We start from the raw sequence: 57540 nt of genomic DNA, 5'->3' as shown, positions 1-57540 counted from the left end.
ATCACGATCGGCGTATCTTGAAAATGCTGCTGCAAGAACTGATTCAGTACCGGTGACTTGGCGGTACCGCCGGTAACAAAGACCACGTCTGGCTGACAGCCTGCCTGAGCAATGGCATCCGTCATCAGCGCGGTGATGGCGCTCAGTTCACGGTGACAGGCCTTGGCAAAGCCGTCTCTGTTCAGGTTGACGGCCAGGCCCTTGTCGATATCGGACAGGTCGACCAACTGCTCGGTATGATCGGTCAAGGCAATCTTGCTTTGCTCGGCGGCGTTGACGACTCGATAACTGAGTTTGTTTTTCTGCACGGTTAACAGGCGGGTTAACAGCTCGGGCTGCTCTGCATCACGGATCAGCTGCTCTAACAGGCGCTTATTAGCCGCGCTGTAAAATTCGGTCTGATTATGAATGTTGTTGATGGACACCGCTTGCGCATAGCTGTTGGCGGGCACCGGCTTGCCGGTTTTCAGCAGGCTGTCCAGACCAAAGCTGGGCATGATGCCCTTTAGCGCGAAGGCAATATCAAAGTCATTGCCCCCCACCCGCTCACCGCTGTGGCTGAGTAAATGTGCGGTTCTATCGGTCAGGGCCGCTTGTTTGGGTCCCATCAGCAACATGGAGCAATCGGTAGTTCCGCCGCCAATGTCGACCACCAGCACGCGGGTCTCGGTGGTCAGGCTGGCTTCATATTCAAACCCGGCGGCCACCGGCTCAAACTGAAACTCCACCTCTTTAAAGCCCACCCGTCTGGCGGCATTGGTCAAGATGTTGATGGCCTGACGATTGCTTTCTTCCCCCCGTAACCCCTGAAAGTTGATGGGCCGGCCAATCACTGCCTGACTCACACTTCGCCCCAGTGCGGCTTCGGTCAGCGTTTTTACATTGCTCATCATGGCCGCCACTATGTCTTCAAACAGCTCTACTTGTTGTGGCAGCAGGCCGGTGGCCCCCAGAAAGGATTTGGGGGATTTAATGTAATAACCTTCGTCCGGCTCTTGCAGGTAATCGTTTAGCGCTTGCTGGCCAAACGACAGTTCGGTGGGGTAGCCGTCCAGTACCAGCTCGCGTAACGCGCCCTGCCCTTTTTGCAACTGACGCTGCCGCTGGCGCTGAAATGCCGGCTGCTCTGCCAGGGGCAGGTGTTTGTGTAGCCAGTTAACAATCACATCTCGACTCGGTGCATACAGGGTGGACGAGATGTAGCGACCATGCTCGCCCAAAGATAAAAGCTGCGGGCTGTTTTGTGCCATCACGCCAACCGCACAGTTCGATGTACCGTAGTCAAATCCGATCATGTTGAAATACCATCTTGAAATGTCATGTTGCAATAAAAAAGAAAATACCGGGAAAGCCGTCAACTCACGGCCGCTGAACCGTCGAAGATAACGATGCCGCGCACAGGGCTAAAAAATGAAGCGGCATTATAGCGGAAAACGGGGGGCTTTGATGGAGGAAAAGCGCAAAGGAAAGCCATGCCCGATGGCTGCGATAAATCATCGGACAATAGGTCTACTGCTCCAACTCGCTCAAGCACACTCCCTGTGGCACTCAAACTGTAGTGGCGCCATCTGAGCCTCATAAATGGGGTTAAGGCGTGTCGAATGAGTAGTGCCCTTTACCTGACTGTCATACCAATATCAAAGACAGCATGACGGGTAACTCACAAGCCTACATGTTATCTCGCCCGTTTTTAGCATGAGTGCCTATCTCGGCTATTTTAGATAAGTAGGCTGAATAATTGACCGAGCCAAAATACGGATGATATACCTGACGTCATCGGCGCACTTTCACCTAAGTGAACGGGTAAAACCGCACTGAATGAGGAGCAAACATCATGAGCAACGAAAAAATCGTACTGATTACCGGCGCCTCCAGCGGCATAGGGGCAGCCACCGTCGATAAGGTAATAGAAGCGGGTCACAAAGCCGTGATCACCGCGAGAAGTACCGACAAGCTCAATGCCATCGTCAAGCGCTGGGGAGAAGACAAGGTGTTGGCGGTCACGGCAGATGTATCAAAGCTGGATGAGATAAAAAACGTGGTGGAAAAGGCCAGACAAACATTTGGCAGAATTGATGTGGTGTTCGCCAATGCGGGTACCGGTGTTAACGCTCCAGGTATCGAAAATGGCAATCCAGATGAATGGAAAACCATGCTGGATGTTAATATCAATGCGTTGTTGTTTACTGCCAAAGCCAGCCTGGCCTCGTTAAAAGAAACCCGGGGGCACTTTATTATTACCAGCTCCATTGCCGGCAAGGTAACCCTGAAAGGCTCTGTGTATGGTGCCTCTAAATGGTTTGCTTACGGATTTGGTCAGAATCTGGCCGCCGAAATGGCTGAGTGGAACGGTCGCTGCACCACCATCTGCCCGGGCATGGTCAACACGCCCTTTTTTGATGAAGCCAAACCGGACAAGCTAGATCCCAGCGATGTCGCGGATGCAGTGGTATATGCCATTTCTGCCAATCCAAGATGCGATATACGCGAAATTACGCTGATGCCAACCAAGTAATACAAATCTGGAAAACTAACTGATCTATTTAGCTACCCTGTAAAGGTCGAACGAAGGGGCTACTCCACCGACACGCTGAACCGCATCCCTGCGACGCTCAGCACATGACGTCCTGTCATGTGATGGTCGCTTGAGTAGACCCCTTCATCCGCCCCTGTGCTGCGGCGTCGCCTGTGGGAACGCCTTGCAGACAACTCGGTGCTTAAGGAGAGGCAACAGAGTTCGGCTCCCACGACCGTGACAATGCCAGGGATGGCATTTCCCGAGCCCCCACGGATGGGTTTATGGCGTGTCGCGGGAGGTGATTCTGTTGCCTTTCGTTCCGAGCTTTAAAATCGATCATATTTTTACTTAGATTGGTATAAGATAAAACGGGTGCCTTTGAGGCACCCTTTGCTCTTGCTCAGCTCTGCAGCTTGGCATCCAGCGTAATGTTTGCATTAAGTAGTTTGGATATGGGGCAACCCAGCTTGGCTTTACCGGCTATCTCATCGAACCGGGCCTGATCGATACCGGGAATACGCGCCGTCATTTCCAGATGCACGCCAGTCACGGCAAACCCATCGCTTTGCTCTTCCAGCGTCACCGTGGCCTTGGTGTCAATGCTGTCCGGGGTAAAGCCTTCCTGGCCCAGCAGCATGGAAAACGCCATCGAGAAGCAACCGGCATGGGCCGCACCAATCAACTCCTCCGGGTTGGTGCCCGGCGCACCTTCAAAACGGGTATTAAAACCGTAGGGATTGTCTTGCAGAGCGCCGCTCTGAGTCGAGATAGTGCCCTTGCCTTTTTTAAGATCGCCTTCCCAGTGAGCTGATGCCGTCTTTTTCATGATCTGTCCCCTATTTGAATCTCTAAATTAAAGTCAACCTGTAGTGGCCGGCTCTGCGGGTCGTTCCGTACATTCACCTAGCTTGATGACTCGAACCTAACCCCACCAGTGTGAGTTTAGGCTGTTGGAGTAGCATCAGGGTTTGATTACCGATTCAGGCGAAGGCGGCGACTATCTCGCGATGAGAGAGTCCACTCAGGTTTTTATCGAGGTCCTTGTACAGCGCCTTGCGCAAACGATCGTCCATGGCTTCGCGCAGTAAACCGAGAAACTGGGGCGGTGCCGACAGATAGAAACCCCGAATTTCGTTGGTGTCCAGGGCATGACGAATCCGGCCGATGAGGTCACGGGCGAAGCGTTGGTTTTCGGTATGACGGGGGTCGCTTTTCTCCGGTATTGTCTGCACGTCGCTGACAAGATCACTCGCTTTGAGGCGCGCTTCCGGATGGGCAAGGTCCATCACCTCTTCAAACACGCCTTCAAGCCTGTCTTGCAGATAAACAACGGCTTTTGAAGCATCAGCCACTACAATCCATTCAGCCATACAGTACCTCCTGTTGATGATAGTCATATCCAAGGGTAGTCAATATTCCTGAGTATTAAGTATCGTCTATTTTTCACAAACCGCGTCGCTGTGTCATGGCACACCTAATATGACCACCCGTTGCTAGGTGATATATAGTCTTGCTACGCGGTGTTCTACTCGGCATCTTCCGTGAAGGGGATGATCACCTCAACCCCGGGCATTTTTTCTTGCAGCCTGGCCTGCAGGGCGAGCTTGGCGTCGGTTTCGCCATGCACCAGGCGAATTTGCCTGGGGTGAGGGTCTATCGCCATCGCAAAATTGATTAAATCCGTTTGTCCGCCGTGGGCCGAGTAGCCGTTCATTTTATGTATCTGGGCGTTGATCTCGAACCGTTCATCGTCCAGCTCTACCCAGGCAAACCTATCTGCCTGTTCAGGCTCGCCAAAACGCGGGCCGCTTTCTACAATCACTCGCCCCGGGGTGTCCTCTGCCTGAAAGCCAACAAAAATAATGTCGTTGTGCGGATCACCCAACAGCTCTTTCAGGTAGTTGACCACACGCCCCCCGGCACACATACCGGAGCCGGCGATGACCACAGCGGGTTTGCTTGAATTGACGATTTTTTCCACGCATATCAGGTGATCTTCATGGCTGTCCACGATAATCAACTGATCAAAGGCCAACGGCTGGCGGCCTTGTTTGAGCAGGTCCCGCGCTTCTTCGTTCCAGTAAGATTTTAAACTGCGATACAAATCCGTCAGCTTGGCTGCCAGCGGCGAGTCGAGGATAATGTCCAGCTTGTTCCAGGGTATGCCAGGTGCCGCCAGATCCTGGCCAAAGTCGTGAATGATGCCCTCCAGTTCATACAGTAAGTCCTGGGTGCGCCCCAGACTAAACGCGGGTATCAAGACAGTGCCGCCGTCGGCAAAGCACTGCTCCACTAACGCCTTCAGGCGCAAGCGTCGATCGACCCGACTTTGATGATCCCTGTCGCCATAGGTACTTTCCAGTACCAGCACATCGCAAGGTGGCGGCGGCGTGGTTTCGATAATTAATGGCGAGTTTGGTGCGCCTATGTCGCCACTAAAAATGACCCGCTGGCCTGCCGCCTCACACTCCACATAGGCCGAGCCTAAAATATGCCCTGCGTGCTGAAATCGAAACCTGATGTCAGTGCCCAGCAGCGACTGCCATTGCTCATAAGGGAGCGGCCTGATCTGGCGCTCCATCTGCCTTAATATCTGCTTGTCCTGCTGCTTGCTGTATTTGTCATTAAATTTGAGCGCATCTTCCAGCATGGCGGGCAGCAACTGAGCCGAGGGCTCGGTGCAAAAAATGGGGCCTTTAAAGCCGGCGATCAGCAAATACGGAATGCGTCCCACATGATCCACGTGCACATGGGTGACCACCAGTGCGCGAATATGCTCAATCTCAAAGTCGATATCCAGGTCTTCTCGAAAATCCGTCCCCTGAAACAAGCCGCAATCAATCAATATACCTGAGTCACCTACCCGCAACTCATGACACGAGCCGGTGACACCCAATACGGCCCCATGGTGTTTAATGTCGATATCTGTGGTCATCACTACACCCTCAACAAGAGAAACAGTCAGCTGGAACAAGCTTAGCAATGCTGGCAAACATTAAAGGGTTACAGATCATAAAACCTGCTTCTGTCTGGTACAGTGCCCGACATATTTATGCCTTGGGCGAAATATATGAGTAAGCATTTACCTGCAAAATAAAAGCGGGAAGGTCGCCCTTCCCGCTTTTGCTGTTATACCAATTTGAATAAAGATCTGATCATTTTTAAACCCGAGCTCAGAGGCAACACAGTCGCCTTCCACGACACGCCATGAACTCATCCCTGAGGGCTCGGGAAATGCCGTCCATGGCATTTCACGGTCGTGGGAGTCGATCTCTGTTGCCTCTTCTCGAGCATCGAGTTGTCTGTAGACGGCGCTAACAGCCAACGCCGGTGCATCAAGAAGGACAAAGGGATCTGCTCAGCCGACCATCCGCGCCACGGATGGCGCGGCTGAGCCTCCAGGGAGGGATCCACGGCGAGTCGGGGGAGCGGGCACTTTGTCCGACCTTTTGTAGAACAACCAAATAGATCAGTTATTTAGTCTGTTTGGTATTAATCAAGCTGCTTGTCTTTGGTGACCGACAAAATGCCAATACACACGGCGGCGACGGCAATAAAACCGGCGATGATAATCACCGGTATGGTGGCATAACCCAGGATATGCCAGATAACGTATTCCAAGGTACTCATTCACTTCCCCTCTTGTTCCGGTTCAGGCGCTTATTGCCAACCCGCCACGTCACTCATGTCCGGCAGTTTGTGGGCAATCCCCTTGTGGCAATCAACGCAGGTTTTCTCGCCCCCCGCCAATGCGGTGGAGTGTTGGCTTACGGCGCGCGGGCCTTGCTCCGAGAAGTCCATGTAGTCGAACTGATGACAGTTACGACACTCTTGCGAGTTGTTTTCTTTCATCCGTTGCCACTCGCGGTGCGCCAGATGACCACGGCGTGCCTTGAATTTTTCCTCGGTATCTATGGTGCCGATAAAATGAAAGGCCAACTCTTTGGATGCCTGTACCTTGCGCACGATTTTATCGGTCCAGTTATGAGGCACATGGCAATCGGAACAGATGGCTCGCACCCCCGAACGGTTGGAGTAGTGAATGGTTTCACGGATCTCTTTTACGATGGGTTCGTGGCAGCTGGAACAGAACTGCTCTGTGTTGGTGGCTTCCATACCGGTATTAAAGGCCCCCCAGAACAGCAAGCCGCCAATAAAGCCCATGAACAGGACTACCCCTGCCGCGGCCTTGCTGGGGGTGGATAAACGCTTCCAGAATCTTTTTAATAATTTCATGGCTCTCACTCTTGAATCGCGTTTCACTAGCGTAATGAATCGACGCTCTGAAAGGTGTTCTCAACCAGAGGTTTGGCGTCGGCCTGAGGCACATGGCACTGCAAACAGAAGTAACGACGGGGCGACACATCCGACAGCACCTGTTCCTGACGATTCACATAGTGAGTCACGCTGATTTTGGTGGCGCCCATTTCCTTGGCGTTTTTCCAGCTATGGCAAGAGAGGCATTTGTTGGCGTTTAACGACACCTCATAGTTACGAATGCTATGGGGGACCAGCGGGGGTTGATACACATAGCTGGAGTCAAGATGATGATCTCTGGGAAAACGCTTGAAGTCGTCTGCCGAGCGCGTGGTTTCTATCTCGCTGATGCCCCGTAACGAGCCAACACCGCCAATGCCGCCCGGGTTATTAGCCGCAGGGGCGTTGGTTGGCTGCTCTGCTTGTACTGCCCCCATAAGCAGCGCACTGGCTGCCAGCAATGCCATGATGATTTTTTTCATAACCTCTCCATTCTTTGTTGGCCACCCCATCGCAGCTTGTTGCATTGGGTGACCGTCGGTCTAACGGCCCTGTTACCTGAGTAAAAACTGATACACTCGCAACCCTACACGCTGGCGATTTTGGTGATTTTCACCGGGCACTTTTTATAGTCCGTCTGTTTGGATAGCGGATCGGTCGCATCCAGAATCAACTTGTTGACCAGAATGCGGGCATCAAAGAAGGGCACGAATACCAGGCCTTTTGGCGGTCGGTTACGGCCACGGGTTTCTACCCGCACCCGCACTTCACCGCGCGGAGACTGGATCAGCACTTCGTCTCCGCGGCGTAGATTACGCGCTTCGGCATCATCGGGATGAAGATAGCAATGAGCATCGGGCACGGCCTTGTACAGCTCGGGCACGCGGCGGGTCATGGTGCCGGTATGCCAGTGCTCCAGCACTCGGCCGGTACACAACCAGAGGTCGTATTCGTCACCGGGCACTTCGGGTGGCGCTTCATAGGGGGCGGAAATTATCAACGCCTTGCCATCGGGCTTGCCGTAAAAGTCCCACCCTTCGCGGGTAGCATAAGGGTCATATTGCGGGTTGAAACGCCACAAGGTTTCTTTGCCATCCACCACCGGCCAACGTAAACCGCGCACCTGGTGGTACACATCGTAGGGGGCCAGATCGTGGCCGTGGCCACGACCAAATTCGGCATATTCTTCAAACAGGCCTTTTTGTACGTAGAAACCGGCAGACCGTGCGTCATCGTTCAGATCCTGGGCTTCTTCAAGGGGATATTTGTCTACATTGCCGTTGGCAAACAAAACGTCATACATTGTTTTGCCCCGTAACTCCGGTACCTGGGCCATCAGGGTGTCATCCCACACTTCTTCAATATTGAAGCGCTTGGCGAATTCCATGATTTGCCACAGATCAGATCTCGCCCCTTCCACCGGCGACACTTGCTGATACCAGGCCTGGGTGCGACGTTCGGCATTACCATAGGCGCCTTCTTTTTCTACCCACATGGCGGTGGGCAGGATCAGATCCGAGGCCTGCGCGGTCACCGTGGGATACGGGTCTGAGCACACGATGAAGTTGTCGGGGTGGCGATAACCCGGCATTCGCTCGGTGTTGATATTGGGGCCCGCTTGCATGTTGTTGTTGCACATCACCCAATAGGCATTCAGCTTGCCGTCGTTGAGCATGCGATCTTGCAATACCGCATGAAAGCCCGGCTTTTCCGGAATGGTGCCGGCGGGCAGCTTCCAGATTTTCTCGGCAATCTTGCGATGTTCCGGATTGGCCACCAGCAAATCGGCCGGCAGACGGTGCGAGAAAGTACCGACTTCACGAGCCGTACCACAGGCAGAAGGCTGGCCGGTTAACGAGAAGGGGCTGTTACCCGGCTCGGAAATTTTACCGGTGAGCAGGTGCAGATTGTACACCAGACTTTGCATCCACACGCCACGGGTATGCTGGTTCATGCCCATGGTCCACAGTGACATCACCTTGGTGTCGGGATCCGCGTATTGTTTGGCCAGTGCAATCAAATCCTCTGGCAGCACACCGGACATTTCGGCGGCTTTTTCAACTGTGTAAGGCGCGACCGAGGCTTTATATTCCTCAAACGAAATGTCGGACATATCGCCGGAGTTGGGGTTCTTGGCGCTCACCTGCAAGGGGTCATCATCGCGCAGGCCGTAGCCAATATCGGTGGTGGCCTGTTTGAAATGGGTATGCTTATCAACGAAATCCCAATTCACCGCCTCGTTTTCGATGATGTAGTTGGCAATAAAGTTGGCAATGGCCAGATCGGATTGCGGGTGGAAGATCATGCCGCGGTCGGCCAGCTCGAAGCTGCGGTGATAGTAGGTAGACAGCACGTTCACTTTAACGTGGGAATAGCTTAACCGGCGGTCGGTGATGCGCGTCCACAGTACCGGATGCATTTCCGCCATATTCGAGCCCCACAGCACGAAAGAGTCGGCATGCTCAAAGTCGTCATAGCAGCCCATGGGCTCATCAATGCCAAAGGTACGCATAAAGCCCACCACGGCCGAGGCCATGCAGTGGCGCGCGTTGGGGTCGAGGTTGTTGGAACGAAAGCCGGCCTTCATCAGTTTGGATGCCGCATAGCCTTCCATCACCGTCCACTGGCCAGAGCCAAACATGCCCACACTGGTGGGGCCTTTTTCCTTGAGGGCTTTTTTGAACTTCTCGGCCATCACGTCAAAGGCCCGATCCCAGGAGACGGGTTCAAAATCGCCGTCTTTATGATATTGACCGTTTTTCATGCGCAGCAAAGGCGTGGTCAGGCGATCTTTGCCGTACATGATTTTCGACAAAAAATAGCCCTTGATGCAGTTGAGGCCCTTGTTCACCGGCGCCTCCGGATCGCCCTGGGTGGCCACCACGCGGCCTTGCTGGGTTCCCACCAGCACAGAACAACCGGTACCACAAAAGCGGCAGGGAGCCTTGTCCCATTTAATGGCGGTTTCATCAGAACTGACAATCAGGTTGGTTGCAGAAGCAGGGAGCGTAATCCCTGCCACGGCGGCGGCTGAGGCGGCTGCATTTGCTTTCACAAACGCGCGTCGAGTCATCTTCATAGTGCATCCTTAAGCGTCGAATCCGGCGTTATTGCTCTACGGTACTGACTTCATCATCAAGGTCACTCTCGATTTGATGAAAAACCAGTGCGGTGCTTAATACGTGGTCAAGCTGATTAATCGCATCTATGGTGTCGGTGATATAGCCCTGATTCTGAGTTTCTATCACCACCACCAACTTTCCTGCGGCGCTTTCACCATAAATTTCTGCGCCATCAAATGCTTCAATCTGGCGTTTGATGGCGTTTAAATGTTGGGGCACGGCGTGCACCACCAAACTTGAGATATGAACTTCATTCAGTGACATGGGTGCTCTCTTGAAAGGTATTCTTGATGGTAATGGCCGAGGTGGGGCACACCGACACGCAGGCGCCACACCCGATGCAGCTATTGATGTCTATTTGTGGCTGTGCCACTCGGCCCACCGCCAGCTTGAAGCTAATGGCAAAGGGTTCGCAGCTGTCACCGCAGCTTCGGCAATCCACGTTTTGTTTGGCCAGGCAGCTGTCTTCAATCACGGCCTTTGCTTGCCAGGCCGGCTCGGTTTTTGGTAGAAATAACGGCTCGGGACAGGCATCGGCACACTGGTAACAAAAGGTGCACTCGCCCTGTTGAAAATCGACCCGCGGAAAGCCGCCGTCGGATGGCTGAATAATATGAGTGGGACAGTGCTTGATGCACTCACCACATTGAGTGCACATATCGGTAAATTGCGCGGCTTTTACCCAGGGTAATGCAGGCGTGTCTATCACGTTTCGACGAGTAAATAGCTGGCGTCGGGAAAGATTAATCTGAAAGTCTGACATACCTTGTACCTTGCCGAAGATGGTCGAACACTGTTAAAAACTTTAAAATACAAGATTTTATTAATGCTAGAGCCATTGTAGTTTTAATAGCCAAGGCTGAATACATACAAAGAGGCATTTGAGAGGTAACATTGATTTGGATCAAGTAATGCATTGATAAACGGCACACCTCTCTTATGCATCAAGTCACCAAGGCGGCTTGTAGAAAACAAAAAACGGGAAGGTTTCCCTTCCCGCCGGTATTGGCTGCCAGACGCTATTACCGGGTTTCGTAATCGACGCTATATTCAATAATCTCGTTATGCTCGAGTTCGATGTCCACCTCCACACTCTCTTGTTCTTTCATGAACAACAGCTCTATGTCATCGTCATCAGCTTGTTCGCGATCAAGCTCAAAGCCCTTGTTGGTGTAAAAGGCTTTTACTTGTTCGCCAAGGCTGGCCAGACTGCCATTTGATATGTCCGCTTCCAGTTCAAAGCCGCCAAACCATTTTTCTTCGGCCTCTACAACTCTGGCGTTATCCGGTACAAAAATGATGTCGGGAATCGGGTCCTGGGCCGCATGCGCGGTAAATGCAAACGCCAGAGTAGTCAGTGATAACAGGATCTTGTTTTTCATGGTAGCTCCGGTGTTGCTTAAAGATGTGATTGATGCAAACAGAATAAACCTGCTATTGGGTGTGTCGGTCAAATATGAATGATAGACAATGTTGCTCTGCCAATGAGAAATAAAGGAATAAAGACATGAATGCTCCTTCCTCGGCGATGCCGCCGAACGGGCCAGAATCAAACGCTGTAATCCGCCAGATTGACTGGCAGCAAACCATAGCGGTGCGTCATCGGGTACTGTGGCCCGACAGGCCGCCCGAGTTCAGCCACATCGACAATGACAACGCGGGTCTGCACTTTGGCGCCTTTATTGGCCCACTGCTGGTGTGCGTGGCCTCGGTATTTATTAACGATGAGAGTGCCCGGTTGCGTAAATACGCCACCTTGCCCGAATATCAGGGGCAAGGCATAGGTACAACGGTGCTGAAGTCTATTTTTGCCCATCTAAAGCAGCAAGCGGTGGATTATTTTTGGTGTGATGCACGCGAGTCGGCCATCGGCTTTTATCGCCGCTTTGGCATGCGGGTAGAAGGTGAGCGATTTTACAAAAGTGGCGAACCTTACATGAGAATGTCGGTTAAGTTATAACATTGACGATAAATCCTCGCTGACGCTGCGCACCTTAAAACGGCATTTCACCACTTAGCAGCGGTTTAAAACAAGAACGCGATCACACAAAAGCCTGCATCTCTGCTCTAGGCTTGGTTAATGCAACTCCCTTGCTGGAGATGATACATGACCGATAAAAAAGTGATCCTGCTACTCAAAATAATGATGATCGCCGGCTTTTCACTGATCTTGATTGGGGCTTACCTGCACTACAGCGATATCACCAAGACCATGGGGGTAAAAGGTATTCTGCTGAGTGCCGGCTGTGTCGCCGTTGGCATGGTGTTGTCACTGCCCACCAAAATGTACCTGACCTTTTTATTTATGACTCGCGAAAATAATAAAAAAAAGCGCTAAGCCACCGGCATCAAAGAAAAACCCCACACCTTTCGATGCGGGGTTTTCTGTAGCTGCGTGCTGAAACGCGGCGATGGGTGAAGTGTAAAGGTGAAGCGGACGATACAATCAGAAAACCGAGACTAAACCCCAAACCTGTGGACTTGGTCTGTCTTTTCCTGTTCACTCTTCACTCTTTACCCTTCACCGTAATTAATGCAGTTTCAGTCTTGGGCGCAGCAAACGGTTAATGCGTCCCACCAGCATCATCAGGCCGGTACGTATATAGCCGTGCAAGGCGACCTGGTGCATGCGGTACAAGGACACATACACGGTGCGGGCAAAAAAGCCTTCCACCATCATGGTGCCGCGCATCAGGTTACCCATTAACGAGCCCACCGTTGTGTAGCGGCTCAGGTTAACCAAAGAGCCATGGTCTTTATACACATAGTCTTTCAGTGGTTTGCTGTTCAGCTGGGCCAGAATGTTGCGATAGGCCAGGCTGGCCATCTGGTGGGCAGACTGGGCGCGTGGTGGCACGGCCTTGCCGTTTTCCTGCATGCAGTGAGCGCAATCGCCGATCACAAAAATGCTGTCGTCGCGGCTGGTTTGCAGCGTTGGTTTCACCGTTAGCTGGTTAATACGGTTGGTTTCAAGACCACCAATGTCTTTCAGGAAGTTGGGGGCTTTGATGCCTGCAGCCCATACCATCAGCGTGGCCGGGATCAGTTCGCCGTCTTTGGTGACCAGGCCTTTGTCTGTGGCTTCCACCACCATGGTGTTGGTACGCACATCTACACCCAGATTGCGCAGCTCTTTATGGGCCATGCCGGCAATACGATCCGGCAGCGCGGGCAAAATACGCGGACCGGCTTCTACCAGCGTCAGGCGCAGGCAGTCGGAGCTCAGGTTTTTAAACCCGTAGGCACCCAGGTGCTCTACCGCGTTATACAGCTCTGCAGATAACTCAACGCCGGTGGCGCCGCCTCCCACAATAGCGATATCCACTTTATCATCCAACAATTCGCCTTCACCAAACTGCATAAAGCGGTTCATCAGCTCGTCGTGAAAGTGTTCGGCCTGCTGCGGGCGGTCCAGAAAAATACAATGATCGCTCACGCCTTTGGTACCAAAGTCGTTGGACACAGAGCCAATGGCCAGCACCAGAATATCGTACGCTAAAGTACGCTCGCCCAGCATCGGCTTGCCGGCTTCGTCCAGCATGGGAGCCAGGGTAATGGTTTTGCTCTCACGGTCGATGTTGCTTAACGAGCCCAACTGAAAGCCAAAGCCGTGGTTATGAGCATGGGAGCGATAGCTCAGGCTGTCGATTCCCGAGTCCATGGCGCCGGCGGCGACTTCGTGCAACAGCGGTTTCCATAAATGGGTGCGGTTTCTGTCTACCAGTGTGACGTCGGCCTTGCCCTTGCGGCCCAGTTTCCGGCCCAGTTTGGTCACCAGCTCCAGTCCGCCGGCACCGCCACCTACTACGATAATCTTTGTCATTAATTTGACCCTTAAACAAAATAAAAAAGCCTGCGGCTATGGCACTTGTTCATGCACTCTTGCTGTTCCCTACCCGTGATGGGAGGGCAATAGCCATAACCGAACGCTCTTGGCCTGATACAAAAAAAGAAGATCACCAACAAAGTTGTAACCGGAGTCACAACTTTATCTTCACATAAAACTAACTATGGATCATTATATTTATACGGGATTATGCATCCACCAGCCGGCGCATGCGTTCGCTGGCTTCCTGCCAGCGACGGCTGCGATACAGGTCGTTGCCGGCGGCACGGTTGCGCGATTGCAGGCTGGACACATCACGCTGCACATCGTGGGGCAAGGCATCAATAATTTCCACGGCCCCCGCCCTGTGATTACAGGCCAGCAACAAGTCGCACCCGGCCTGCAAGGCACAATGGGCTCGCTCGGCATAGCTGCCTGCCACGGCCGCTCCTTCCATGGTCAAATCGTCACTAAAAATCAAACCATTGAAACCCAGTTGCTGGCGCAATATCTGCTTAAGCCAGAACGCCGAAAAACCGGCGGGTTGAGCGTCTACCGCCGAATAAATCACGTGGGCCGGCATCATGCCCTGCACCAGCCCTTCACCAATCAGCGTCTTGAACGGCACCATGTCTGCCTGGGCAATATCGTTGAAATCACGGGAGTCGACAGGGCTTTCTTTATGGGAGTCGGCACGCACGCTGCCATGACCAGGAAAATGCTTGGCCACTGCGGCCATGCCTGCGCTGTGCATGCCCTGAATATAGGCACGGGCATGGTTAATTACAGCATCGGGATCCGCGCCAAAACTGCGATCGCCAATCACTTCACTGCCCCGCTCCAAATCCAGCACAGGGGCAAAGCTGAGATCGATATCATGAGCTGACAGCTCTGCTGCCATCAGCCAGCCGGCATCTTGCAGCAGGGTTATTTTATCCGAGCCCGAGTACTGCGCCAACCGGCCAGGAGCAGGAAGCGGAAAAAAACCATCACGAAAGCGCTGCACCCGCCCGCCTTCATGATCCACGGTAATCAACAGGCCCGGTTTAACGGCGCGAATGGCCTTGACCAGGGCACTTAGCTGGCCCCGGTCGTGATAGTTGCGACTAAAGAAAATCACGCCACCCACCGCAGGGTGCGCCAGCAACTCCCGTTCTTCGCCGTCTAGCTCATAGCTGTTTACATCAAGAATAAAGGGGCCCATTGCCACTCCTATTGCCGCCGCATAGCGGTACATATTTAAAATCCGTGAGGTGTGAAGCGTCAAGAGTGAAGGGATAAACCTGACCCAACACCGAAATCTCTTACAAAACCTCTTCGCCACGGAATCCGTTACAAAAATGAGGCTGTTGTTATGCCGTCCTCTTCACCCTTTACCCTTCACCCTTCACCCTTCACCCTTCACCCTTTACTCTTTACCCTTCACCAAGGTCATCAGTTTGGTCAGTGCCTGTTGCTGCATGTCGAGATACTCAGGCCTGGCCGTTTGTTGATATTGCAGTGCCGCCCATAATGCCGTCAGCCATTGTACCCAAGGTAAACGCGCCTGAAAATGCAGCTCGCTTACCCTGCCTCCCGCCCGGTTATACGCCAGCCGCATGGCCTGTTGCTGTGCCTCATCCAAACTAAAGCTATCGGCTATCACCGCCAGCTCAAAGGCCGCATCACCCGATGCTGCGTATTCCCAGTCCAGCAGCCAGGGGCGATCGCCCAGCACATTGGCGGCGTTAATGTCGTGATGACACAGTACCGGCTGAAATGGCAGGTTCAAGGCAGGTTGGGCAAAATAAGGCAGATAACAGGCAAGCTCGGGCGCCAGTGGCCGTAGTTGTTGGCAATAATGCGCCGCCTGGGCGCAGATGTCTAATAGGGGTAATGCGGCCTCAAGCCGATGCAGGCGAGCCACTTTGTGCATCAGGGCATTCATATCGCCAGGGGCTTGCCGCCAGTCATGCTCGGCAATCCAGTCCAACAATAAAATGCCTCGTTCAGGCTCGGCAAAACGCACCTTGGGTGCCAGGCCCGCGCTGGCTGCGGCCTGGTGGGCAAGCAGCTCATGCTCTCGGTTAATCCCCAACAACCGGGCATGAGGGCTGCCAAGGCGTAACCAATAAACGCCACTGGCCGCCTTTAGCCGCCAGCAACGATTGGTATAGCCCCCCTCCAAAGGCGTTAGCTGCCCCCTGAACTGCGAGGGCAGCAAGCCAAGCAGTGAATTATCGTCCACTCACGCTATCGGACCAGAGCAACTCGCCGCTCGCCAACTCCATTAATTGCCCCTGCAACTTCATGTTGCTGCCACTGCGGGTCAGCTCGGTCGACAATAAATAGTCGGCGCCACTTTGCTTGCCCAGGCGCACCAGGGCGGCCATGTCGGCACGGCCACCCTGATAAGCCAGCTGCTGGCGCAGGCTGCTGACTTTGGCACCGTCGGCAAAGTTCAACTGGCCACTCAGGCTGGATCGCAGCCGTGCGGTCAGGCCACTGGTATCTACCGGACTGCCCGCCTGATTGCGAATATTATCCAGCAACACAGGGCCTGCCACTTCATTGAGCGCCGCGCTGTTTTTCAGCTTGGCCGACAATCCATCCACCAGGCGTTCTAAACTGGCGTTACGCACTTCAGGGATCGGTGCCGGAGGTGCACTTGGCATCTCGATCACCGGCGGCTGTGTTACCGGAGGCGGCAGCGGCTGGCTGGGCGGCATTGGCTGACTGGGCTGGCTGGAGCCGGACGTTCGCACCGGTGCCGGTTGCGAAGAATACGGGTTTGGCATACTACAGGCGGCCAGGGCGACCGAGGCCGCCAGCATGAATGTTAAGCGAAATGCGTTCATAAGCTTCCTTGTTTGCTCATCCAGTGAGTCGACTTATTATTGTTGGCCGAGTTATTTAGCCAAAAGGGGCCCCAATGGACGGCCACCCAGCAAGTGCATGTGAATGTGGTACACCTCCTGGCCGCTATCACGATTACAGTTCATGATCAGCCGATAACCGCTTTCGCTGATGCCGGCGTCGGCCGCCAGCTTGCGAGCCACGGTAAACAGTCGGCCCAGTGCCAGTTCGTGCTCGGCTTCCACGTCATTGACGGTGGGGATCAAGACGTTGGGAATAATCAGGATATGAGTGGGAGCATGTGGCGCAATGTCGCGAAATGCCGTGACCAGCTCGTCTTGATACAGAATCTCGGTAGGAACTTCCTTACGGATAATCTTGCTGAAAATGGTTTCTTCTGCCATTACTGATCTCCTTGAATATACATCGCCAAACCGCCCCCTGGGCGACAACTTTGACCATTATAGCCTTGTTCGCCACCAAAAAAACGCAGCTACTTCCACAAGTCATTGATTAAAAAAGTAACCAACAGGGCCAGCCCCCGCCTTTTGCTGTTAACCGCCAATCCTCTCACGCCAGCCCGTGTCATAACAGGGCAAAAGCAGATTCAAACAATACCACCATCGAGTACACTGTATTCACACTCACCTTTAGGAATCATCGTCATGGCAGGATCCAAGAAAAAAGTACTGGCACTGTTGCTGGCAAGTACGCTGACCACCCAGCTGGCGGCCTGTGGCACCGTTTTTTATCCCGAGCGCAAAGGCCAGATCAGCGGGCGTATCGATCCTGTGGTCGCCATCGCCAATGGCGTGGGGCTGTTGTTCTTTATTGTGCCGGGTGTGGTGGCCTTTGCCGTCGACTTTGCCACCGGCGCCATTTATCTGCCCGGTGGTCGCCGTGCCGAGCTGGCCCCCAATGCCACTCCCGACAGCCTGAGCGAACAACTTTATGCCAGCACCGGGCAACGAATCGACTGGCAGCAAGATGCGGTGCAGGTTGAAACCCTTGGCTCGGTTGAACAGGTACAGCAACGTTTACTGGTTGCTTATTAACCATGGCGCAGGTGGCCTGCCATTAATAGGCACCACCAATGGCCGGGCGTAAATGATCGTAGAGCGGAATGGCATCATTCAGCTCGGCGGCGGTCATATTCGGCGTTAACTCGCCAAGATGATTTCTGGCATCTTGAATGCGGGTGCTGCGCAATAACTGCACATTGGGATACAGGCGCCGCGCCTCCCCCAACAGTTGCTGGGCTTCATCTTCGTGCCCGGCACTGCCCAGCGCCAGATAGGCGTTGTAATACACTCCGGCCCTCGGGGTATGTATCACAAAGCGCCGCGCCCAGGCGGCATAATCCAGCAGCTGCGCCTGATCCTGATTCAACAAGGCATGGGTCAATTGCCAGTGATGGCGATAAAAAGCGGTTCTGTCATACCAGATCAAGGGATTGATCACTGCCTGCAACTCGGCCTCGGTATGGTCGTCGTTTTGCGCATAACGGGTCAGTTGCTGGCCGGCATACAGCCCCGAGGCCATAAACAGCATCAGGCAAATGCCCCAGGCTCTTACCGGCCACCGACTCCAGGAGGGCGGCACTCCCAGCAGGCGGCGCTGACCATATTGCGCATCAATCACGTAAATCAGCACCAGCACCATAAACCAGTGCGGCAACGAATGATAAAAGGGAAACTCGGTTTGGCTGTGAATAAAAATAGGCGTTAACACCCCTATCCAGGCCAGACTCTGGACTATCGGCAACCGATAAAACAGCCGCAACACCAGGCCAGTCATGACAACCAGCCCCAGCAAGGGCACCACGCCTCCTTCTATGGCCCACAATAAAAACTCGTTATGCGGATGACCCATTTCGGTGAACAAGGGCTTGGCGCCCGGCGTTAGCTCACGCCAGGTAGCGTAAGTACGATAAAAGGCCGACTCAAAACTGCCATAACCGAAGCCAAACCAGGGCTTGTCCAGCAACATGCGCAGGCCGTGGGCATAGATATCGAACCGGCCATCGGCTTCGGTATAAATACTCAGGCTGCGCTTGCTCATGTCGAAGGCATCCAGCCCGAACACGCCCAACACAATGCCAACGGGGATCAGCAACAGGCTGGCCAGCAAGCGCTTGGAGCGGGTTTTAATCAGGGTTTGCCACAACAGGGGTTGCAACAACAGCAGGCCAAGCAAAAGCCCAAGCTGCCCAGCCCGCGACTGCAACAACACCACCAGAATGGCGCCGGCCCCCAGCACGCTGGCAAACCACATCGACTTGAGCAAAAACCAGCGGGTGGACGTTTTGTCTTCGTGCAGCCACAGATAAATGGCCAGTACCATGCCCGTGGCCACAAAGCTGGCCATAACATTGCGATGCTGAAAAATACCGTAGGGCGAGCGTACTTCGGTGTTGTAGCCAAACCAGTTGTCCGGTTGCAAGACAAAGAATTGCGCCAGCCCCAGCAGAATTTCTACGCTCACCGCCCCCAGCAAACAATACAGTAAATAGCGGCGCCCCAGCGCATTAAAGCGACACTGCTGCAACGCCAGATAAAACAACAGGCCACCACACAGCGCCAGCATGCGTGGCAACGCATGGCCGGCCACCGAGTTATTGTGCAGATAGAAAAAGGGAAGCCACAACAGAGCGCTGGCCATCACCATTCCCAGCCAGAAACGACTGGTCAGCAAACGTCGACGCTGCCAATGCCACAACCCCAGGGTCGTCATTAGCCCGATAAAAAACCAGCCAATCACGTTAAAGGGCAGTTGCAGACCGATGCCAAACAAATGCGGCAGATACAAATGCATCGCCAACAGGGCATACACCGCCATGCAAGCCAACATGGCATGGGCCAGCCGTTCCTGTTGTTGTAAGGACGAAGACATCATAATGGGGCTTATACTCGACTGCCGGGCAAATTCACAAGCCGCTACTTTACCCAAGGTCTGCGCAAAAAGCATGAATCAGACGTCGGTTACCGGCAGATTCTGCCACAGCAATTTGGTGATGGGTAAAGGGGGAAGGGTAAAAAGAACAAGCCAGTCCCAAGCCTGCAGACCTGGCTTGGGTATTATCTCCTCCTCTTCACCCATTTCTCTTCACTTATTACCAGACTAAAACTCAAACCGATAAAACAGATCTATCGCCTGGTTCAAGCCACTGGCCGCCTGCAAATACAAACGGGGCAACAGTTCGTAGCGCAAACGCAATTCACCAATCGAAGAGAACACCCCTACACCATAACCAATTTGCAGGCCGGGCAGTACATAGGCGCTGATGTTCACTTCGGTGCTTTCACCGCTGCCGCCGGTATCCACCGACACATCCTGCAGACCCAGCGCTTCGCCCACGTTGGTGACCAAACCGCCCACCCTGCTGACACCCGCCCCCAGCAGCATGGACTGCACCAGGGCGTTACCGTCGGTTTCACCACTGCCATCCAGCCCACGGCCACGCAGCAGATAGGACAGCTGCTCAGCCTGAGGCATGTCCGGCTCCGAGAACACCTTGAGCTCGGGCTGATTGGCGGTCCCCGTCACCCTGACCCCGGCGATAATAGTGCTGTCGGACATACTGGACGGATTGCGAATGGCTTCTACCTTGAGATTGGGCACATCCAGCAGGCCGCTGAATAAAATGCTGCCTTCCCGGATCAGCAGATTCTGGCCGTAGGCCTTGAACTTGCCGTCAACCAGCCGGATTTCTCCGTTGGCCCGCATGGTCCGGTTTGGCCGCTGCACCAGGCGCAACTTGCCCTCCAGCCGGGTATCCAGACCAAAGGCTTCCAGCCGCACATCTTCGGTGATGATCACATTAATGCGGATATCCACCGGCAATTTGGGGGCGGCAGTTTCGGGAATCATGCCCGAGGGCTGTACGATGACCACATCCGACGACAGCCCCACGGCACTTTCTGGCAGCTCTTTAACTGCAATGCGCGCCCAGGGAATAACAATGTCGCCACGGATCTTGGGCTCTTCGCCCAGGGTAATCTGCAGATCCGGACTGACGCGCACCCGGCCCATGCCCGGGTAACCGGCTTCCAGCTCACTGCCCTTGAGACGAATTTCGCCACTCACCGGCAGCTCGCGCCAGTCAAGCTCACCGCTGATATTCAACGGCCCGCCGCCCACCTTGAGCTGACCGTTAATGGTGGCATTGGTGCCTCTGATATCGAGGCGAGTGGTAAGGTCTCGCACCTTCACCATGTCGGAATAGGTATCTACTTCGCCACCATTAAGGCTGATGTTACCAAACAGCAAGGGAGCGGCCAGAGTCCCTTCCAGTCGCGCCTGGCCGGCCAGGGTGCCTTGCAGCCGTGCCACTTCCGGCAACAGCGGAGCCAGCCAGTCCAGCTTGAGCTGATCGATATTCAGGTTACCGCTAAGCGCCCGTCGGCCTTTCAAATCGGCCACATTGGCATTCACATTCAGTTGTCCCAGCTGAATCGAACGGAAGGTCAACGCCGATTGCAGCCGGTTATCGGCCATCTCGCTGGTCAGTGACAGGGTTTGATAGCTCAACCGCGTATCGCCACTGACAAAGGTGCCCGGCGTGGTGCTGATGTTGGCATTCAGCTTGGGCGTGCCGCCGCTCCATTCAACCTTGACTCGGCCATTCAGCACAGCTTCCCATGAAAAATCGGTGGGAAAGAAAGGCTTGAGCCGCGCCATGTTCAGATCGCGAATATCAAGCCCGGCAACACCGCGCTTGGCGCCCGCGTCAATGGCATCAAAACACAAAGAGGCTCTGCGTGAGCTCCAGCAATGAGGTTGCGCCTGCAGCCGCGCATCTTTCACCGTCATCACCAGATCCTGCTGTAAGGTCCAGCGCTCCAGCGGTGTGTCGAGCTGCCCTTTACTCAAACGTCCGCGCCAGCCGTCCTTGTTCAGGCTGCCGGTCAAGCCAAGTTCGGCCGCCAGGGGATCGCCATTAAAGGTCAGGTCGAGCCGGTGCGAAGCCTGGTTGCCCGAGCCGGTCAGTTGCAGCTTGTCGATGGTCATTTCGCCCGAACGAATGCGATCTATGGTAAAGCGCAGATCGCCTTTCATGTTTTCGCCCAGCGTCGCATTGGCCTGCAGACGAATATCGCGGGCTTCATTGTCGTTGAAACCGGCTTTTCTGCCGTTGAGATTGGCCTTGATTGCCGGCGCTTTCAGGGCACCGCGCACCTGAATATTTCCGGCCAGATCACCGTATAAACCAGGGGCGTATACCGCCAGATTAGGGGCCGACAGCACGCCATCGAGTTGCCAGCTATCGGTGATTTCGCCATTCACCGTGAGTGTATTATCGCCATTGGTCAGCAGCAAATCGTTAACGCTGCCTTGCAGGGCCTGGTTCAGGGTAACCTGGCCTTTGAGCGACAACGGATAATCGCGCAGCACGCCGCGAATATCCGGATCGGCATTCAGTTGCCATTGTTCCCCCTGCAGTACAAAGCGGGTATCCAGCCTGCCGTTCAGCTTGCCATCCATACCCGCCACAAAGGCACCGGGATCCACATCGGTCAGCGCCAGCAGCCCTTGCCAGTTGATGCCGTTGGCCCAGCTCAGCTTGCCTTCTATATTGGCTTCACCCTTGGGCAGCATCAGGGCCAGCGGCTCAATCGTGGCCCCCTTCAAATCACCGGTGGCCGCCAGTGTTATGCCTACCGGCGGCAGGTCTGGCCCGTGGGCTTCACTGTTCAGGGTCAGGCGATAATCTTCCAGCCGACCTTTCAGGCTCAGCTTGCCCTGTTCCAGTCGCCATTGCGGGTCCTTGAACGGCCAGCCCAACTGCTGCCAGTTCACAGCAACATCAAACGGCAGTTTTGGATTGAGAGGTTCGGCCATTAACGAGGCATTGGCCTTGAGGACGCCGTCCAGTAATAGTTTACCCTTGAGTCTGGCCAGGCTGTCGGAAAGCGTCAGCGCCAGCGTCTGGCCATTGAGCTGACCGTCCATCAGGGGTTTGCGCACCTTGGCATTCAGTGCCAAGTCCAGCGGGTAGTCACCGGTCAGAGTCACATCGCCGCCCAGCTTCAGCAGCGCCAGCTCATGATCCAGTTCTGCCTTGATTATATTAATGGTGCTGCCCTTGGCTTCCAGCTCCAGATTCAGGGCATGCAGCGCCTGGGTCTGCCCATGTTGAATCAACTGGCTGTCGGTCAGGCTAAAGCCCTGCAACTTGATGGGAAATGGCAGCACGACTTCGGGCAATACCAGCGGCGTTTGCTCGGCCTTCGCGGGCTGTTTATCTGCAGTCGGTGCCTGATCGTTGGCGTTCAGCGTGATGGTCAGGCCGCTCATATCGGGCCCGGTGACCACCATGCCCTCGGCATCCCAATGCATGGCTACCTGCAGGCTTTGCCAGGCAATGGTTTGTCCGGGCAGAGAGATTTTGACTCGGTTGGCACGAATATCGTCCAGATCGATGCGCACCGCAGGAGTGAACTCGGCCAGCGGCTCGGTCGCTTGCTCTTCTTTGGCCTCGGGAAAGTGCTTGATGGTCACTTCTATGTCTTCGGCCACCAGTTGTTGCAGCCATAAACGACGATCGAGCAGCTTGCCCAATTGCCATTCCAGAGTGATGTCGCGCGCCGAAAAAGCCAGCGAGTCTTGCTCGTAGCTCAATTCGCTAAAGTGCCAGCCCTGGCCCAGCTGGCCCGACTCCATGGTGCCACTCAGGCCCGCCAGCTGTTGCTTGGCCATACCCCACAGCCACTGGTTGCCAACATGCGTAAACAGCAGGCTGAACACCAGCATCAGCACTAAGCACACCCCGACGACCAGGCCGGACAGAATTCGGGTCAGCATCATAAATCAGGCCCCAGAGTAAAGTGAATGCGCATGGGAACCTGGTCTTCCGATACCCCAAATGCCAGATCAAGTCGCACCGGCCCCACCGGTGTTTGCCAACGCACCCCCACCCCGGTACCCACTTTCCAGGCTTCGGTGTAATCGTTGGTGGCGGTCCCCGTATCCACAAAGGTGGCCAGCCGCCATTTTTGTGCCACTTTGTAATCGTATTCCATGCTTAATGCAGTGGCGTACTTGGCGCCCAGACGATCGCCGTTTTCATCAACCGGGGTAATCGACTGATAGCTGAAACCACGTACCGTGACGTCACCACCGGTAAAAAAGCGCAGCGACGGTGGCAGTTCATTGATTTCATCTACCCACACCGCGCCCTGTTCGGCCCGGGCAATAACGCGCTGGCCTTCGCCGACGGTGCGCAGCCATTTACTGCGGCCAAACAGTCGAATAAAGCGGGTATCCGATCCCCACCAGGGTTCCGACAGCTCCAGGGTCGCGGTTTGCGCATCCCCCCAGGTCGCATCCAGCCCGCCTCTGACGCGAGTACGGCTGTAAGTCACTCCGGGGATCAGCAAGAAGCTTTCATCTTCCTGCTTGCCCTGGGTATAGGATTCAAATTCGCTGCGAATAAATACATCCCGTGTCCAATCGTCGGTGTCTTTATCCCATCTGTGTACCGAAGCCACCACACGATCACTGACAGTATCGTCCTGATCCAGCATCTGGTAGCCGCCCTGCACCGTGTAATAGTTATTCAACGGGTTGCCACGGGGGATTTTGTAAACAACGGTAATATCCTGCTTGGGGGCAGATACCTTGAGGTTGGTTTGCAGGCTGTGGCCCAGGCTGTTGATCCAGGGTTTATCCCAGTTGGATGACACTCTGGCGCCTTCATCGGTTGAAAAGCCAACCCCCACTTCCACTTCGTTATCGGCTTTGGCTCGCAACACCACCGCCAGCGGAATCTGATGATTTTCATCGGCTTCGCTTACCATGGGCAAGACTTCTACCCGGCGAAAATACTGGGTGCTCGACAGCGAACGGCTCAGTTGTGAAATCTTGTTGGCCTGATAGGGGTCACCCGGTTTTACATCGACCAAAGGATCCAGCAAACGAGCCACGGGGCGATCGCTGTCTACCTGCAATTCACCAAACTTGTAACGCGGCCCGGAATCAAACACCAGGATCACATCGGCGGCATTTTCCTGGGGGTGCACCAGCACCTGATTATGTTGATACTGGGCATCAAAATAGCCACGGGACAGCGCCAGACTCAGCAGACTGGCCTTGGTTTTTTCATACACGTCGTGTTGAAACACATTGTTTTGCTGCAAGCCAAGTTGACCGAGCAGCAATTCGAACTGGGGGTCGGTTTGCGACTCGCCCTCCAGGCTGATATTCAGCTCACGAATGCGCACCGGCTCACCGGCCTTCACATTGACCAGCACCTGTTCTGGCTTGTCTTTATTGACGGTAATTTCAATATCGGGGCTGTAGTAGCCCAGCGCTTGCAGGCTGGTTACCACCGCCGTTTGAATGTCTTTGCGAAAACGGGGTAATTGCTCGGCCTCAATGGGCGGCAGCTGATCCAGGTAAATACGGGTATTGTCTTTTAAATCGCCTTTCAGGCCCTTTAAACGAAAGCTGATCTCGTCGGCCCTGGCACTCAGGCTGAGCAATAACAAGGCCAGCAGTCCCCATACACCTTTATTCATAGCGCACCCTAATTTTTTGTAAGTTATGTGTTTGCAAATCGTTTCGGCTGCCCTTGCTGCTTGCGTTGCCCATGATTGTTGTGTCGTGGCACACTGCCCCATTATTGTCTTTGATTCGGGATTGTCATGTCTGCGTCCGCTACTTATTCATTGCTGGGTGTTGCCGGTTTTAGCGGCAGCGGTAAAACCACGCTGTTACGGCAGTTAGTCAGTTTGCTCACCCAACGTCAACTTCGGGTTGGCATTATCAAACATACCCATCACGATGTAGAGCAAGACCTGCCGGGTAAAGACAGTTTCGAGCTGCGCCATGCCGGTGCCAGCCAATGTTTACTGGCGGGCCCACATCGTAGCATTCTCACTTATGAAAACGCTAAACCACAAGAACCTGATTTAACTGAATCTCTTTCACGACTGAGTTTAGACAGGCTCGATCTGGTGCTGGTCGAGGGGTTTCGTGAGGCCCCCATTAATAAAATAGAAGTGCACAGACCCGATTACCACAAACCCCTGCTGTGTTTGCATGACCCCCATATTCTGGCCGTCGCCACCGATGATCCGGATTTACATGCTCCGGTGTCTTTGCTGGATTTAAACGATGCCAGCGCCATTGCCGATGTTATTGTGCACTGGTGGCAAACGGGGCGCCTGCAAGCGTCGACAATCTGAGTTTCTCCCCCGCCGGATAACCACACACCCGCCGGTATCCCCCGTATAGCAGCGGGTGCTGACGATAATACTGCTGGTGACGCGCCAATGCCGGCGTAAAGGGGCTGGCGGGCAAAATACGCACCTGTATCTGTTTGCCCAGCTCCAGCTCCAGTTTGGCGCGACTTTGCTGGGCAAAGCGCTGCTGCAGAGCCGTTTGCACATACAGAGCCGGGCTGTATTCGCGCCCGCGATCGCAAAACTGTCCTTCTTTATCGAAGACATCTACCACCGCCCAATACAGAGTAAGCAGTTCGCCGTAGCTTATCTGTTGAGAATCGTATTCCACTCTCACTGCCTGTCGTCGCTGCTGGCGGCTGCTGGTTTGTATCCAGCCTGCGGCTACGTTGGCCACCCCCGGGCGCTCGGCAAACAAGGCATCCATCACCCAAAAACTGCCACCGGCAAAGATGGCCTGTGCTGCTCTGGTTGGTGCCGCCAACACGACCGTCAAGCTCAACAGCAGCACGGTTATGGTTTTTCCAAGCACGTATTTGCTCCTTTACAAGCTCGCTGCGCTTACCCATAGTTTAAGAATGTGTATGCTAACTGATTGAAATAAGATGGAAACACTTTTTGTTTATCGCTGGTCACTCGGTTCCTTGTTTTGCCTGCTGCTCCCCCTGATTGGCATTGTGGGCACGCGCCTGCAGTGGTGGCCTTATACGCTGGGTCTGCTGTTGCTGGTCGTGGCTCTAGGTTGCAGCTTGCTGTTATTGCCCTTTGCCTTGTGGCAACGTCAGTGGCTGGCCATGGTGCCCCCCATACTGTTACTGCTGCTGGTACTGCCTTTTGTAGTGCGGGCCTTTACCCTGCCAGCCATTCACGACATCAGCACAGACACCACCAATCCTCCCGCTCTCACTGCCGCCCTTACTCTGCGCTCTGAAGGTGATCACAGCATTGAGTACCAAGGTGCGGCCGTGGCACAGCAGCAGCATGCCACCTGGCCGGGCATACAACCCTTGATAATACAAAAACCGCTAGAACAGGTGCACACTCAGGTACAGGTACTCGTTGCCCGGCGTGGCTGGACCATCACCGCCAACAGCAACCATCAGCTGGAAGCCGTTTCCCGCAGCACCTTGTTCGGCTTTAGCGACGATATTGCCATTAGATTAACCCCCGTAACACCGGCCGAAGGCAGCCCTGTTGATGCCACCGTATTAAATCACTTGAACAAGAATAAGCAACAGACAACAATGGCGACCCGCGTGGATATGCGCTCGGCATCCAGGGTGGGGAAAAGTGATTTGGGCGCCAATGCCAAGCGGGTGTGCGCCTTTTTAACAGAACTGAATCAGCTTTAGCATTACATACCGTCGACGGCCGCTGTTCACACGCCGGAATACATCATAATAAATAAAAAATTCTGCGTAATCAGCACTTAAGCCTGACTTTCCAGCTAGGCTTTTAGAATAGAAGTCTTGATACCAGATGGCGCCAAGGGGTCATTGATGGGTATAGTACCAAATGTAGAATACGCCACACTGCGGCGCACACAACCCAAACCCAAACTCGCTCGGCGTCACCGCTGGCGTTGGTTGCTGTGGATTTTGGTACTGTTATTGTTAACAGTCTCCGGGTTGTTGCTGGCATATGAAATGCGCACTTCCTGGCTACAGGGGCGCGAGATCCCCCGCTATGCCGACACGCTGCGTTATTCTCTCGAACCCGGCCCCAGCTCCAGCATTTACTTTCCTGTTCAGGGTCCGTTCGACCAGCGACTGGGATATTCCCGGCTGCCGGATTTATTTTCCCGTTTGCAAAAGCAGCAATTCGAGATTTCACAACAGGTGCAATTCTCCCATGCCCTGCGTCAATACAGCAGCCATGGCCTGTTTGTCCCTTATCAGGAAAAAACCCAGGCAGGGTTGTTTATTGGCGACTGTCGGCGTGAGCCCATTTACGACTTTTCCTATCCGCAGCGCCATTATCCCGATTTTGCCAGCATAGCGCCGCTGATCGTCAATACCCTGCTGTTTATTGAGAATCGGGATATGTTGAGTCAGGAACACCCAACCGTCAACCCGGCGGTTGATTGGCCGCGCTTTACCAAGGCGGCGCTGTCGCAGGTGGGGCGGGCGCTGGCCATTCAGGATGACTCGGCCGGAGGCAGTACCCTGGCCACACAAATAGAAAAATACCGCCACTCCCCCGGCGGCATGACTCAATCGGCCAGCGAAAAACTGCGCCAGATGGTCTCTGCCAGTGTGCGCGCCTATCAACAGGGCCCGGATACCCTGGCCGCCAGACAGCTCATTGCCCTTGCCTACCTTAACTCGGTGCCACTGGCTGCCGCCCCGGGCCACGGCGAAATTCACGGCCTGGGCGATGGACTGTGGATCTGGTTTGGCGCCGAACTGAGCTATGTCAATCAGCTGCTGGACCCGGGATCACCCGCCAGCCTCAACGAACAGGGAATGGCACTGCGCCAGGTCATCGGTCTGATGATTGCCCAACGCCGTCCATCTTATTATCTGTATCGTGGCCGTGACGATTTGCATACCCTTACCGACAGCTATCTGCGGCTGCAAGCCCAGGCCGGCATGATAAGTTCGGCCCTGCGAGACGCGGCGCTGGCCCAGCGGCTATCGTTCAGAGACTTCAGCGAGGCGCCGGTTACCCAATATGTAGAGAACAGTAAAACCCTGCTGGTAACACGTGGACGATTGGCCAGCCTGCTGGGGATGTCGTTTTACGAGCTGGACCGACTGGATTTGTCTGCCGACACCACCCTGAATGCCGCCTTGCAGCAAAAGGTGACCGACTATCTGCAGCAGCTGGCCGACCCGGACGTGGCCCGCGCCATTGGATTGTATGGCGAGCGTTTGCTGTCACCGGAAAAAACCGCCGAGGTCAGATACAGCTTTACCCTGTTCGAACGAGGAGAGCAGGGATTTTATGTGCGCGTTCAAACCGACAATACCCTGCAACCCTTCGACATTAACGAAGGCAGCAAACTGGAATTGGGTTCAACCGCCAAGCTGCGGGTCATGACCACCTACCTGGAAATTATTGCCGAGCTGCACCAGAAGTACGCCGGTAAATCCCCCCAGATGCTAAGGGAGTTGAAACCCGCGCCCAATGATCTGCTGAGCCGCTGGGCCATTGCCTACCTGCAGCGTCATTCGGATCATTCCCTTACCGCCATGTTAAACGCTGCGCTGGAACGCCGTTATTCCGCCAGTACCGGTGAGCGCTTTTTTACCGGCGGCGGCCTGCACAGTTTCAACAACTTTCGCCGTCAGGACAATCAGCGCAATCCCACGCTGATAGAGGCCTTGCGCGAGTCGATCAACCTGCCATTTATCCGGGTAATGCGCGACATAGTGCGTTACAGCATTTATCAGAATGAAAATCGCGCCCAGCTGCTGGCCGACGATAAAGACCCACGGCGCCAGGAATATTTAAGCCGTTTTGCCGACCGGGAAGGCCGGGTGTTTTTATTGCGCTTCTGGCGCAAATATCAGGGACAAACGCCTGAGCAACGCTTAACCGGCTTTTTTGACGGCTTGCGCCCCACTGCAACGCGACTGGCCGCCGTGCATCGGTATTTGCTGCCCCAGGCCAGCATGGAGGAATTCAGCGCCTTTATACAGCAACGATTGCCCCACTCTCAACTGAGCGAACGCCGGTTGGAGCAGCTGTATCACAACTATGGGCCTGGCGCTTACAGCTTGCCGGATCAGGGATATATTGCCCGGGTGCACCCACTGGATTTGTGGCTGCTGGATTACCTGCAGCACCATCCCGATGCCAGCTTCAATGATGCCGCCGAGGCCAGTAAAGAACAGCGTCAGCAAGTGTATGGCTGGCTGTTTAAAACCCGCCACCGCAGTGCCCGCGACAGCCGCATTCGTACCATGCTGGAGGTGGAAGCCTTCAGTGATATTCATCAACGCTGGCAACGATTGGGCTTTCCGTTTGCCAGCCTGGTGCCGTCGCTGGCTACCGCCATTGGCAGCTCGGGTGACAAGCCGGTGGCACTGGCCGAGTTGGTGGGCATTATCTTGAACGATGGCGTACGGCTGCCCACCGTACGCATGAACCAGCTGCATTTTGCCGCCAACACCCCTTATGAAACCCGACTGCTGCAGCAAACGCAGCAAGCAGAACGAGTCATGGCCAAAGAAGTGGCGCAGGTCTTGCGCCAGGCCTTGTCGCAGGTAGTGGAAGGCGGCACCGCACGCCGTTTGCAGGGCAGCTTTTCGCTGGCCGATGGCAGTCCCTTGACCCTGGGTGGCAAAACCGGCACCGGCGATAACCGCATTCAAACCGTCTCTCGCTATGGTCAGGTACTGACCTCTCAGGCGCGCAACCGCACCGCCACCTTCGTGTTCTATTTAGGTGAGCACCACTTTGGCACCCTGACTGCCTATGTACCCGGCCAGCAGTCGGACAAATTCACCTTTACCTCGGCCCTGCCAGTGCAGGTACTCAAGGGCATGGAGCCGATATTACGCCCCTATCTGCAGCCTGGCAGCCAAAGTGGTTGTCAGCCATCCAGTGGGGTAATGTCGGCAAGGATTGCCCCAACGCCCGACGCCACAACCACTGCAACGCCGGCTTTAACGGCAGCCGCTCACTGATTTGCCGAGGTTGGGCCAGGGGCTGCCACGCCTGGTCAGGCCCTTGCTCGGCCACCGCAAAACTGAAGATATAACCGGGTTCCTGGCCCATGCGCAAATCGGTGATCCTGAGCAGCCCTTGCTGCTCGCTCATCTTGAAATAACCTTTGCTGAACCAGGCCAGCCGGGCCACGGGTCCATGCTGCTGCCAGGTTTGATACAGCTTCATGCCCCGGTCGTGTTCAGTAAACACCGGCGGATCTCGGTCCAGTAACGAAATAAAGCCTTCGCTGTATCCCTCGGGCGTAATGACCAATACCCGCCACAACAGGGTATTGAAGGCGGTGGGCGTCACCAGCCGCTGCTCAACCGTCACGCCCTGCTCCGCCAGCCAGCGATCGGCAGTTTGCGTGATCTGCCACTGAGCCACCAGACTCCAGCCCAGATACAGGGTACTCAGGTAAAGTCCCCACCGGTTGCTTTTTAGCCCCTGGTATTGCGGGCGCAATAATGCCGCCACCAACCCGAGCAACAGCGGCAAGGTATAAAGCGGGTCGATAATGAAGATGCTGCCAATGGCAAAGGGGTAGTCACTGAACGGTTGTGCCAACTGGGTGCCGTATACCGTCATGTTATCCAGCAGCACATGGGTAACCAGCACCAGCCAGATGGCCAGCATTGCCCGTCGCCAATGGGCTTGCTGGCCAGACAGGCGACACAGCAACCAGGCAAACACCGGCGACAGTACACTGAGGTAAAACATCGCATGGCTGAACCCTCGATGAAAGGTCATATTGCTGACCGGGTCACCATAATCGATAAGCACATCCAGATCCGGCAGGGTACCAAAAAAGGCGCCCGCCAGTGCCGAGCGCCCCACCCCAACGCGCTTGCCCATTACGGCCACCCCGATGGCGGCGCCCAGCGTCATTTGCGAAAGTGAATCCATATGCTGATTGATATCCTGTAAATGAAAAAGCTGGGCCGTCGAGACCCCGATGGATGGCCCTATTTATGACATAGTCTGATAGCATATGAGTCTTGTGTTTAGCTATTAACGATTACCATGCCCCATCACTTCATTATGCCCGCAGATTTCATAGTGCCCGTTATTGCCACTTTGGCCAATCACTCGTTAAGCCAGCGCCTGCATCACAAACACACCATTCTGGCTCGAGTATTAGCGCGTCATAAAGATGCCACAGCACCGTTTACGGCACTGGCAGCCCTGGGCGGGCTGGAAATTGCCATGATGGCCGGCGCCCTGATCAAGGCCGCCAGCCAAAGGCGTATCCTGCTGATGGACGGATTTATTGCCGGCGTGGCCCTGCTGGTGGCCGAGCAACTGGCACCGGACGTTTGCCAGTTTGCGGTGTTTGCCCATCACTCCGCCGAACCGGGCCATGGGCATTTGCTGCGTCTGCTGCACGCCTAGCCCTTGCTGAACATGCAGATGCGCCTGGGCGAAGGCAGTGGGGCCGCGCTGGCGTATCCACTATTGCAGTCGGCTTGCGTGTTTTTAAGTCAGATGGCCAGCTTTGACGATGCCGGCATCAGTGGGCAGAACAGCTGATGCCTCGCCAGACGCTGCGCCCTACTCTGCGCAATAGGTTAATACACGAAGGCCGTTTGTTGCTGGTGGCCAGCCAGTTTTTAACGCGCCTGCCGACGCCCGAGCTGCGTGATTACCAACCCCGGTGGTTACATCAGAGCCGTCGGCATTTTCCCGCCGTGGGCCTGTTGATTGGCCTGTTGATTGGCCTGCTGTGTGCCCTGGTATTCTGGCTGGGCACCCTGTTGTTCAGCCCGCTGGTGGCGGCCGTGGCCAGCACCGCCTTTGGCATTAAAATGACCGGCGCCTTTCATGAAGACGGACTGGCCGACACCTGCGATGGCCTGGGCGCCACCCAACAGCTCGCCGAGCTGGCGATTTATGCCGGCTTCGCTATATCTCTGTGAAGTGTGAAGAGGACGAAACAACATCAACCCCTTTCGCAACGGAATCCACAGAACCCGCAGAAAAATAGAGATTAAATCTGAAAGAGCTAAAACTAAAAACATGTTTTACCAGTAAGACCAGACATCTTGAAGACACAGTTTTGTAGGGCCATATTTAAGTAAAAAATATTGGACCTTTTTAGCCCTCACCATTAAATAATCACTGTTGCGAGTTCGCTCTTATCCCATCTTGATTTTTCCGTGAGTTCCGTGGATTCCATTGCAAAAAATCTTTCGGCTCTCGTTTTAATATTTAACAGTAGGAGCTGTGATGGAGTTGTATATCTGGCGCCACCCCAAACCACTGCAGGCAGAGGGAATGTGCCTGGGGCAAACCGATATGGGGGTAGATAAACGCAAACTGCGCAGACTGGCCAACCAGATCCAGCGTTTTGCCCGTCGCCATCAATTGCCCAAGGTGATTTGGGTCAGCCCCCTGCAGCGCTCTGCGCGGGTGGGAGACATATTGGTCGGGCGAGGCTGGCAGTGCAAGGTGGCCGACGAGCTGGCCGAAGTCGATTTTGGCGGCTGGGACGGTTGTCATTGGTCGACCGTGCCCAGGGCCGAAATCGACGCCTGGTGTGCGGATTTTGCCGACTATGCCCCCGGCGGCGGAGAAAGTGTGCGCCAGTTATTTGCTCGGGTGGCAGGCTGGCTGCACAGCCTGCCTGCCACGCCCCAACTGGCGGTCGGACATGCTGGCTGGATCACTGCCGCCCGGCTGTTGAGCGAGGACAAGGCCATTCCGGCTATCGCCGCAGACTGGCCGCGGCCCGTGGCTTATCGCAAGCTGAGTCGGCTGACTATTCCAGCCGCTCTACCTTGACCCTGGCAACACCGGCGCGAATCATGTTCAGCTCGCGCGCCGCCTGTTCCGACAGATCGATAATGCGCCCTCTGGCATAGGGGCCACGATCGTTGATACGCACCACCACCGATTGTTGGTTATTCAGGTTAGTTACACGCACCCGACTGCCAAAAGGCAGGGTTCGGTGGGCGGCAGTCAGGGCATGCTTGTTGAAGGGCTCGCCGCTGGCGGTTTTGCGGCCATGATGACGGCTACCGTAGTAAGAAGCCTTGCCCTGCTGCACGCTGATGACCGGTGAACTCTCGGGCACCACAGAGGTGTCGGGAGCACTGCTGCACGATTGCAGTAACACCAGCAACATCAGCCATCCGCACTTTCGTAAATTCAGTGTCATAGTTGTCTCTTTAACCCATAAGGGATAACACAAAAACCGTGAGCAATAAAACGTGAGAAGTTCACGATTTACTCTTCACGGCTTGATGCTTGGTTTAACTGACAGCCTAACGCCTGTCTCTTAGTCACATCTTTTTTTGTTTGTATTAGTGTGGTTTGTCAGGCAGAGGGCACTACTCCTCCGACTCGCCGTGAATACCTCCATGTAGGCTCAAACCGCGCCATCCTTGGCGCGGATGGTCGGCTGAGCAGACACCCTCGGCCTTCCTGTCGACAGCGGAATCGCCTGTGAATGCAATCAACAGACGGTACCGCATCACTAAAAGAGGTAGTAGGAATTGTCGTAGCCAACCATCAAATGCCAAGGTCAGCAAAGGCTCCTGCAATGCTGACACTCCCACCATCCCTGGCGGTCGGACGGCATTTGCCGAGCGTGCATGGGGCGAGCTTGCCTCGCCAAAACGAATCATTCAGCCTAACCGAACATCCAGTGAATGTTCGCAGTGGACTGAAGATGAGTGGCCTTACTAAGGCGCGTTGGCGGAGGCAATCCTACTGCCTCTTTGCACTTATTCAACAGCTTACAGACTTGTGACCAAGAGACAGGCTGACAGCGTGTCGCTTTTTATTGCTGCTCTAACCAGGCCACCAGTGCAATGGCATCCATTGGGGTGCGCACCACCAACTTGCTGGTGCAACAGACTCCCAACCCGGCAGCATAGCCTTGTAGCCTGATATTGAGCTGAGGTACGGATACTACCTCGTCTTCCAGCTGCCAGTACAGGCCAGCGCCGTTTGTTTGCGACAGAATATGGACTTGGCCCAGGCTGTCTAGCAGGCAGTCTCCCGCCTCCAGCCGATGTTCGGTTACCTCGTCCAGGTCTGCCGCCCAGGCATAATCATGACCCTGGCCAAACTCGATTATCACCGGCCACTGAATGGCCATCGCACACTCCTTTAGTCCGCGCGGGACATTTAACCGGGCAGTCAGTGTAACATCCCGTTAGCGCACCGGGCTGAAAAACTGGCTATCCGCCTGCACCTGTAGCTCGTCGTTACCGGCCACAAACTGAATCGGGTACATGGGCTCGGATAACAGATAGGGATCCGCCGCCAGGCTAACGGGCAGGTTGAGGATTTCCCCGGCCAATACCGTCACCGTATCGGCTCCCGCCCAGTGTACAGCTTCCATGCCCTCAACTCGTACCCGATAGTTTTGTGGCTGCTGAGTCCGGTTCGACAGTTTAAGAATGTAGGTATTTTCCACCCAACCTTGCGGAGTTTCCCGATACAGCTGATTGCGATCCCGCTGCACATCCAGCGCCATCGGCACGCGGCTGGCAGCAGCATAGACCAGCGTCGCCAGCATCAACAGCAACATGAGACCATAGCCAATCAGCCTGGGGCGCCAAAGCCGGGTTTTACCCCCTTCCAGCTGGCGTTCGCTGGCATAGCGGATAAGGCCGGTGGCATATCCCATCTGACGCATCGTCTGATCGCAGGCATCGGCACAGGCCCCGCAGTTGATGCATTCATACTGAAGGCCATCCCGAATATCGATGCCGGTGGGGCATACCTGCACACACAGATTGCAATCGATACAATCTCCCAGCTGCAGGGCCGCGGTATCAGCCTTGCGTGAACGCGGTCCGCGGCGCTCGCCCCGGGCCGCATCGTAGCCGACACTAAAGGTATCTTTATCGAACATCGCCGACTGAAAGCGTGAGTAAGGGCACATGTGAGTACACATTATGGCCCGCATCCAGCCAGCATTAAGGTAGGTACACAGGGCAAAAAATGCCACCCAAAAGGTCGGTAACAGGCCGGCAGAAAACTGCAGCAGACTGGAACCCAGCTCGGCGGCCGGTAAAAAATAGGCAATAAACGTAAAGCCGCTCACTAGAGAAATCAGCACCCAGATCAGATGCTTTCCTCCCTTGCGGGCCAGCTTGTTCAGGCTCCAGGGGGCCTTGCTTAACTGACGGCGCTTGTTCGCACTGCCTTCCAGTTTTTCTTCAACCCAGATAAACCAGAAGGTCCACACTGTTTGTGGGCAAAGATAACCACACCACACCCGCCCCAAAAAGACGGTCACCATAAACAGGCCAAAGGCGGCCACCATCAGAAACAAAGCCAGCAAGGTCAGATCCTGAGGCCAGATGGTTATGCCGAACAGATGAAAACGTTGTTGCTCCAGATCCAGCAGCAAGGCCTGCTGCCCGTTCCAACGCAACCAGGGCCCGACCAAAAAAATCAGCATCAATACCCATCCGGTAAGCTGGCGTACTTTTTGCCAGCGGCCCCGCTGAGCGCGCACATAAACGTGGCCCTGGTCAATGGGCCGGGGTTCGGTACAAACATTAACGTCAATTCGGGAAGAAAGGTTGTCCATAAGGCTCACTGCTTGTTATGAGAAAGGCAGGCCGGTAGCGAAAGCACTACCTGCGGCAATCCGCGCAGTAAAACATGGGGGGTGTGAGAGCAACATAAACAGTTGCGATAAAATAGACTATAACAGTGTCATTCAATGAGCCATCAGCTATAACAGTGCCGGAATAACCAGCCGGTAAAGTCAGTGAATATGCTCATTAATCAGCGCGGCAAGCTGCCTGATGGCGGCTTCGCTGCGCGCATTCCAGGGCAATGAAGCATTGAGACGAAAACAGTGGCGGTACTGCTCGCCGGCGGCAAACATGCGCCCGGGGGCAATGGTGATACCCGCCTTGAGCGCTCGCCAGTACAATTGGGTTGCACAGCAGTGCTCCGGCATTTCCAGCCACAGAAAATAGCTGCCTTCGGCATAGTGCACCCGCACCAAATCGGAAAATTCCCGTTTGATAGCCCGGTAAAATATGTGTTTGCGCTGTTCCAGGGTGCGCCGCAGAGTATGCAGATGCTTGTCGTAGCGATGCGAAGAGAGGTAATCGGCCAAGGCCAGTTGCATGGGGGCGCTAGTCGATAACGTGCTCATCAATTGCAGGCGCTGAATGGCCTCTGCTTGCTGCCCTGCCGCCACCCAACCAATGCGAAAGCCGGCTGCCAGCGTCTTGGAAAAAGAGCCGCAATGCAGCACCCGCCCTTCCGTGTCCCAGGCCTTGACCGGCAACGGCGGATCCAGGCCGGCGTAGAGCTCGCCGTACACATCATCTTCAATCAGGCTAACCCCGTGTTCGGCCAACAGCGTCAGCAATCGCTGTTTGTGCTCCGCGGGCATGCTGCCACCCAGCGGGTTTTGACAATGGCTCATCAGCCAGCAGGCCTTGATGGGATATTGCTGCAAGGCCTGAGCCAGGGCATCAAGATCCATCCCCAGCTGTGGATCCGTGGCCACCGCGACGGCTTTAAGGTGAAGCCGCTCTATTGCCTGCAAGGCACCGTAAAACGCAGGCGACTCGATGACCACCCAGTCTCCGGGCCGAGTCAGCGACTGCAGACTGAGGTTAAGTGCCTCCAGCGCGCCCGAGGTGATCACGATTTCGCTGGGCGAAATCTCCAGTCCTCGGGCAGCGTAGCGCTGCGCAATGCTGCGGCGCAAATCGGCACAACCCGGTGGCAAAGTGGCACCCGCACTCTGGGGCAACAACTGGCGGGCCACCCTGATCAAAGATCGGGACAATTGATGTTGCGAAAACAGGGATGGATCGGGAAAAGCTGACCCCAGCGCAACACAGTCGGGATTGTTGCCGGCCTGCAGCACACTGAAGATAAAGGCGTTGATGTCCACGGTTTCAGCGGGCTGCAGCGGCTGCTGTGGGGATGCATAACGAGTCACCTCCCGAGTGGGGGCAACAAAGTAGCCGGATTGAGGCCGAGAACGTACCCAGCCCTGGCTTTCAAGCAACTGATAGGCACTGAGTACCGTCATCAGACTCAGTCCAGAACGCCGCACCGTTTCGCGCAGCGAGGGCAACTTGTCGCCCTCCTGCCAGACTCCGGTGCGGATCTGTTCACGCAGCTGTTGTGCCAGCTGCTCATAACGGGTCATAGCGGCAAATGCTTAGCTCTTGGGCAGCAGACAGTTTTCCCCTTCTACCTCTTTCATTGCCAGGTCCAGGTCCAGATCCAGCGCCTGGCGAATATCATCAATTTCCTTCTGGTGTGCCCGACGCAGTTTCTTGCGCAGTTTACCCATCACAAAACGGCGAATTTCTTCTTCATCTTCCAGCAACAAACCGGCCACCTTGGTGGGCTTGCGGGTTTCTTCGTCCAGCGCCACCATGGTGAAGTAAGAGGTATTGGTGTGCTTGACGATGCCCTGTTTGAAGTCTTCCGACACCACCTTGATGCCCACTTCCATCGAGCTGCTGCCTACATAGTTAACAGACGCATACAAGGTAAGCAGATCACCCACTTCTACCGGGTTCATAAAATCAACGGAATCCACAGAGGCAGTAACGCAGTAACCCTTGGCGTGGGTAGCGGCGCAGGTATAGGCAATTTTATCCATCAGTCCCAGAATAATGCCGCCGTGTACCTTGCCACCGAAGTTGGCATAAGAAGGCACCATTAATTCCTTGAGGATCACCTGTGACGATTTAACCGTTCTGAATACCGCTTCGCTCATTACTTCACCTAATCATTAGCTTGAGTTTGACAAATTATTTGTTATTGGCCGAGCACGCAGCTCGGCAAAGGCTGCCAAGAATGTCTGAGCATGGGGTCGCCGTAAACCATTTTTCAGCAGAATACGCTGCTTTTTTTACAGTTTGTGGCACAGATCATCAGCGTCATCTCGTATCCGCCCCAGGTGTAAGGTATTATTTACACCTTGCTGAGGAAGATACCATAATGCGCTTAAAAGTAACCTGTGAAGACCGACTGGGCCTGACCCGAGAACTGCTCGATATTCTGGTAGAACATCAAATTGATTTACGCGGTATCGAAATCGATATCAGCGGCATTATCTATGTTAATTTTCCCACTCTCGACTTTGCCGCCTTGCAGCATCTGCTGCCCGCCATTCGTCGTATTCCCGGGATATTTGATGTTAAAACTATCGCCTGCATGCCCTCAGAGCAAGAACATAATGCTACCCGCGCCCTGCTTAAGGTGCTGCCCGATGCCGTGGTGGCCATCGACATGCTTGGCAAAATAACCCTGGCCAACGACGCCGCCTGCAGCCTGCTCAACCAGTCGGCCCAGCAGTTGCTGCAGCAGTACCTGGGCCCGCTGCTGAAAGGCGTGCATGTCAGCCGCTGGCTGGAGCAAGCCTCACCCCAGCCGCTTAACGAAAAAGTCACCCTTGCAGGCGAACCCTATCTGGCCGATTTTTTACCTATTTGGCTAACGGAGGAATCCGGCGAGCAAAGTCTGGCGGGCGCCGTGGTGGTATTAAAATCGGCGTATCGCATCGGCCAGCACTTTAAAGCCATGCGCAGCCGTGACACCGGCTATTTTGATGGCCTGATAGCCCACAGCCCCGCCATGGAAAAATTGCTTAACGAAGCCAGACGGCTGGCCACCCTGGATGCCCCTTTGCTGATTCAGGGCGAAACCGGCACCGGTAAAGAGCTGCTGGCCCGCGCCTGCCATCATGCCAGCCTGCGCGGTGAAGGTCCCTTTATTCTGCTTAACTGTGCCGCCATTCCCGACGACGCCGCCGAGCACGAACTGTTCGGCTACGCCGCCGGTGCCTTTGGCAATAATATGCAGGGCAAGCGTGGCGTGCTGGATCAGGCCAACGGCGGCACCTTGCTGCTGGATGAAATCGGCGAAATGTCGGCGCTCATGCAATTGAAGTTGCTGCGCGTGTTGCAAGACGGCGTGTTTCGCCGCCTGGGCGACGAACAGGAAGTCACGGTCGATATTCGGGTAATTTGCACCACCCAGCAAGATCTTGCCAGTCTGGTGCAGGGCGGACAATTTCGCCAGGATCTTTTCTATCGCCTCAATGTGCTTAACCTGCATATTCCGCCACTGCGTGAACGCCAGAAAGACATACTGCCCCTGGCCCAGCACTTTTGTACCCGCTTTGCCGCCGAGCTGGAGCGCCCTCGCCCCAGGCTGGCCGATAACCTGAGCGAATATTTACAGCACTACCCCTGGCCTGGCAACGTGCGCCAGCTGCGCCACAGCCTGTATCGCGCCATCAGCCTGCTGGAAGGCGACGAGCTTACCCTTGGCCAACTGGCCCTGCCGGAGCAAAGCAGCCTGCAAGGGCTGGATGCCCTGTGCGACGGCTCGCTGGATGACGCCGTAAAAGGGTTCGAACGACTCTTGCTCGAACGCCTGTATCCACAGTTTCCGTCTACCCGACAGCTGGCCAGGCGGCTGAGCATTTCGCACACCGCCATCGCCAACAAGCTCAAGGATTACGGCATCGGCAAGCACAAAAAATAACCCGGCTCAGCGCAGGCTGTCACCTGGCAAACGGCCTCTCTCAAGCAGTGGGGCCTGCAACAAACGAGACAAGCCAAGGGCGCCATTGCGCATCATGACATCATGGCTCCATACAAACAGCGGCCGAGCCAGGGGAGCGACCAGGTTCATCCAGGGTTGAGTGGTGCGCACCCGCCATCGATAGCGCACCCGGGTAACCCCTGCCGTTTCACTCAGTTGCCAGCAACCCCAGCCTTCCACATCTCCGCGGGCTTCACCCACAATCAACCAGGGCGCATACAGGCGCATCACTCTGATATCGAAACACAGCGAATAGCCCAATGGGCTTTGCCAGTGGTAACGATATTCTCGACTGCCAGCCTGCTCGTTACCCAGCCCCTTGCCCTGTTCACTACCTGAGCCCAGCGCTTCAACCTGCTGCAGGCCTTTCCACCACTGCGGCCAGCCGACAGGGCGACTGATGGCCCGATAAACGTCCTCAATGGGGGCCTTGAATTGCCAGCAGGTAAAAAAGTCATACTTTGCCATGATGTCACTCAGGGGGAGAAAAAGTCATCGGGAAATTCGGGATTGAGTTCAATCTGCTTCAGCCAGACGGTTTCCAGCCGATTGCCCCGGCTATCACTGCCAATCACCTTGAGCGGAAACAGCCATTCCCGATCGAGCCACAGCTCGTAACGAGCAACATCATTCGCGCCCGCAGCCCCGGTCACCACCAGATGCCATACCGCCCGTCCCGAGAGCTGCGCCTCTTTCTGCACCAGCGTCTGGCCCGCCTGCTGCATTCGCAGCACGTTCTGCAACAACACCCCCACATCGGAGCTGTCTACCCGGTGACCACGAGGGCTGATTACCAGCGGGTGTTCAGGGCTCAAGCCAACAGAAGGCCAGCTCAGGCCAAAGGGCCAGAGCCGAATTTGCTGATTCACCGGGTTATAAAGCAATACCGCCCCGGTATAAGGAGACAACACATCCATGCGCACCCAACCGGGTTTACGATAGCCGTAAAGCAGATGCTGATTGCCATCGGGCCCTTCACTGCGCAACATCAGCCGATAGCCATCAAGTTGCTCAAAATGCGCCAGTGCCTCTTGCAGCGGCGAAGGTGAAGCCAGTGTCAGCGCCAGTAATAAATACACACCACTCATCAACCACTCCCGGCTACAGAACCTGTTTTCAGCATAGCAGGAGCACCATGAAGTTAGTGCCTACCTGGCATGTGTAAAGGAAGTCAAAGATACTGGTTCGAGTCTGCTCGCGAGCGTCGTTACAGCTAACCCTTGCCTTCAGCAGGTGGTTGGCGTTCAATGACTTAACTGGGTATATCGTATTCGGCCTGCTCGATTATTTTTAGCCATATTCTTTTAGGGTCTGTTAATCAGATAAGGAATTCACATGCACATAGACAAAGCTAAAAAACGAATCGCAAAACAGGTGAAGAAAGGCTTTAAAGGCTATCCGCAGATCACTATTGCGTACTTTGGTACCCGTGCGGATTATGCCACCGAGGTGGCGGTGCAGTTTGTTCAGGAAGAAGGGGCCGCCGTTCAGGAGCAACGCTTTGCCAGCAAAGCCGATGTGCGGGAAGACGAAGTGATTCAATCGGCCTTGGTGAAAATTATCGAGCGTGCCGATGCCAGTTCTGTGATGGAAGTGGAAGGCGTGTCACTTCTTTGATTCTGCCGCCCCTCCGGGCCAGGGAGGGCGCGGCGGAGCTGGCTCTTTGCCCGGAGTGTAACGGTCAATAAAAACAAAATCGGCCTGCGCTGTGCGCAGGCCGAACGTCATTCATCAGGCAAATACAAAGTACTTGCGTACGGTTTCTACCACTTCCCAGGTACCACGGAAGCCGGCTTCAACTACGAAGATATCGCCAGCTTTCAGGTGAATAGGCTCGCCGCCTTCGGGAGTCAGGATGCAGTAACCTTCACGGAAGTCGCAATATTCCCACTTGTCGTAGTTAACCGCCCACTTGCCCGGAGTACACATCCAGGTCCCCATCAGCTTACTACCATCGTCCGACTTGTAAGCGTTCAGGTTAACTGTGTGCGGATCGCCAGACAACTTTTCCCACTTGGTGGCATCCAATAACACCTCTGGTTGGGCATCGCGTAGTAATTTGATTTTGTTAGACATGATGTCTCCTTGTCATGACTTTTTATTACATTCACAAACCTGTCTTGCAGGTTTGTTTAATAGGCAGAGAGACACCGCTTACGGCCTCCCCCCTGCCGGGAATACATCGAACGCGTGTTCAGCTGCCCAGTACCACCGTCTTGCCCTGGTACATGAACACCCGTTTTTCGATGTGATACTGAATGGCTTTGGCCAGGGTCAGACACTCGATGTCTTTACCCTTGGCCACCAGGTCTTCCGGATAATGACTGTGATCCACCGTCTGAATGCCCTGGGTAATAATGGGACCTTCGTCCAGCTCGTTATTAATGTAATGCGCCGTGGCGCCCACCAGTTTTACGCCCTTGGCATAAGCCTGATGGTAGGGCTGAGCCCCCTTGAAACCGGGCAGCAGCGAGTGGTGAATGTTAATGGCCCAGCCCGCCAGCCGGTTGCACAACTCGGGGCTGAGTACTTGCATGTAACGCGCCAGCACCACCAAATCGGCTTGAGACTCCTGCACTATCTGCCAGATCTTGGCCTCTTGATCATGCTTGGTGTCGGCACTTACCGGCAGATGATAAAAAGGAATATGGTGCCAGTCGGCCAACCGCTGCAAATCCGGATGATTGGAAATAATGGCCGGAATTTCGATGGCCAGCTGACCGGTGCGATAGCGATACAGCAAGTCGTTAAGGCAGTGATCAAATTTGGATACCATGATCACCACGTTCGGCTTGCGGCTGCGCTCGGTCAGCTCCCAGTCCATGGCAAAGTCGGCGGCGCGCAGGGCAAAACCGTCACGAAAACGGGCCTCATCAAACTCGCCCTGCTCAGGCCGTCTAAACTCGGCGCGAATAAAAAAGTGACCGGCACGAGCATCGTCAAAGGTTTGCATGTCGGCCACATAGCAGCCCTGCTCGCGTAAATAACCGGTAACGGCATCCACAGAGCCCAACCGACTGGCGCAACTGGCGGTCAGGATCAAGGTATCGTGTTGTGCCATGAGTCAGCCTCCTGCTGAAGTGTGCCGAGCGTGGCATTGGCGACGCCCGGCGCGTGATGGCGATAAACTCATCTGCATCGTGGCGCCAAGCGACGAAGCAGATGAGCAAGACGGAGTTACTTTTCGATGACCAGGCCATATTCGCGGCTGGCATCTTGCAACCACATCCACACATAGTCGGCAAAGCTGCGGCGCACCACCATCTCGAAGCTGTCGGCACCGGTGCGGCGCAACAAGACGCCGGTTTTGGCAAAGGTAGTACCCACACACTTTCCGGTCGGCAGGTTGGAGGGATGCACGTCGTAATGGCACGACTTGCGAACCACCAGCTCGGCTTTGGGGCCGGAGAGCGCCAGTACCGTTTGGCCGCCGCTCACATCCACCAGCGAGTAATGGCCACTCAAGTGTTCACGCAGTTCCGCCTGCACCTGCTCTTCCTGGCCGCTTTCGGTAATAATCAGCCACTCGTCCGGTGCCAGCCACTGCACCAATACCTGGTTGTTTTCTACCGAGCTGCAAGGCGTGGTGGGCAAAGCCACCCCCAGCACCCTGGCCACGGTTTTGGCAAACAACTCGTTGGTGATCTTGCCACGTAATACCAGATGACCCAGCAGTGCCTTCTCACGCAGTACCACTTCGCCCTGCTGATCTTTTTTGGCCAGCATCGGCAGGTTGGCGTGATACAGCGGAGATTCCACCCGTACTGCCGTGTCGGCTTCAGCCATCATTGCGGTGATGTTAGACATGCTGACGTTCTCCTTTTGGATCATAGAAAATCGGGCTGGTAATTTCGGCTTCCAGCACCCGGCCATCGGCCAGCGGGCAGTACACGGTTTCGCCCATACGGTTTAACCCGCCTTTCACCACGCCCATGGCAATGTTGTGGCCCAGGTTGGCACTGTAATAACTGGACGATACATGGCCCACCATGGGCACCGGCACCGGATGATTGGGGTCCAGTACAATTTGCGCCCCTTCCGGAATCACCACGGACGCTTCTTTGCACTTGAGCCCGACCAGCTGCTTGCGGTCGGTACGGGCCGTGTCTTCGCGGGTCCAGGAGCGCTGACCAACAAAGGGGAACGGCTTGGTTTTGCCTACGGCCCAGTCCATACCCAAATCGAACGGCGTAACCGATCCATCTGTGTCCTGGCCGACGATAATAAAGCCCTTCTCTGCCCGCAGTACGTGCATGGTTTCGGTGCCATAAGGCGTAATGTTGAACTCGGCGCCCGCTTCCATCACGGCTTCCCAGGTATGCAAACCGTAGTTGGCCTGCACGTTGATCTCGAAGCTCAGCTCACCGGTAAAGGAGATGCGGAAAATACGTGCCTTCACTCCGGCGACCGTGGCGTCGCGCCAGCCCATAAAGGGGAAGGCTTCGGCAGACAGATCCACGTTTTCACAGATTTTTTCCAGTACCTTGCGACTGTTGGGGCCGGTTACCGTCATGGTGGACCAGTGGTCGGTCACGGAAGAGAAGTACACTTCCAGATCCGGCCACTCGGTCTGGTGCCACAATTCCAGCCACTGCAATACGCCGGCGGCGCCACCTGTGGTGGTGGTCATCACAAAATGGTTGTCGTTGATGCAGGCGGTAACCCCATCATCAAACACCATGCCGTCTTCTTTACACATCAGGCCGTAGCGGCAGTTGCCGGGGGTCAACTTGGCCCAGGCGTTGGTGTAAATGCGCGCCAGAAACTCGCGGGCATCGGCCCCCTGAATATCGATTTTGCCCAGTGTAGAGGCATCCAGAATACCCACGCTGTTGCGCACCGCCACACATTCGCGGTTAACCGCCTGGTGCATGTCTTCGCCGGATTTGGGGAAGAACCAGGGGCGTTTCCACTGTCCTACATCTTCAAACTCGGCGCCTTGCTGCACATGCCAGTCGTGCATGGCGGTAAAGCGTGCCGGATCGAACAGGTGGTGTGCGTTGCGACCGGCAAAGGCGCCAAAGGTCACCGGCGTGTAGTTGGGGCGAAATACGGTGGTACCGGTTTCGGCAATGCTCTTGTTCATGGCCCGCGCCGCTATGGCCATGCCGTTGATATTACCCAGCTTGCCCTGATCGGTACCAAATCCCATGGCGGTATAGCGCTTGATGTGCTCGATGGACTCAAAACCCTCACGCACGGCCAGCTCGATGCCGGCTGCGGTCACGTCGTTCTGGTAATCCACAAACTGCTTGGGTGCACGGCTGGTCTTCAGGCTGTGCGGTACCATGAACAATGCCTGGGCCGCGTCTTCCTGTGGGTCCTCGGTCACTATCTCGGCATCCACCACAGCGGCAGAAATATCACCATAACCGGTCGCGTCGGCAGCCGCCTTGCCGGCCTTCAAGCCTTCTGCCAATACCGCCGATAGCTGGTAGGTTCCCTGTACGCCACCGGCCAGCAGCTGCTTTTGCACTGTGTCGCCGGGCACAAAGCCAATGATGTCGTCGTTCCAGACCGGACGCGAGCCGGTGTGGGCAGACAAATGCACCACCGGGCTCCAACCACCCGAGCTGGCAATAATATCGCAGGCAAGCAGTTCGGCTTTGCCGGTGACCTGACTGGCATCGCTGGACAGTGCCGCCACCTTGGCCCCGGTGACCCGCTTTTTACCCACGGCTTCAATCAAGCCATGACCGGTGTACACTTTTACGCCACGGGCCTTGAGTGCCTGATAGCGCATGCCGCTCGGCTGAGGGCGACTGTCGACCACCGCCACCACTTCTCGCCCTGCATCCAGCCAGTCGATGGCAGCCTGATAGCCGTAATCGTTACAGGTCATCAGCACCAGGCGCTGGCCCGGGGTCACGCCGTAGCGATTCACGTAGGTAGATAAGGCGCTGGCCACAAAGTTACCGGGCAAATCGTTGTTGCCATACACCAGTGGCCGTTCGTGGGCACCGGTCGCCAGTACCACACGCTTGGCGCGAATGCGGTGCAAACGCTGGCGGGTTTTGCCGGAAATACGCTCACCCAGATGATCGGTACGGCGCTCCAGCACGGTTAAAAAGTTCTGATCGTAATAGCCAGCTACCGTACTGCGGGGCAGCAAGGTGACATCGGGCAAGGCTTGCAGCTCTTTTACCGCCGCCTGCACCCATAACTGAGGGGCCTGGCCGTTAATGGGCTGAGTGCTGTGCAGCAAATGGCCGCCAAACTCGTTTTGTTCATCCACCAGAATCACCCGCGCGCCGCGGCGGCCCGCCGCCAGTGCGGCTGCCAAACCGGCGGCGCCACCACCTGCTACCAGCAAATCGCAGTGATGATTCAGCTTGTCGTAGGTATCCGGATCCTTGGCTTTGGGCACCCGGCCCAGCCCGGCGGCTTTACGGATCAAGTGCTCGTATTTCGGCCACATGGACTGGGGATACATGAAGGTCTTGTAGTAGAAGCCGGGGGGCATCATGCTGCCGCCAAGCTTGCCCATGACGCCCATCAAATCCTTGTCGACGTTTGGCCAGCCGTTGGTGCTGGTGGCGGTAAGGCCGTCATACAACTCGGCCTGGGTGCCGCGAATATTGGGGATCATGGTGGCTTCCGAGCTGCCTACCTGCAGGATGCAGTTTGGCTCTTCGGCACCGGCGGCCATAATGCCGCGCGGGCGTGAATACTTGAACGAGCGTCCGACCACGTCAACGCCGTTGGCCAGCAAGGCCGAAGCGATGGTATCGCCAGACAGGCCCTGATAACGCTTGCCGTTGAAGATAAAGCTGAGCGGTTTGCCGTGGTCTACTCGACCCTTGCCCTGAAGGCGATGTGGCTGACTCATGACTGGCCTCCTTGCTGGGGCTGTTCGCCCACCTTGTACGTTTCCTGAATTTCGTAAGTCACGGTATGGCGCGTGGCGTTAAAGAACTTGCGACAACCGGCAGCGTGATACCACATTTCATGGTGCAGGCCGCGCGGGTTTTTGCGCATAAACAGATACTGGGCCCATTCGGCATCGCTCAACGCATTGGGATCGGCCGGGCGGGCAATGTGGGCCTGGCCGCCATAATGAAACTCTTCTTCTTCGCGAAGCTCGCCGCAATGCGGACAATAAATATTCAGCATGTCTCTCTCCTCAGTGGGCTACGCCGGCCGCGCCGTGCTCGTCAATCAAGTGGCCGCTGGTAAAGCGATCAACGTTAAAGGGCTTGGCCAGCGGATGCGGGTCGTCCTTGGCAATGGTGTGTGCAAACACGTTGCCCGACCCCGGTGTGGCCTTGAAGCCACCGGTTCCCCACCCGCAGTTGAAATACAGGCCCTTGATATGCGTCTTGGAAATAATCGGACAGGCATCCGGACAGGTATCCACTATGCCGCCCCAGGTGCGGTTCAAACGTACCCGACTGAAAATAGGGAACATTTCCACAATCGCCGCCATGGTTTCTTCCACCACCGGGAAGGAACCACGCTGGCCATAGCCCAGGTAGCTGTCGATACCCGCGCCTATCACCAAGTCGCCTTTGTCGGACTGGGAGATATAACCGTGCACGTGGTTGGACATCACTACGGTGTCGAGAATCGGTTTCACCGGCTCCGATACCATGGCCTGCAACGGGTGCGATTCCAGCGGCAGTTCCATCCCCACCATTTTGGCCATCACCCCCGAGTTACCGGCAGTAACACAAGCCACCTTGGGTGCGGCAATAAAGCCGGCCGTGGTGTCCACCCCGGTCACGGCGCCATTTTCGCGGCGGATGCCGGTCACTTCGGTTTGCTGAATAAGGTGCACACCCATGGCATCGGCGGCACGGGCAAAGCCCCAGGCTACGGCGTCGTGACGGGCGGTGCCGCCGCGCGGCTGCCAAGAGGCACCCAGTACCGGATAGCGCGCCGTCTTGGAGCAGTCCAGAATTGGCACTATGTCTTGCACCTGCTGGGCATTAAGCACTTCGCCATCAATGCCGTTCAGCCGGTTGGCATTTACCCGGCGCTCGATATCACGCATGTCTTGCAGGGTGTGGCCCAGATTGAGTACGCCACGCTGACTAAACATCAGGTTGTAGTTCAAATCCTGTGCCAGGCCTTCCCACAGTTTCATGGAGTGCTCATACAACCAGGCAGACTCATCCCACAGGTAGTTGGAGCGCACTATGGTGGTGTTACGAGCGGTGTTGCCGCCACCCAGATAGCCCTTTTCAATTACGGCCACATTGGTAATGCCATGTTCTTTGGCCAGATAGTAGGCGGTGGCCAGACCGTGGCCGCCACCGCCAACGATAATCACATCGTAACCTTCTGGCTTGGGCTTGGGGTTATGCCATACCCGCTGCCAGTTTTCGTGGTGCGTAAGGGCGTGCTTGAGGAGCCCGAATCCGGAATATTTCTGCATAATAATCACCTGTCCGTGTTAATTCTGTCGCCGGCACGCGGTACGCACCCAGCCTGTATTCAAGAAATCAGCGGTATACCGGGAAGTTGCTGCACAAGCTGGCTACCTGATCTTTTACCGAAATAATCACTTGCGGATCGTCCATGTGTTCCAATATGTCGCAGATCCAGCCCGCCAGCTGACGGCAATGCTGCTCCTGAAAGCCGCGGGTGGTCACAGCCGGTGTGCCCAAACGCAAACCCGAGGTGACAAACGGAGACTGGGGATCGTTTGGCACGGTATTCTTGTTTACCGTAATGTTGGCATGGCCCAGCACAGCATCGGCGTCTTTACCGGTAATGCCCTTGGCCGACAGGTCGAGCAGAAACAGGTGGTTATCGGTACCGTTAGACACCACATCGAAACCGCGATCCTGAAACACCTGCACCATGGCGCGGGCGTTGGTCACCACCGCCTTTTGATACTCGACAAACGCGGGCGCCAGCGCTTCGGCAAAGGCCACCGCCTTGCCGGCAATGGCGTGCATTTGCGGGCCACCCTGACCACCGGGGAACACGGCGGCGTTGAGCTTTTTCTCCAGCTCCGGCTGGCCCTTGCTCAGGATCAGGCCGCCACGGGGGCCACGCAGGGTTTTGTGGGTAGTGGTAGTTACTACATGGGCGTGCGGCACCGGATTCGGATATTGCCCCGCCGCAACCAGACCGGCCACGTGAGCCATGTCGACAAACAGCCAGGCACCGACCTTGTCGGCAATGGCACGAAAACGCGCCCAGTCCATCACCTTGGAGTAGGCAGAAAAACCGGCCACTATCATGGTGGGCTTGTGCTCCAGCGCCAGCTGCTCAACCTGATCGTAATCCACCTCGCCGGTGGCCTCGTTCAAGCCATACTGCACGGCGTTATAGATTTTGCCGGAAAAGCTGACCTTGGCGCCGTGGGTCAGGTGGCCACCGTGGGCCAGACTCATGCCCAGCACGGTATCGCCCGGGTTACACAATGCCATGTACACGGCGGCATTGGCCTGCGAGCCGGAATGGGGCTGCACGTTGGCATAATCGGCGTCAAACAGCGCTTTGGCGCGGTCGATGGCCAATTGCTCTATTTTGTCTACCGCTTCACAACCGCCGTAATAGCGCTTGCCGGGATAACCCTCTGCATATTTATTGGTCAGTACCGACCCCTGCGCCTGCATAACGGCGGGGCTGGTATAGTTTTCCGAGGCGATCAGCTCAATATGCTGTTCCTGACGGGCGGACTCTTCTTCCATGGCTGCCCACAGTGCAGGATCCATGTCTTGAATTAGGGTGCGGGTGCTGAACATCTTGTGACCTCCTTGCTCGCATCGGATGATGCCCGATAATGTTAAATCCCTGTATGCCGGCGCTGCATATTCACTCCAGTGCCTTGCGTTAACGGGATACTACTGGCAGTCCATCGCCATGGGATGACTGGCTGCGGCCTAATGCTGTGTATTTGCGACAAAATGTCACATACACATAACATTTGTGATCAGGGACGGTCGCTAGCTATCCTTTATTCCCCTCTTACAGGATAAAGATGCAAAGCCGGATCGCGCGGGGTAATATTCGGCACAGACTTAGTCGCTGTTACCTTTAATGACGGCCCCATCACACGGGTGAATATCCACACATGTCCAAAATCAGTGAACCACGCCATTTCAGTCATCGGCTGCGCGACACCAACAGTGCCTTTTTGCCCGCACGCCACAGCAGTGACCAACCCATCAAGGTAGGCTTTGTGCTGCAACCCCATTTTTCGATGATGGCCTTTACCGCCGCCGTGGATGCGCTGGTTACCGCCAATCTGGTGCAGGCCGCGCCGCTGTTCAGCTTTACCACCTATGGTTTGCAGAGCACACAGGTACAAAGTGATGTGGGGATCGACATTTCCGCCAACCGCATTCTGGGCGAGGTAATGCTGGAAGGCGAAGGCGCCCTGGATATATTGATTGTGTGCGGTGGCTTTCGCTGCAGTCTGAGTGAATACCCACCACTGAGCCAGCTGCTGAAGGCGGCAGCCAAACGACAAAAGATACTGGGGGGGCTGTGGAACGGCGCCGTGCCGCTGGCCTGGGCGGGAGTACTGGACGGACTGGGCTGCGCCCTGCATCCGGACAACCATGCTTTTTTGCAGGAAGGTTTTGCTCGGGTACAGGTGTCGCCTCACACCATGCTGGTAGAGGCGCGCATACTGACCAGTGCCGGCCCCAACAGTGCGCTGGAGATGATGCTGGCGTTAATCCAGCGGCTGCACGGGGCCGACACGGTGCGCGCCATTCGCGAGATCCTGAGCAGCGATCGCATTATCGACGACGGCTACCGCTCTTCCTCTCTGGCCGAAAATGACCCCACCATACCCGACGCACTGCGTACCTTATTACGATTGATGAGCAGCAATATCGAAGAGCCGCTCGGTATAGAAGAGCTGGCCGACTACGTGGATTTGTCTCGCAGGCACATAGAGCGGCTGTTTCAGACCCACCTTGAAACCACCCCCTCCCGCTATTATCTGGAGCTGCGCATTACCCACGCCCGGCGCCTGCTGCTGCAAAGCAGCGCCAGCGTCTCCAACATCGCCGTGGCCTGCGGTTTTGTCAGTTCGACCCATTTTAGTCATTGCTTCAAGGAGTTTTTTGGCGTGTCACCCAGCCAGGCGAGGCTGAAACGCGGCTAAACAAGGAATACTCAAACAAGAACCAGCCTGTCACCCGCGGTGAGATACACAGTAATGTAACAGCCCTGACATCCAATTCCGCACATAACCGATAAGCGTGTTCCAGCGGCTCTCTGCCGGCCAACGTCATGCGTTTGTCACTCACACCCGACAACCTCCCTCGGCTGGTCGTTTTAAGACAATATCCGGACGCCTTCAGACCCGTAGCGCTGGCAAGTCAAAGTACCATATCGGCATAACATCAGGATAAATGGGGAAGCGTAATGGATAACCGTTTGAAAGGGGGGCTGCTGACTGCGGCCGGAGTGGCGGTACTAAGTCTGGACGCCCTGCTGATTAAACTGATCAGCGCCGATCCCTGGATTTTACTGTTCTGGCGCGGGCTGCTGCTCAGCTTGTGCATCGGCGGTGTCTGTCTGTTTCGTGCCCGCCACTATCGCCCCAGCCGCAAGCTGCTTACCCTCGGCCTGGGCTCGGCGCTGTTTTATGCGGTCTGTACCGTCACCTTCGTGATCTCGATACGCCTGACCAGCGTTGCCAATACCCTGATCATCCTCAGCGCCGCGCCGCTGATCGGGGCCCTGCTCAGCCGGTTTTTGCTGAAAGAACAAGTATCCGGCCGCACCTGGTTGGCAATACTGCTGTGTCTGGGCGGGCTGACGCTGGTGTTTTCCGGCAGCCGGAACGGCGGCCACCTGCTGGGTGATCTCACCGCCCTGCTGTGCGCCGCCAGCATGGCCGCCAAGTTCGTGGTGGAGCGGGCCGCCAGCCCCGCCAACATGACACCGGCGCTGGTGCCGGCCGGCCTGCTGGTGAGCCTGTTCGCCCTGTTTCAGGCGCCCACCCTGGCGCTGCCGACCCAAGACATACTGTGGATGGCCATTCTCGGCCTGCTGGTAGTGCCCCTGGCCTACGCCCTGATAACGCAAGGCCCGCGCTACCTGTCGGCGCCGGAAGTGGGCCTGTTGATGATGCTGGAAATGCTGCTGGGCCCGCTGTGGGTCTGGCTGGTGCTGGCAGAGCAACCCGGCCAGCAAGCCTGGATGGGCGGCCTGGTGGTACTCGTCGCCCTCGCCTGCCAGTCGTGGCCGGCCCGGCGGCGCCAGGCGGTATTGGCCGAACGCGCCTGCGAGGCTTGAAATCGCTCGTTACGGGTCGGCTCACACTACAAAAACGCCGGGGCTACCCCGGCGTTTGCTTGCCGGCGCTGTCAGCCCGGCTCAGTATTCCACCGCCATCGCCCCCTTCACCGTGGTGCAACAGGACAGCACCTAGCCGACGTCTTCGAGCAGTTTGTGCACCGCTTTTTGTTGGGCTCAGAGCCAAATGCGACGAATGGCTCGATCAGGTACTGAATCCCTAATCGAGTATTGAGATATGACAAGGGATCCTGCACATTGGCTCCCTGACCCATTCAGCCCTGATGCCCCATGAACGAGCGAGAACAACAGAACATGCAAACAAGCAGCAAAAGTTCTTTTTTTGAAGGAGTAAGAGATCTGCTGCCCATGGTGCCGGGCGTGCTTCCCTTTGGCCTGATCGCCGGGGCCAATGGTACCAGCCTGGGATTCAGCCCCGAGATGACCATTGGCATGACATTGCTGTTTTTTGCCGGTTCGGCCCAGCTGGCGGCCTATCAGTTGATTCAGGAACAGGCGCTACCGGCGGTCATTATCTTCACCGCGCTAATGGTGAATATTCGCTTCCTTATCTACAGCGCCACTTTCGCCCCGCTGCTGCACTCCTTGAAGGCCCGCCACAAATGGCCCTTGGCATACCTGATCAGCGATCAGGCCTATGGGTTGTGTTCGACTCGCTTTACACCCGACCAGAGTGACAGGGAGAAGCTTTATTATTTCGCCGGAACGGCAGTGGCGCTGGCGGTAAGCTGGGTTGGCTCCGTCATCCTGGGCCTGCTGGTTGGCGAACAGATACCGGCCGAGTGGTCATTGGAGTTCGCCATTCCCCTGGCATTCATCGCCATGCTGGTATCGAGTATCCGCAACCGGGCATCGCTGATCACGGCGGTGTTTTCGGCCCTGGTAGCGACCAGCCTGATCCAGCTTCCCTATAATCTGGGCTTTATCGCGGCGATTATCGGCGGTACCACTATCGGTTTGCTTGCCAGCTCTTTCATCACCAAAAACAGCCTGAAGGCACAGAGAGAAAACAATGGATAACCTGACACTCTGGTTGATATTCATCGCCGTCGGCATCGGCACCTTCGCCATACGGCTGTCGTTCGTTCATCTCCATGGCAGAGGAAGCTTCAATATTGGCAAGCACCAGAGGGCATTGCAGCTGCTGGCCCCCGCCGTGCTGGCCGCGCTGTCCATCCCGGCCATCATCTTTCAGGATAAAACCACGCTGGATTCGGTGAGCATGACACAAATCGCAGCGGCCTCGGTAACGGCCATACTGGCCTGGCGTTTCAGAGGCGTATTTTGGCCATTATGCATAGGCATGGTCACTTTCTGGATATTGAAGTTTTATAACGTTTAATCATCCAGCTCACAAAACAAGCCGCCATTATCTCTCTTGCTCGATACTTGATGGTGCTGGCCGAATGACTCGGCCAGCACGACAACATCGATAGGGCTTATTGCGGTTTACAGATACCGTCCATGGCATCACTCCAGGCCTGCAAACCATTAGCGGCCTTTATCTGCTCAATGCCCTGCAAGGTAAAGGTGCCGGGAGTCGCAATGCCGTTGCCGATGTCACCAACGTTGAGCTCGGGCCGGGACTGTGCGAGTTCGATGGCACTGCCGATGGAGTGCACCACCATATCCCGCGCGGTTTGCTTATCCATGCCCCGACTCACGCTCCAGTCGATCAGTTGTTGCACCAGAAAATAACTCCAGCCATGCAGGCAGCCATGGGCCAGGGCCACATCGAAGAGGGCTTCCGACTCAAGCACTATGACCTTGCCGATGTTGCCAAACAGTTGCTCGGCTGCCGCATTGGCCGGGAACAACGGCACCGGTCCGGCACAAACCTCGACACTGGCGGGAGGCAGAGAACGGGTCAGGGTGGCTTCTTGCAGTGCCGGATATTGCCGCAACTGCGCTAAGGTAACACCGGCGATCACCGAAATCACAAGCTGCTCAGGTTTGAAGGTAAGATCCTGCAACAGGTCGCTCAGATTCTCCGGCCGTACCGCCAACAGTATGATATCGCTGTTATCCACCACCTCCTGGTTATTGGCGGCAATCAAACACTGGCAGCGTTCGGCCAGCAACGCCGAGGCTTCTGCATTGCGAGGGCTCAGGATAATTTGCCTTTGATCACCACTCTTGCGCAGACCGGTGACAGTGTAGGTGGCCAGATGACCCACCCCCAGGATTCCAAGTGTGTTGGTTGTCATGTTTCGCTTCCTGTGTTTTTCAGAATATTACCAGCATTCTGATATCGGCTATTTTCAGTCTGCGACCTTGGCATATTGCGTGAGTTCCCTGATTCAGGAAACAACGCCGGTCAAATCCAGAGGCGGCACATCGGACAAAGGGCCCGCTCCGCCGACTCGCCGTGAATCCATCCTTGGAGGCTCAGCCGCGCCATCCGTGGCGCGGATGGTCGACCGAGCAGCTCCCTTTGTCCTCCTTCAAGCTCCGGCATTCTCTATCAGCATTGTCAGCCGTCACCCTCGCGAAGGAACGTCATCCTCGCGTAGGCGGGGACGGGGGGCCAGTGCGAACCTTCATACCTCCACGGCCATCAACCCTACGCACCCTGTCCGAATGCAGAAAACCGGCAAGATCCCCCTCACAAACGGCCCATGATCCAACCAAATTCAAACAACCGCCTCGCAAAATGATTTTTCACGTTGCCTTTTCAGCCTCACACGACAAAAATGGACCCAAACAAGTAAGACGGACATGCGCTTAAGCCCCAGAACAGCGAGGGGCGGTAGCGTGGTCGAGGCAAATAATCTGGTGATTTATACAGTGTATTGGCGAGACTACAGGAACGGTGCGCACTATCAACAGCGCATGCGCGTGTACAGCAGAGCAGGCTAAAAAACACTCATGATATGAAAAAGTTACGAGCAGAGAAGAGAAGATAGTGCGCAAGCTGTTGCTGATAACGCGCATGCGTGTTTTTGCTCACCACCGCATACTGCCCACCAGTTATAACTTGTTTATTATCAATTGCTTGCAAAAAAAAGCAAACTGGCTCGGTGGAAGAAATATGCGCATGCGCAGTATTAAAATGTTATGTCTATAGCGAAGTGCAACGAAAATATTAGTTTTAATTGTTGACAGGTTTGTCTATTTGCATCATAGCAAGGAAGAACAATGAAAATAAAAAGTGCCCGCATCAAAAATTATCGCTTATTGAAAGACGTATGTCTGAGCCTAGATGACAGAACGACACTGATTGTCGGGCGAAACAATACCGGTAAGACTTCGCTTGCTGAAATATTCCGCAGCTTCCTAAGTTCAACGGGGCCGAAAGTTCGTTATGAGGATTTTAATCAGTCTTGTTTGGCGGAGTTTGAAAAAGCCCTAAAGGCTTTCAAGGAAGGCAAAGAAGATGAGGCCGTTCGTCTCTTGATGCCAGCGATTGAGCTACAGCTACTTATCCACTATAAAGACGATGAGAACGATTTTGGAGCCTTGGGTGATTTCATTATTGATCTCGACGACACATTGTTTGAAACCTGTGTATTGGTTTCTTACCAGTTAAAAGACGGAAAAATTAAGGACTTCTTTCAGGCACTGGATGCAACTAACCGAAAAAAGTATTTTTCTGATCTTAAAGTTTTGATCAACCAGCATTATGAGCCCGTGATATATGCGATCGAACCGACCAATTTGAACAATAAAGTCAGGCTCGAATTCTCTTCCTTTAAACGGTTGATATTGTCAGGGTTGATTAATGCTCAGCGCGGCCTCGATGATGAAACTCACAGTGAGCGCGATGTTCTTGGTAAATCACTAGGAAACATTTTTAAAAGCGCGAACAGTGCCGGTGCTCCTGAAGAATTTAAAGCCAAGTCCGATGAAGTCAATATAGTAGTAGAAGCGCTCCAAGAGAAAGTCGATACGGATTTTCAGGAGAAAGTAAAAGCGCTTTTGCCAACGCTTAACATCTTTGGGTATCCTGGGTTACAAGATCCAAATTTAAGTGCTGCTACTGAGCTAAATGTAAAATCATTGCTGGAGAGCAATACCAGGGTATTCTATGAAGGCGATGATCATTTTACTCTGCCAGAAACCTACAATGGTTTGGGTATCCGTAATTTGATTTTTATTCTCTTTCGAATCTATGAATACTTTAGAGAGTTCCAGTCGCAGCCTACCCCACCGAAAGGTCATTTAATTTTTATCGAAGAGCCCGAAGCCCATCTGCATCCGCAAATGCAGGACGTTTTCATTCGGCAGCTTGAAGAAATAGTCAGTGAGTTCCAAAAGCAGCTTAATGATGGGAATATTTGGCCAGTGCAGTTTGTGGTCAGCACGCATTCCTCACATATAGCCAACGAAGCAGATTTTAGCAAAGTCCGTTATTTCTTATCCAAGGGAGGAAAAGAAACCAAGGTGAAAGACCTAGGCGAAGCATTTGGTAGTGATGAGGTGAAGGCAGACAAAGAATTTTTGCATAAGTATTTAACGCTTACCAAGTGCGACCTCTATTTTGCAGATAGAGCAATTCTAATCGAAGGGGCCACGGAAAGAATTCTACTGCCTGAGATGATTAAAAAAATGGACGAGACGAAGCAGTGTGGTTTACGCAGAAAGTATATGTCTATAGTCGAGGTGGGTGGCGCCTATGCTCATCATTTTTATAAGTTCATCGACTTTCTTGAGCTAAAGACCCTGTTCATTACTGATTTGGATTCAGTAAAGAAGACCAAAGGTGAGAAGAAAACAACATATCCTGCTTCCATGGTAAGTGATGGTTCACATTCAAGTAACGTAGGCCTGTCTAACTGGTTTGGTATTGACGGGTATTCTGAGTTGAAGGATATACGTTTAAAAGACGATAGCCCCAAAATTTCTGGATGTCGTCGATTAGCATTCCAGGTGGATGAAGATGAAATTGGCCTGTGCGGTCGAAGCTTTGAGGATGCGTTTATTCTGGCGAATATAAGCCTTTTTGAATTAAAGGATTTGAAGGGGGCGGAACTGGAAAATGCTGTTTTTGAAAAGGCAAAAAAAATAGGTAAAGACAGCAAAGCGAATTTCGCTCTTGAGTATGCTATTGAAAAAACAGATTGGGTTGTTCCCAAGTATATTGTTGAAGGGCTGGAGTGGCTGGATAAGGACGTTGCGGTTAAGGCTGAGGAGGCTCAGCCATGACCAAGATAAACCCCGCCGAACGGGCTTCTATCGAGGCGCTGGAGCAGCTCAGAAGCTGTATTGATAAAGGCCTGTGTTTTCGTTTGGAAGCTGGTGCAGGCGCAGGTAAGCAATCACGTATAACGTATGTGGAATTCACTTCCTACTCCCTTTAGCAACATTGAAACTTCAGTCAGTAGCTGATCTTTTCTCCAGGAAATAAAGCTGCGC

Annotated in this window: 52 protein-coding genes and 2 pseudogenes (1 of these 54 only partly in view); 18 read left to right on the top strand and 36 right to left on the bottom strand. The window is 55.0% G+C overall.

Going from position 1 to position 57540, the window contains the following annotated elements; genetic code table 11:
* On the bottom strand, positions 1–1295 hold the 5' portion of the coding sequence (gene yegD, locus IEW52_RS07725; RefSeq protein WP_188629490.1) for a molecular chaperone. The gene continues 79 nt to the left of window position 1, outside the view; the window shows 1295 of its 1374 coding nt (coding positions 1–1295); the start codon lies at positions 1293–1295; its stop codon lies off the left edge, out of view.
* 539 nt (positions 1296–1834) lie between these two features.
* Here yegD and IEW52_RS07720 point away from each other — a divergent pair.
* The gene (locus tag IEW52_RS07720; RefSeq protein ID WP_188629489.1) at positions 1835–2515 is read left to right on the top strand and encodes an SDR family oxidoreductase; all 681 of its coding nucleotides are present in this window, start codon (positions 1835–1837) and stop codon (positions 2513–2515) included.
* A 403-nt stretch (positions 2516–2918) separates the two neighbouring features.
* Here the strand turns inward: IEW52_RS07720 and IEW52_RS07715 are convergent, their stop codons facing one another.
* The 10 genes from IEW52_RS07715 to IEW52_RS07670 all read right to left on the bottom strand — a co-directional run bounded on the left by IEW52_RS07715 (position 2919) and on the right by IEW52_RS07670 (position 11279).
* A complete protein-coding gene (locus IEW52_RS07715) occupies positions 2919–3344 on the bottom strand; it encodes an OsmC family protein (protein ID WP_188629488.1) in 426 nt (141 codons plus the stop codon).
* A gap of 154 nt (positions 3345–3498) precedes the next feature.
* Positions 3499–3888: a host attachment protein gene (locus tag IEW52_RS07710; protein WP_188629487.1), complete on the bottom strand. Its 390-nt coding sequence runs from the start codon at positions 3886–3888 to the stop codon at positions 3499–3501.
* A 155-nt stretch (positions 3889–4043) separates the two neighbouring features.
* A complete protein-coding gene (locus tag IEW52_RS07705) occupies positions 4044–5453 on the bottom strand; it encodes an MBL fold metallo-hydrolase (RefSeq protein WP_188629486.1) in 1410 nt (469 codons plus the stop codon).
* A 557-nt stretch (positions 5454–6010) separates the two neighbouring features.
* Entirely contained in the window at positions 6011–6148 is a 138-nt protein-coding gene (locus tag IEW52_RS07700; RefSeq protein ID WP_188629485.1) for a TIGR02808 family protein, read from the bottom strand.
* Positions 6149–6178: 30 nt separating this feature from the next.
* Complete coding sequence (locus IEW52_RS07695) at positions 6179–6754, bottom strand: NapC/NirT family cytochrome c (RefSeq protein ID WP_188629484.1); 576 nt, start codon at positions 6752–6754, stop codon at positions 6179–6181.
* A gap of 26 nt (positions 6755–6780) precedes the next feature.
* Positions 6781–7257, bottom strand: a complete 477-nt coding sequence (locus tag IEW52_RS07690) for a nitrate reductase cytochrome c-type subunit (protein WP_188629483.1) — start codon at positions 7255–7257, stop codon at positions 6781–6783.
* A gap of 104 nt (positions 7258–7361) precedes the next feature.
* A complete protein-coding gene (napA, locus tag IEW52_RS07685; protein ID WP_188629482.1) occupies positions 7362–9854 on the bottom strand; it encodes a periplasmic nitrate reductase subunit alpha in 2493 nt (830 codons plus the stop codon).
* Positions 9855–9882: 28 nt separating this feature from the next.
* On the bottom strand, positions 9883–10161 hold the full coding sequence (locus IEW52_RS07680) for a chaperone NapD (protein WP_188629481.1): 279 nt from the start codon (positions 10159–10161) through the stop codon (positions 9883–9885).
* On the bottom strand, positions 10148–10660 hold the full coding sequence (gene napF / locus IEW52_RS07675; RefSeq protein ID WP_188629480.1) for a ferredoxin-type protein NapF: 513 nt from the start codon (positions 10658–10660) through the stop codon (positions 10148–10150). Before napF ends, IEW52_RS07680 begins: the two co-directional genes overlap by 14 nt.
* A 259-nt stretch (positions 10661–10919) precedes the next feature.
* Positions 10920–11279 carry a hypothetical protein gene (locus tag IEW52_RS07670; RefSeq protein ID WP_188629479.1) on the bottom strand — a complete coding sequence of 120 codons (360 nt, stop codon included), beginning with the start codon at positions 11277–11279 and terminating at the stop codon, positions 10920–10922.
* Positions 11280–11404: 125 nt separating this feature from the next.
* On the opposite strand from IEW52_RS07670, the gene IEW52_RS07665 reads away from it, so the two are divergent.
* Positions 11405–11857: a GNAT family N-acetyltransferase gene (locus IEW52_RS07665; protein ID WP_229667847.1), complete on the top strand. Its 453-nt coding sequence runs from the start codon at positions 11405–11407 to the stop codon at positions 11855–11857.
* A 147-nt stretch (positions 11858–12004) separates the two neighbouring features.
* Positions 12005–12235, top strand: a complete 231-nt coding sequence (locus IEW52_RS07660; RefSeq protein ID WP_188629478.1) for a hypothetical protein — start codon at positions 12005–12007, stop codon at positions 12233–12235.
* A 192-nt stretch (positions 12236–12427) separates the two neighbouring features.
* Here the strand turns inward: IEW52_RS07660 and IEW52_RS07655 are convergent, their stop codons facing one another.
* From IEW52_RS07655 to hinT, 5 genes are all read right to left on the bottom strand, one after another.
* Positions 12428–13720, bottom strand: coding sequence for an NAD(P)/FAD-dependent oxidoreductase (locus tag IEW52_RS07655; RefSeq protein ID WP_188629477.1), 1293 nt, complete (start codon positions 13718–13720; stop codon positions 12428–12430).
* A gap of 211 nt (positions 13721–13931) precedes the next feature.
* The gene (nagZ, locus tag IEW52_RS07650) at positions 13932–14960 is read right to left on the bottom strand and encodes a beta-N-acetylhexosaminidase (protein ID WP_229667846.1); all 1029 of its coding nucleotides are present in this window, start codon (positions 14958–14960) and stop codon (positions 13932–13934) included.
* Positions 14961–15131: 171 nt separating this feature from the next.
* Positions 15132–15950, bottom strand: coding sequence for a choline kinase family protein (locus IEW52_RS07645; RefSeq protein WP_188629476.1), 819 nt, complete (start codon positions 15948–15950; stop codon positions 15132–15134).
* Complete coding sequence (locus IEW52_RS07640; protein ID WP_188629475.1) at positions 15940–16560, bottom strand: LpoB-related protein; 621 nt, start codon at positions 16558–16560, stop codon at positions 15940–15942. The genes IEW52_RS07645 and IEW52_RS07640 overlap by 11 nt, the downstream gene beginning before the upstream one ends.
* Before the next feature lie 51 nt (positions 16561–16611).
* Positions 16612–16962 carry a purine nucleoside phosphoramidase gene (hinT, locus tag IEW52_RS07635; protein WP_188629474.1) on the bottom strand — a complete coding sequence of 117 codons (351 nt, stop codon included), beginning with the start codon at positions 16960–16962 and terminating at the stop codon, positions 16612–16614.
* Positions 16963–17223: 261 nt separating this feature from the next.
* Between hinT and IEW52_RS07630 the strand changes: the two genes are divergently transcribed.
* On the top strand, positions 17224–17613 hold the full coding sequence (locus tag IEW52_RS07630) for a hypothetical protein (RefSeq protein WP_188629473.1): 390 nt from the start codon (positions 17224–17226) through the stop codon (positions 17611–17613).
* Between the two features lie 22 nt (positions 17614–17635).
* On the opposite strand, the gene IEW52_RS07625 is transcribed toward IEW52_RS07630, so the two are convergent.
* The 3 genes from IEW52_RS07625 to tamA all read right to left on the bottom strand — a co-directional run bounded on the left by IEW52_RS07625 (position 17636) and on the right by tamA (position 25077).
* Positions 17636–19453, bottom strand: coding sequence for a PglL family O-oligosaccharyltransferase (locus IEW52_RS07625; RefSeq protein ID WP_188629472.1), 1818 nt, complete (start codon positions 19451–19453; stop codon positions 17636–17638).
* A 225-nt stretch (positions 19454–19678) separates the two neighbouring features.
* Positions 19679–23365 (bottom strand): autotransporter assembly complex protein TamB, encoded by a 3687-nt coding sequence (tamB, locus tag IEW52_RS07620; RefSeq protein ID WP_188629471.1) that lies wholly within the window; start codon positions 23363–23365, stop codon positions 19679–19681.
* A complete protein-coding gene (gene tamA, locus IEW52_RS07615) occupies positions 23362–25077 on the bottom strand; it encodes an autotransporter assembly complex protein TamA (RefSeq protein ID WP_229667845.1) in 1716 nt (571 codons plus the stop codon). The genes tamB and tamA overlap by 4 nt, the downstream gene beginning before the upstream one ends.
* 126 nt (positions 25078–25203) lie before the next feature.
* On the opposite strand from tamA, the gene mobB reads away from it, so the two are divergent.
* Positions 25204–25746 (top strand): molybdopterin-guanine dinucleotide biosynthesis protein B, encoded by a 543-nt coding sequence (gene mobB, locus IEW52_RS07610; protein ID WP_188629470.1) that lies wholly within the window; start codon positions 25204–25206, stop codon positions 25744–25746.
* On the opposite strand, the gene IEW52_RS07605 is transcribed toward mobB, so the two are convergent.
* A complete protein-coding gene (locus tag IEW52_RS07605) occupies positions 25697–26275 on the bottom strand; it encodes a peptide-methionine (S)-S-oxide reductase MsrA (protein WP_229667844.1) in 579 nt (192 codons plus the stop codon). The two genes, mobB and IEW52_RS07605, sit on opposite strands and share 50 nt — an antisense overlap.
* 73 nt (positions 26276–26348) lie before the next feature.
* On the opposite strand from IEW52_RS07605, the gene IEW52_RS07600 reads away from it, so the two are divergent.
* Positions 26349–27095 carry a DUF1499 domain-containing protein gene (locus tag IEW52_RS07600; RefSeq protein ID WP_188629469.1) on the top strand — a complete coding sequence of 249 codons (747 nt, stop codon included), beginning with the start codon at positions 26349–26351 and terminating at the stop codon, positions 27093–27095.
* 147 nt (positions 27096–27242) lie between these two features.
* Entirely contained in the window at positions 27243–30377 is a 3135-nt protein-coding gene (locus tag IEW52_RS07595; protein WP_188629468.1) for a transglycosylase domain-containing protein, read from the top strand.
* A 409-nt stretch (positions 30378–30786) separates the two neighbouring features.
* Here the strand turns inward: IEW52_RS07595 and IEW52_RS15715 are convergent.
* Positions 30787–31305, bottom strand: a pseudogene (locus IEW52_RS15715) (metal-dependent hydrolase); the annotation flags it as partial.
* A gap of 117 nt (positions 31306–31422) precedes the next feature.
* On the opposite strand from IEW52_RS15715, the pseudogene IEW52_RS07585 reads away from it, so the two are divergent.
* The 3 genes and pseudogenes from IEW52_RS07585 to IEW52_RS07575 all read left to right on the top strand — a co-directional run bounded on the left by IEW52_RS07585 (position 31423) and on the right by IEW52_RS07575 (position 33180).
* A pseudogene (locus tag IEW52_RS07585) lies at positions 31423–31929 on the top strand (nicotinate-nucleotide--dimethylbenzimidazole phosphoribosyltransferase).
* Positions 31929–32315: an adenosylcobinamide-GDP ribazoletransferase gene (locus tag IEW52_RS07580; protein ID WP_188629467.1), complete on the top strand. Its 387-nt coding sequence runs from the start codon at positions 31929–31931 to the stop codon at positions 32313–32315. Before IEW52_RS07585 ends, IEW52_RS07580 begins: the two are co-directional and overlap by 1 nt.
* 310 nt (positions 32316–32625) lie before the next feature.
* Positions 32626–33180 (top strand): histidine phosphatase family protein, encoded by a 555-nt coding sequence (locus IEW52_RS07575; RefSeq protein ID WP_188629466.1) that lies wholly within the window; start codon positions 32626–32628, stop codon positions 33178–33180.
* Here IEW52_RS07575 and IEW52_RS07570 read toward each other — a convergent pair.
* The 5 genes from IEW52_RS07570 to IEW52_RS07550 form a co-directional block, all read right to left on the bottom strand.
* Entirely contained in the window at positions 33158–33556 is a 399-nt protein-coding gene (locus tag IEW52_RS07570) for a septal ring lytic transglycosylase RlpA family protein (protein ID WP_229667843.1), read from the bottom strand. The genes IEW52_RS07575 and IEW52_RS07570 overlap by 23 nt on opposite strands.
* 624 nt (positions 33557–34180) lie before the next feature.
* Positions 34181–34501, bottom strand: a complete 321-nt coding sequence (locus IEW52_RS07565) for a DUF4144 family protein (RefSeq protein WP_188629465.1) — start codon at positions 34499–34501, stop codon at positions 34181–34183.
* Between the two features lie 57 nt (positions 34502–34558).
* Complete coding sequence (ccoG, locus tag IEW52_RS07560; protein ID WP_188629464.1) at positions 34559–35947, bottom strand: cytochrome c oxidase accessory protein CcoG; 1389 nt, start codon at positions 35945–35947, stop codon at positions 34559–34561.
* 180 nt (positions 35948–36127) lie between these two features.
* The gene (locus tag IEW52_RS07555; RefSeq protein ID WP_188629463.1) at positions 36128–37540 is read right to left on the bottom strand and encodes an aminotransferase-like domain-containing protein; all 1413 of its coding nucleotides are present in this window, start codon (positions 37538–37540) and stop codon (positions 36128–36130) included.
* Between the two features lie 12 nt (positions 37541–37552).
* On the bottom strand, positions 37553–38119 hold the full coding sequence (locus IEW52_RS07550) for an acyl-CoA thioesterase (protein ID WP_188629462.1): 567 nt from the start codon (positions 38117–38119) through the stop codon (positions 37553–37555).
* A 224-nt stretch (positions 38120–38343) separates the two neighbouring features.
* On the opposite strand from IEW52_RS07550, the gene tyrR reads away from it, so the two are divergent.
* Entirely contained in the window at positions 38344–39894 is a 1551-nt protein-coding gene (gene tyrR, locus IEW52_RS07545; RefSeq protein WP_188629461.1) for a transcriptional regulator TyrR, read from the top strand.
* Between the two features lie 6 nt (positions 39895–39900).
* On the opposite strand, the gene IEW52_RS07540 is transcribed toward tyrR, so the two are convergent.
* Both IEW52_RS07540 and IEW52_RS07535 read right to left on the bottom strand, forming a co-directional pair.
* On the bottom strand, positions 39901–40422 hold the full coding sequence (locus tag IEW52_RS07540) for an SRPBCC family protein (protein ID WP_188629460.1): 522 nt from the start codon (positions 40420–40422) through the stop codon (positions 39901–39903).
* 8 nt (positions 40423–40430) lie between these two features.
* Positions 40431–41042: a LolA family protein gene (locus IEW52_RS07535; protein WP_188629459.1), complete on the bottom strand. Its 612-nt coding sequence runs from the start codon at positions 41040–41042 to the stop codon at positions 40431–40433.
* Positions 41043–41289: 247 nt separating this feature from the next.
* Between IEW52_RS07535 and IEW52_RS07530 the strand changes: the two genes are divergently transcribed.
* Positions 41290–41571 (top strand): hypothetical protein, encoded by a 282-nt coding sequence (locus tag IEW52_RS07530; protein ID WP_188629458.1) that lies wholly within the window; start codon positions 41290–41292, stop codon positions 41569–41571.
* A 114-nt stretch (positions 41572–41685) separates the two neighbouring features.
* On the opposite strand, the gene IEW52_RS07525 is transcribed toward IEW52_RS07530, so the two are convergent.
* The 7 genes from IEW52_RS07525 to glyA all read right to left on the bottom strand — a co-directional run bounded on the left by IEW52_RS07525 (position 41686) and on the right by glyA (position 49652).
* Positions 41686–42030, bottom strand: a complete 345-nt coding sequence (locus IEW52_RS07525; protein ID WP_188629457.1) for a cupin domain-containing protein — start codon at positions 42028–42030, stop codon at positions 41686–41688.
* A gap of 118 nt (positions 42031–42148) precedes the next feature.
* A complete protein-coding gene (purU, locus tag IEW52_RS07520; protein WP_188629456.1) occupies positions 42149–43015 on the bottom strand; it encodes a formyltetrahydrofolate deformylase in 867 nt (288 codons plus the stop codon).
* 116 nt (positions 43016–43131) lie between these two features.
* Positions 43132–43761, bottom strand: a complete 630-nt coding sequence (locus IEW52_RS07515; protein ID WP_188629455.1) for a sarcosine oxidase subunit gamma — start codon at positions 43759–43761, stop codon at positions 43132–43134.
* Positions 43754–46783, bottom strand: coding sequence for a sarcosine oxidase subunit alpha family protein (locus IEW52_RS07510; RefSeq protein WP_188629454.1), 3030 nt, complete (start codon positions 46781–46783; stop codon positions 43754–43756). The genes IEW52_RS07515 and IEW52_RS07510 overlap by 8 nt, the downstream gene beginning before the upstream one ends.
* Positions 46780–47067 carry a sarcosine oxidase subunit delta gene (locus IEW52_RS07505; protein ID WP_188629453.1) on the bottom strand — a complete coding sequence of 96 codons (288 nt, stop codon included), beginning with the start codon at positions 47065–47067 and terminating at the stop codon, positions 46780–46782. The genes IEW52_RS07510 and IEW52_RS07505 overlap by 4 nt, the downstream gene beginning before the upstream one ends.
* A 10-nt stretch (positions 47068–47077) precedes the next feature.
* Positions 47078–48331 carry a sarcosine oxidase subunit beta family protein gene (locus IEW52_RS07500; protein ID WP_188629452.1) on the bottom strand — a complete coding sequence of 418 codons (1254 nt, stop codon included), beginning with the start codon at positions 48329–48331 and terminating at the stop codon, positions 47078–47080.
* Positions 48332–48398: 67 nt separating this feature from the next.
* On the bottom strand, positions 48399–49652 hold the full coding sequence (gene glyA, locus IEW52_RS07495) for a serine hydroxymethyltransferase (RefSeq protein WP_188629451.1): 1254 nt from the start codon (positions 49650–49652) through the stop codon (positions 48399–48401).
* Positions 49653–49981: 329 nt separating this feature from the next.
* On the opposite strand from glyA, the gene IEW52_RS07490 reads away from it, so the two are divergent.
* The 4 genes from IEW52_RS07490 (at position 49982) to IEW52_RS07475 (ending at position 53527) form a co-directional block, all read left to right on the top strand.
* Entirely contained in the window at positions 49982–51025 is a 1044-nt protein-coding gene (locus tag IEW52_RS07490) for a GlxA family transcriptional regulator (RefSeq protein ID WP_188629450.1), read from the top strand.
* A gap of 263 nt (positions 51026–51288) precedes the next feature.
* Positions 51289–52164 (top strand): DMT family transporter, encoded by an 876-nt coding sequence (locus IEW52_RS07485; protein WP_188629449.1) that lies wholly within the window; start codon positions 51289–51291, stop codon positions 52162–52164.
* Between the two features lie 291 nt (positions 52165–52455).
* Entirely contained in the window at positions 52456–53205 is a 750-nt protein-coding gene (locus tag IEW52_RS07480) for an AzlC family ABC transporter permease (RefSeq protein ID WP_188629448.1), read from the top strand.
* Positions 53198–53527 (top strand): AzlD domain-containing protein, encoded by a 330-nt coding sequence (locus tag IEW52_RS07475; RefSeq protein WP_188629447.1) that lies wholly within the window; start codon positions 53198–53200, stop codon positions 53525–53527. The genes IEW52_RS07480 and IEW52_RS07475 overlap by 8 nt, the downstream gene beginning before the upstream one ends.
* Before the next feature lie 97 nt (positions 53528–53624).
* Here the strand turns inward: IEW52_RS07475 and IEW52_RS07470 are convergent, their stop codons facing one another.
* Complete coding sequence (locus tag IEW52_RS07470) at positions 53625–54392, bottom strand: NAD(P)-binding domain-containing protein (RefSeq protein WP_188629446.1); 768 nt, start codon at positions 54390–54392, stop codon at positions 53625–53627.
* Between the two features lie 931 nt (positions 54393–55323).
* On the opposite strand from IEW52_RS07470, the gene IEW52_RS07465 reads away from it, so the two are divergent.
* Positions 55324–57330 carry an ATP-dependent nuclease gene (locus IEW52_RS07465; protein WP_188629445.1) on the top strand — a complete coding sequence of 669 codons (2007 nt, stop codon included), beginning with the start codon at positions 55324–55326 and terminating at the stop codon, positions 57328–57330.
* Positions 57327–57485: a hypothetical protein gene (locus tag IEW52_RS07460; protein WP_188629544.1), complete on the top strand. Its 159-nt coding sequence runs from the start codon at positions 57327–57329 to the stop codon at positions 57483–57485. Before IEW52_RS07465 ends, IEW52_RS07460 begins: the two co-directional genes overlap by 4 nt.
* The last annotated feature ends 55 nt before the right edge of the window (positions 57486–57540 follow it).

This window comes from Oceanisphaera marina (assembly GCF_014643915.1).
Taxonomy (GTDB): domain Bacteria; phylum Pseudomonadota; class Gammaproteobacteria; order Enterobacterales; family Aeromonadaceae; genus Oceanimonas; species Oceanimonas marina.
This window is presented reverse-complemented; position numbering and strand designations above follow the sequence as displayed.

Bases quoted from the DNA above. Each gene is read 5' to 3' on its own strand.
- IEW52_RS07720 (WP_188629489.1), top strand. From the start codon at position 1,835: ATGAGCAACGAAAAAATCGTACTGATTACCGGCGCCTCCAGCGGCATA.
- IEW52_RS07715 (WP_188629488.1), bottom strand. From the start codon at position 3,344: ATGAAAAAGACGGCATCAGCTCACTGGGAAGGCGATCTTAAAAAAGGC.
- IEW52_RS07710 (WP_188629487.1), bottom strand. From the start codon at position 3,888: ATGGCTGAATGGATTGTAGTGGCTGATGCTTCAAAAGCCGTTGTTTAT.
- IEW52_RS07705 (WP_188629486.1), bottom strand. From the start codon at position 5,453: ATGACCACAGATATCGACATTAAACACCATGGGGCCGTATTGGGTGTC.
- IEW52_RS07700 (WP_188629485.1), bottom strand. From the start codon at position 6,148: ATGAGTACCTTGGAATACGTTATCTGGCATATCCTGGGTTATGCCACC.
- IEW52_RS07695 (WP_188629484.1), bottom strand. From the start codon at position 6,754: ATGAAATTATTAAAAAGATTCTGGAAGCGTTTATCCACCCCCAGCAAG.
- IEW52_RS07690 (WP_188629483.1), bottom strand. From the start codon at position 7,257: ATGAAAAAAATCATCATGGCATTGCTGGCAGCCAGTGCGCTGCTTATG.
- napA (WP_188629482.1), bottom strand. From the start codon at position 9,854: ATGAAGATGACTCGACGCGCGTTTGTGAAAGCAAATGCAGCCGCCTCA.
- IEW52_RS07680 (WP_188629481.1), bottom strand. From the start codon at position 10,161: ATGTCACTGAATGAAGTTCATATCTCAAGTTTGGTGGTGCACGCCGTG.
- napF (WP_188629480.1), bottom strand. From the start codon at position 10,660: ATGTCAGACTTTCAGATTAATCTTTCCCGACGCCAGCTATTTACTCGT.
- IEW52_RS07670 (WP_188629479.1), bottom strand. From the start codon at position 11,279: ATGAAAAACAAGATCCTGTTATCACTGACTACTCTGGCGTTTGCATTT.
- IEW52_RS07665 (WP_229667847.1), top strand. From the start codon at position 11,405: ATGAATGCTCCTTCCTCGGCGATGCCGCCGAACGGGCCAGAATCAAAC.
- IEW52_RS07660 (WP_188629478.1), top strand. From the start codon at position 12,005: ATGACCGATAAAAAAGTGATCCTGCTACTCAAAATAATGATGATCGCC.
- IEW52_RS07655 (WP_188629477.1), bottom strand. From the start codon at position 13,720: ATGACAAAGATTATCGTAGTAGGTGGCGGTGCCGGCGGACTGGAGCTG.
- nagZ (WP_229667846.1), bottom strand. From the start codon at position 14,960: ATGTACCGCTATGCGGCGGCAATAGGAGTGGCAATGGGCCCCTTTATT.
- IEW52_RS07640 (WP_188629475.1), bottom strand. From the start codon at position 16,560: ATGAACGCATTTCGCTTAACATTCATGCTGGCGGCCTCGGTCGCCCTG.
- hinT (WP_188629474.1), bottom strand. From the start codon at position 16,962: ATGGCAGAAGAAACCATTTTCAGCAAGATTATCCGTAAGGAAGTTCCT.
- IEW52_RS07630 (WP_188629473.1), top strand. From the start codon at position 17,224: ATGGCAGGATCCAAGAAAAAAGTACTGGCACTGTTGCTGGCAAGTACG.
- IEW52_RS07625 (WP_188629472.1), bottom strand. From the start codon at position 19,453: ATGATGTCTTCGTCCTTACAACAACAGGAACGGCTGGCCCATGCCATG.
- tamB (WP_188629471.1), bottom strand. From the start codon at position 23,365: ATGATGCTGACCCGAATTCTGTCCGGCCTGGTCGTCGGGGTGTGCTTA.
- tamA (WP_229667845.1), bottom strand. From the start codon at position 25,077: ATGAATAAAGGTGTATGGGGACTGCTGGCCTTGTTATTGCTCAGCCTG.
- mobB (WP_188629470.1), top strand. From the start codon at position 25,204: ATGTCTGCGTCCGCTACTTATTCATTGCTGGGTGTTGCCGGTTTTAGC.
- IEW52_RS07600 (WP_188629469.1), top strand. From the start codon at position 26,349: ATGGAAACACTTTTTGTTTATCGCTGGTCACTCGGTTCCTTGTTTTGC.
- IEW52_RS07595 (WP_188629468.1), top strand. From the start codon at position 27,243: ATGGGTATAGTACCAAATGTAGAATACGCCACACTGCGGCGCACACAA.
- IEW52_RS07580 (WP_188629467.1), top strand. From the start codon at position 31,929: ATGCCTCGCCAGACGCTGCGCCCTACTCTGCGCAATAGGTTAATACAC.
- IEW52_RS07575 (WP_188629466.1), top strand. From the start codon at position 32,626: ATGGAGTTGTATATCTGGCGCCACCCCAAACCACTGCAGGCAGAGGGA.
- IEW52_RS07570 (WP_229667843.1), bottom strand. From the start codon at position 33,556: ATGACACTGAATTTACGAAAGTGCGGATGGCTGATGTTGCTGGTGTTA.
- IEW52_RS07565 (WP_188629465.1), bottom strand. From the start codon at position 34,501: ATGGCCATTCAGTGGCCGGTGATAATCGAGTTTGGCCAGGGTCATGAT.
- ccoG (WP_188629464.1), bottom strand. From the start codon at position 35,947: ATGGACAACCTTTCTTCCCGAATTGACGTTAATGTTTGTACCGAACCC.
- IEW52_RS07555 (WP_188629463.1), bottom strand. From the start codon at position 37,540: ATGACCCGTTATGAGCAGCTGGCACAACAGCTGCGTGAACAGATCCGC.
- IEW52_RS07550 (WP_188629462.1), bottom strand. From the start codon at position 38,119: ATGAGCGAAGCGGTATTCAGAACGGTTAAATCGTCACAGGTGATCCTC.
- tyrR (WP_188629461.1), top strand. From the start codon at position 38,344: ATGCGCTTAAAAGTAACCTGTGAAGACCGACTGGGCCTGACCCGAGAA.
- IEW52_RS07540 (WP_188629460.1), bottom strand. From the start codon at position 40,422: ATGGCAAAGTATGACTTTTTTACCTGCTGGCAATTCAAGGCCCCCATT.
- IEW52_RS07535 (WP_188629459.1), bottom strand. From the start codon at position 41,042: ATGAGTGGTGTGTATTTATTACTGGCGCTGACACTGGCTTCACCTTCG.
- IEW52_RS07530 (WP_188629458.1), top strand. From the start codon at position 41,290: ATGCACATAGACAAAGCTAAAAAACGAATCGCAAAACAGGTGAAGAAA.
- IEW52_RS07525 (WP_188629457.1), bottom strand. From the start codon at position 42,030: ATGTCTAACAAAATCAAATTACTACGCGATGCCCAACCAGAGGTGTTA.
- purU (WP_188629456.1), bottom strand. From the start codon at position 43,015: ATGGCACAACACGATACCTTGATCCTGACCGCCAGTTGCGCCAGTCGG.
- IEW52_RS07515 (WP_188629455.1), bottom strand. From the start codon at position 43,761: ATGTCTAACATCACCGCAATGATGGCTGAAGCCGACACGGCAGTACGG.
- IEW52_RS07510 (WP_188629454.1), bottom strand. From the start codon at position 46,783: ATGAGTCAGCCACATCGCCTTCAGGGCAAGGGTCGAGTAGACCACGGC.
- IEW52_RS07505 (WP_188629453.1), bottom strand. From the start codon at position 47,067: ATGCTGAATATTTATTGTCCGCATTGCGGCGAGCTTCGCGAAGAAGAA.
- IEW52_RS07500 (WP_188629452.1), bottom strand. From the start codon at position 48,331: ATGCAGAAATATTCCGGATTCGGGCTCCTCAAGCACGCCCTTACGCAC.
- glyA (WP_188629451.1), bottom strand. From the start codon at position 49,652: ATGTTCAGCACCCGCACCCTAATTCAAGACATGGATCCTGCACTGTGG.
- IEW52_RS07490 (WP_188629450.1), top strand. From the start codon at position 49,982: ATGTCCAAAATCAGTGAACCACGCCATTTCAGTCATCGGCTGCGCGAC.
- IEW52_RS07485 (WP_188629449.1), top strand. From the start codon at position 51,289: ATGGATAACCGTTTGAAAGGGGGGCTGCTGACTGCGGCCGGAGTGGCG.
- IEW52_RS07480 (WP_188629448.1), top strand. From the start codon at position 52,456: ATGAACGAGCGAGAACAACAGAACATGCAAACAAGCAGCAAAAGTTCT.
- IEW52_RS07475 (WP_188629447.1), top strand. From the start codon at position 53,198: ATGGATAACCTGACACTCTGGTTGATATTCATCGCCGTCGGCATCGGC.
- IEW52_RS07470 (WP_188629446.1), bottom strand. From the start codon at position 54,392: ATGACAACCAACACACTTGGAATCCTGGGGGTGGGTCATCTGGCCACC.
- IEW52_RS07465 (WP_188629445.1), top strand. From the start codon at position 55,324: ATGAAAATAAAAAGTGCCCGCATCAAAAATTATCGCTTATTGAAAGAC.
- IEW52_RS07460 (WP_188629544.1), top strand. From the start codon at position 57,327: ATGACCAAGATAAACCCCGCCGAACGGGCTTCTATCGAGGCGCTGGAG.